Here is a 54839-nt window from a genome sequence, read left to right as displayed (position 1 = left end):
CGGGGCCAGCTCGAGGACTTCCTCGCGCTCTCGCGACGTTGCTGGCGGACCCGCGCGTACGGTGACTTCTGGTCCTACATGCTGCTGGCCGAGGGCGCGGTCGACCTGGTCGCCGAGCCGGAGCTCGCCCTCCACGACATGGCTGCGCTCGACATCATCGTGCGCGAGGCCGGCGGGCGGTTCACCTCGCTCGACGGGCGCGACGGCCCCTGGGGCGAGAACGCGATCGCCTCCAACACGCACCTCCACGAGGCGGCTCTGGCCTTCCTCGGGGCAGTCGACGACGACGCCGATCCGGACGGTCACGCGCCCGGCGGCGGTCAGGTGCACGACCTGCGTGAGCGCCGCCGGGCGGCGGCGGACGAGCCGCCGCTCGGCTGACGGGTTCGCGATCAGCTCTGGCCAGCGCCGGGGCGGACCGCTACCGTGACCAGCGTCACACTGCCGGCAGCAGGAGGTCCGATGCGCATCAACGACGTACTTCGGGGCAAGGCCCGCCAAGAGGTGGTCACGATCCGACCCGATGCCACCGTGCGCGAGCTGGTGGCGCTGCTCGCCGAGCACAACGTCGGGGCGGTGGTGGTCAGTGCCAACGGCACGAGCCTCGACGGCATCGTCTCCGAGCGCGACGTCGTACGCCGCCTCACCGGTGGCGCCGACACGCTCGACGGCACCGTCGGCTCGATCATGTCGACCGGCGTGCAGACCTGCGAGGGCACCGAGGCGGTCACCGATCTCATGCAGCTGATGACCGAGCACCGGATCCGGCACGTCCCCGTGCTGACCGACGGCGTCCTCACCGGGATCGTGAGCATCGGCGACGTGGTGAAGAACCGGATCGGCGAGCTCGAGTTCGAGCGAGACCAGCTCGACCAGTACCTGCACCAGCCCTGACGCGGAATGGGCACGTAGGCTCGTGCCCATGGCTGAGAAACCAGAGATCGAAGACTTCGACCCGACCCCGCCCACCGACCTCGTGATCACCGACATCACCGTCGGCGACGGGGCCGAGGCGACCGCGGGCTCCACCGTCTCCGTGCACTACGTGGGCGTGGCCCACTCGACCGGCGAGGAGTTCGACGCCTCCTACAACCGGGGCGCGCCGCTCGACTTCCGCCTGGGCATCGGGCAGGTCATCAGCGGGTGGGACACCGGCGTGCAGGGGATGCGCGTCGGTGGACGGCGCCAGCTCGTCATCCCGCCGCACCTGGGCTACGGCGACCGGGGCGCGGGCGGCGTGATCAAGCCCGGCGAGACCCTGATCTTCGTCGTCGACCTGCTGAAGGTCAGCTGACTCCCACGCTTCACCAGGGGAGGTCGTCGGTGACGGCGGCCTCCCCCGTCACCACCGTGGCCGACTGACCGGCCAGGGTGACGACGTCGCCCTCCACCAGCTGCCGTCCCCGCCGCGTCTCCACCTCGCCGCCGACCTGCACGCGTCCTTCTGCGATCACCGTCTTCGCCTCGGCGCCGTGATCGACAAGGTTGGCGAGCTTGAGGAACTGGCCGAGCCGGATCGACTCGTCCTTGATCGGGACGTCCATAACCCCATTGTGCGGGACCGCTCCCCCGGTCTCCACGCCGGTTCTGCGAAGGTCGCCTGCGTGAGCAAGCTCGTCTTCGTCCTCCTCGCCCCCAGCGACCCCGACCACGTCGTCGAGGTCGCCCTCTCCGGCTCCCTGCGCGAGCGACTCGCCGCCGCGGGCGCCGACCGGGTTCAGGTCAACGTGATCGACGAGGCGTTCACCGGAGCGATGAACTTCCAGGTGCTGCCCGAGCCGATCGTCGGCCTGGTGAGCGTCTGGTACGGCGGCGCCCGCCACACCGAGGTCGCGGCGACCTTGGTCGACGCCCTGTCCGGGGCCGGGGTCCGGCACCACGGATGGGCGGTCGAGGAGCGCGAGCCGCTGGTCGCCCCGGACGCCTCCGACGGCGAGCGCGTGCCGGCGATGGCCAATCTCGCCTTCCTCCGGCGCCCTGCCGACCTGCCCTACGAGGAGTGGCGGACGATCTGGCAGGAGAGCCACACCCAGGTGGCGATCGATACCCAGGCCACCTTCGGCTACGTGCAGAACCGGGTGCTTGAGCCGCTCACGCCCGGGACACCCGCGATCGCCGCGATCGTGGAGGAGCTGTTCCCCGAGGGAGCAGCGACCGACCCCCACCTCTTCTACGGCTCGGGCGGCGACGCCGCCGAGCTCAACCGTCGCTTGGGGCTGATGCTGGAGAGCGTGGCTCGCTTCGGCGCTGCTGAGAACCTCGATCTGGTGTCGACTGCCCGGCGCCGTTGGCGGCTCGCGGCTCGCGACTGACGGCGCCCCGCGAGCCCGTCCGCCCCAGAGCCCGGGCTCAGAGCAGCTGGGAGAGGGCGTGGATGAGGAGGCCGACGAGGCCGCCGACGACCGTCCCGTTGATGCGGATGAACTGGAGGTCCCGGCCCACGTGGAGCTCGATCCGCTCCGCCGCCTCCGCACCGTCCCAGCGCTCGATGGTCTGGGTGATCACCGAGGTCAGCTCGGTGCCGTAGCGATCGACGACGAAGACGACGGCATCGCTCACCACGCGGTCGAACCGCTGCTGCAGGGCCGGCTCGTCCCGCAGCCGTCCGGCAACCACCACCAGCTCGTCGCGCAGCCTGGTCGCCAGCGCGCCGTCCGGCTCGGCGAGGGCGTCGCGGAGAACGTTGCGCAGTCCCTGCCAGAGGCTGATGCCGGTGGAGACGAACTGCGGGTGCTCGAGGAGCCGCAGCTTCAGGCCCTCGGCACGCCGGGCCGTCGCCTCGTCGTGCAGCAGGTCGTCGCCCAGCCTCGCAAGGAGCGAGTCCAGCGCCGCCCGGGCACGGTGCCCCGGATCGTCGCGGATGTCGGCAAGCCACCGCACGGCCTCGGAGTGCAGTCGTGAGGTGACCGCGTCGTTGAGCCGCGGCGGCGCCCACCAGGGGGCCCGTTCCCCGATCACCTCGGTGAACGTCTCATGGTTGACGACCAGCCAGTCGTGCAGCTCGTTGATCGCCAGGTCGACGACGCCGTGGTGCAGGTCGTCGCGGACCGCCTCGACGACGAAGGTGCCCAGGACCGGAGCGATCGGCTCCTCGGCGAACCGCGGCACCAGCACCTGCTCGACCAGCTCGATGATGTGCCGATCCTCGATCTTTCCCAACGCGATGGCCGTGACCTCGGAGACTTCGGCGACGACGCGACGTGCATGCTCCGGCTCCGCCAGCCAGGCGCCCGCCCGCCGGGTCGGCTCCGCGCTCCGGACCCGCTCCGAGATGATCTCGGGTTGCAGGAAGTTCTCCCCGACGAACTGCTCCAGGCCGCGGCCCAGGTCGTCCTTGCGCCGCGGGATGAGTGCGGTGTGCGGCACCGGGAGGCCGAGCGGATGGCGGAAGAGCGCCGTGACCGCGAACCAGTCCGCGATCGCGCCGACCATGCTGGCCTCGGCCCCCGCGTTGACGTAGCCGAGGAAGCCGCCCTGCCCCCAGGTCGCGACGTACACCACGGCGGCGAGGACAAGGAGCCCGAGCGCCAGGGTGCGCATCCGGCGCAGGGAGCGACGACGGAGGGCATCGGCCTCGGGAGCGGGTGTCACCAGCGGCAGGCTCATCAAGGCGATTGTGTCAGGCCCGGGGGCATCCGCGTACGATGCCCCGCATGTCTCGCACCGTCATCACCTTCGGCACCTTCGACGTCTTCCACGTCGGGCACCTGCGGGTGATCGAGCGTGCGGCCGCCCTCGGTGACCGGCTGGTGGTGGGCGTCTCGGCGGACGCACTCAACGAGCGCAAGAAGGGCCGGGTGCCGGTCTTCAGCCAGGCCGAGCGGCTCGCGATCGTGGCCGCGCTCAAGCCCGTCGACGAGGTCTTCGTCGAGGAGAGCCTGGAGCTCAAACGCGACTACATCCAGCAGTTCGGCGCCGATGTCCTGGTGATGGGCGACGACTGGGCGGGCCGGTTCGACGAGTTCAAGGAGCTCTGCGAGGTCGTCTACCTCCCGCGTACGCCGGCGATCTCGACCACCGCGCTGATCGAGAAGATCTCCGGCACCGTCTGACCCGGGCGGCGTCTGGGCTCGGGCATCGTCGGACGATGCCCGTAGGGTGAGTGCCATGCGTTTCCTCGGGAGATCAGCCCTGAACGGAGCCGCGCGTCGGCTCGCCCTGCCGATCGCGACGGCCGCGCTGGTGGTGTCGCCGCTCGGCGCAGTGGCAGCAGCTCCGGGCACAGACGGGGCGCCCGCGCCCGAGGTCTCCGAGCCGGCGGACGCTGCGGTGGAGGTGCTCGAGCAGCTCACCGCCACCCTCGACGGCGAGCGCGGCCCCGCGGAGGCAGCGGACGCCGAGACCGACCTGACGACCGAGCTGGTCACCCTGCAGCAGGTCTACGACGACCTCCCGGCGACCGAGCGCCGCGAGGCGCGACGCCTCCTCGCCCGGCCGACAGACCCGGTGGCCAACCCCGTGCAAGACCTCGTCAACTACAAGGGCGCCCCGGTCATCTCCACCTGCAACACTCGGATCTGCGTGCACCGGGTGGCCTCCGGGAAGCACCAGGCCACGGCCGCCTGGGCGACGCAGACCCTCAACGTCGTAGACGCGGTGTGGAACGCACAGATCGGCACGATGGGCTACCGGGCGCCGGTCTCCGACGGCAACAAGGGCAACCCCGCCGGCGTGACCGGCAGTCGCCTCGACGTCTATCTGGGCGAGCTCAGCGCCGACGGCTACTACGGATACGCCAACTGGGACCCGAGCGCACCACACGCCGGCTACCTGGTCCTCGACAACAACTACGCGGGCTTCGCGACCTCACCGCTCGACACACTGAAGGTCACCGCGGCCCACGAGTTCTTCCATGTGGTGCAGTTCGGCTACAGCCGCAAGGCGGATACCTGGCTGATGGAGACGACCGCGACGTGGATGGAGGAGCAGCTCTACGACTCCATCAACGACAACCGCCAGTACCTCACGGTCAGCGCGCTCGCTCGTCCGGCCGAGCCCCTCGACTCCCCCGGCTTCTACCAGTACGGCAACTGGGTCTTCTTCGAGAACATCGCGCAACGGCACGGCCAGCAGATCGTGCGAGCCATCTGGAACAAGGTGGCCGCCGGCAAGACCTCCACCCAGGCGATCAACCGAGCAGCGAAGGCGCGCGGCTCCGACCTGGCGACGGAGTTCACCCGCTTCGCAGCCGACAACACCGTGCCGAGGAAGACCTACTCCGAGGGCGGCTCCTATCCGAAGGCCAAGCCGGTCAGCAAGCCCAAGCTCGGCAAGTCGAAGCGTGCGAGTGCGTGGAAGCAGCTGCGGATCGACCACCTGAGCGCGGCGACCACGCGGTTCGCCCCGAAGGGCAAGCTGGGCAAGAAGTGGCGCTTGCAGGTCCAGCTCCGCGGTGCCTCGCGGGTCCGCGCGGAGGTGCTGGTGCACCGCACAGACGGCACGGTCGTCCGGCACAAGGTGCTGCTGAAGAAGGGCAGCGCGAAGAAGCGGGTCGCCTTCGACACCAAACGGGTCGCGAAGGTCTCCGTCACCCTCGCCAACACCTCGGCCGCCTACCGGTGCCACCGCGGCAAGCCCTACACCTGCCGCGGCCTTCCCAAGCATGATCGCGAGCCGGCGCAGGTGCGCGGGGTGCTCAGCAAGCGCTGATCAGGGTGCCGGCGGTGCCGGCGGCTCCTTGACGACGAGACCGAAGAGCGGAGCCGTCACCGACTCCAGCGACTCGACGATGTCTGCGTGTCGCTGAGCCACCACGTTGACGAGCTCGGCGAGATCCGCCTGAGCCTGTGCCAGGCTGGCCATGGTGTCGGCCAGCTCTCGCTGGCGCGTGATGAAGGTCTGCAACGGCTGGGCCGTGGCGCCGGCCAGGTCGCCGACGGCGCCCAGCAGCGTGGTCACCTGCGTCAGGAGCTCCTCAGGCTGGGTGAGACCGGTGCGGCCCATCGACACGATGGTGCTGATCGTGTCGGTCGTGAGCTTCAGAGCAAGCCGCTGGGACTTGTTGAGCATCTCGAACGCGTTGTCCATCGCTTCCATAGACCGAGCGTAGTGCTCACCGCCGACGTTGAGAACGCATCGGAGTCTCTAGGCTGCTCGCGTGGATCCCCTCGAGATCGTCCTGTCGGTCGCTGCTCTCTGCCTGCTCGGCAGCACCGTGGGCGCCTCCTTGAGCCTGCGCCGCACCCGACGGCGGCTCCTGGAGACCGAGCGGCGGCTGCGGGAGCTCGAGACCGGCTCCCGGGAGAGATCGCCGCGACTTTCCCGACGCGCCGCAGACCTGGCCGTCCGCGCCGTGGTCACCACGGCGCGTGGCGTCCGCGAGCACGGCGTCAGCGGCTTCCTTGCGACCTCCATCGAGGAGTTCACGGGGTGGTCGGTGGCCGAACGGCTCCGGATCAACAAGCTTGCCGGTCCTGACGGCACGGTCACCGTGCTCTTCTCCGACATCGAGGGCTCCACGGCGCTCAACGAGCGGCTCGGCGACGAGGAGTGGATGGCCCTGCTCGGCGAGCACGACGGCGTGGTCCGCACGGCGGTACGCCGCTACCACGGCCACGTGGTCAAGCATCAGGGCGACGGCTTCATGGTCGTCTTCGGCTCCGCGGAGGCGGCTGGCCGCGCTGCCCTGGAGATCCAGGCCGGCCTGGCCGATGCCGACTCCCCCGCACTCTCCCGCACCCCGATCCTGGTGCGGGTGGGGATCCACACCGGACCGACCGTGGAGCGCGACGGCGACTTCTTCGGACGCAACGTCGCCTATGCCGCGCGCATCGCGGCCCACGCAGCCGGCGGCGAGGTGCTGGTGAGCGACGACGTACGCACGGAACTCGGCGAGCTCTGGGAGTGCGCCGGGCCCTACGGCGTCGATCTGAAGGGGTTCCCCGGCGACCACCAGGCATGGACACTGCTCCACGGCGAGTAGCGCCAGGCGAGCAGAAAGCTCTCGACCGCATGTCGAAGACCACCTCCCCTGTTCGACGTACGGTCGACAACACCCACACAGGAGGTAGGACGATGGCTCGCTACATGGGATTCGTGAGGCTGGAGGAGGGCATCGAGGGACCACCCGAGCAGATGTCGACGGCGATGGGCGAGTTCATGGCTCGCTCCGCAGCCGCGGGAACGCTGGTGGACGCCGGCGGCCTCTTCGGCACCGAGGACTCGGTGAACTTCGTGATCCGCGGAGGCGAGATGACCCGCATCGACGGGCCGTACGCGGAGACGAAAGAGGTTGTCGGCGGCTGGGCCCTGATGCGGTTCGACGACCACGAGACGGCGATCGCGAGCTGCCGCGAGATGGCGCAGCTGCACCTCGACCACTGGCCCGGTCGCGACCTGACCATCACCCTGCGTCAGATCTCGGAGGCACCGGGCGCAGACTGAGCGGGTGCTGGTCGATCCACGAACCGTCCTCGCTGACACCTGGCGGGCCGAGGCCCCCCGGCTGGTCGGCGCACTGACCCGACTGACCGGGGACCTCGGCGTGGCCGAGGAGCTCGCCCAAGACGCGATGGTCGCCGCCTTGGAGCAATGGACGCGCGACGGGGTGCCGGCGAATCCGGCGGCCTGGCTGATGACCACCGCTCGGCGCCGCGCGGTGGACCGGATCCGGCGCGACGCGACCCTGCGACGCAAGACGGCGGAGCTCGGCCGGCGGCTGGCGGACGCCACCGATCCGGACCTCGATGACCAGGTCGAGCAGATCGAGGACGACGTGCTGCGCCTGATCTTCCTGTGCTGCCACCCTGCACTCACCTCCGAGTCGCGGGCGGCACTCACCCTGCGCCTGGTCGGCGGGCTGAGCACGGCGGAGATCGCCCGGGGGTTCCTCGTCACCGACATCGCGATGGGGCAGCGGATCTCACGCGCCAAGCGCACCCTGGTCGACGCCCGGGCCGAGTTCGACCTGCCTCGTGGGCGGGAGCGGCGGGCACGGCTGGACGATGTGATGGCTGTCGTCTATCTCATCTTCAACGAGGGGTACGCCGCCACCGCGGGCGAGGAGTGGACCCGACCCGACCTGACCGCCGAGGCGATCCGCCTGGCGCGGATGCTCAGCGACCTGACCCCGGGGGCGCCGGAGACGCACGGGTTGCAAGCCCTGCTGGAGCTGCAGGCCTCGCGCCTCCCCGCCCGCCTCGACGACGACGGTCGCCCGCTGCTCCTGGAGGAGCAGGACCGCCGTCGCTGGGACGAGCAGCTGATCCGGAGCGGACAAGAGGCACTCGCTCAGGCGGAGGTGGCCGCAGCACGTGGGGCGGCGGTCGGACGCTACTACCTGCAGGCGGCGATCGCCGCGGAGCACGCACGGGCAGCGACCCCCGAGGCGACCGACTGGAGCAGGATCGCCCGGCTCTACGACCTGCTGGCCGGAGCCGCACCGGGAGCGATCGTCGAGGTGAACCGAGCCGTCGCTCACGGCCGCGCCTGGGGCGCCGCCGCCGGGCTGGCGATCCTGGACGCGCTGCCGCCGGATGCGCTTCCCGGCTCCCCGGCCGTGCCCAGCGTGCGAGGCGACCTGCTGCTGCGCTCGGGCCGGGCTTCCGAGGCCGCACGCGCCTTCGCCCAAGCGGCCGCCCGCAGTCGCAATGCCGGCGAGCGGGCTCTCCTCGCGCGGCGCGCGGCGGAGGCAAGGAGGCTTCCTTGAGGAAGCCCTTGCTTTGCGCCACGATCTATGTAACATTCTGAATGTCACATAGCCGATGCAGTGGAGAGACCCATGGCCAGCACGATCGAGCAGCCCGCCGCAGTCGCGTCGCAGGACGTCGCATCCCGCTTGCTCTCCTCCTCCGAGCAGCTCTCCTGCGACCCGGTCACCGAGGTCGACTGGGAGACCCCGCTCGACACCACCATGCACGGCACCTCCCCTGAGTGGTCGACCCTCTACGGCACCGACTACTGGCAGGAGATGACCGAGGAGCAGCGCACCGCGCTGACCCGCCAGGAGGCGGCCTCCGTCGCCAGCACCGGCATCTGGTTCGAGATGATCCTGCAGCAGATGATGCTGCGGGACTTCTACGCCAAGGACCCGACCGACGCGGACTTCCAGTGGGCGCTGACCGAGATCGCCGACGAGTGTCGCCACTCGATCATGTTCGCTCGCGGCGCCGCGAAGCTCGAGGCGCCGGCGTACCACCCCCACAAGGTGGTCATCGAGCTCGGCCGAGCATTCAAGACCCTTGCCTTCGGCGAGACCGCCTACGCCGCGATCCTGGTCGCCGAGGAGGTGCTCGACGTCATGCAGCGCGACTGGATGCGCGACGAGCGGGTCGTGCCCTTCGTGCGCACCATCAACAACATCCACGTGATCGAGGAGTCGCGCCACATGGCCTTCGCCCGCGAGGAGACGCGCGAGCGACTGCGCGGCGCCGGCCCGGTGCGGCGCCGGATCAGCGCACTGGTCGTCGCGATCGCCGCCTACGCGATCGTCAAGAGCATGTGGAACCCGGCCGTCTACGAGAACGCCGGTCTCGACCGCGAGCGCGCACTGCGCGAGGCCAAGAACAACAAGCACTTCGCCTCGATGCTCCGCTCCAGCTGCTCGGGCCTGATGGAGTTCCTCGACTCCTGCGGCATGCTCACCAAGCCCGCGGTGCGCGTCTACCAGATGGCCGGCCTGCTCTGACATGCCCTTCGCCATCACGCAGAACTGCTGCGCCGACGCCACCTGCGTGTCGGTGTGCCCGGTCAACTGCATCCACCCCACCCCGGATGAGCCGGACTTCGGCACGACCGAGATGCTCTACGTCGACCCGAAGTCCTGCATCGACTGCGGCGCCTGCGCCGACGCCTGCCCGGTTGACGCGATCTTTCCGATCCAGGCGCTCGTCGGCCCCGAGCGGGCGTACGCCGAGATCAATGCCAGCTGGTTCGACACCGTCACCCCCGGCGCACCGGCTCCCACCAGGGAGTTGGTGACGCCCGCGCCGCGGGCGGACCGCCCGACGTTCCACGACTGGAACAAGCCGACCTTCGACCGGGTCCTGCCCCCCGACTTCCCCACCCTGCGGGTCGCGGTGGTCGGCACCGGCCCGTCGGGGATGTACGCCGTCGAAGACCTGCTCCTGCACACCGACGCGGAGATCACCCTCTTCGACCGACTCGATGTGCCTGACGGCCTGGTCCGCTTCGGCGTAGCCCCCGACCACCCCGCGACCAAGCAGGTCGCCCACAACTTCTCGCGCCTGCGCAAGCACCCCCGGGTGCAGCAACGCTTCGGCGTCGAGATCGGTCGCGACATCACCCACGCGCAGCTGGCGGCCGACTTCGACGCGGTCATCTATGCCGTCGGAGCCCATGCCGACAAGCGACTCGGAATCCCCGGTGAGGAGCTGGCCGGCAGCGTCTCGGCCACTCGCTTCGTCGCTTGGTACAACGGCCATCCCGAGGTCCCGGCCGACGAGTTCCGGCTCGACAGCGAGCGGGTCGTCGTGGTGGGCAACGGCAACGTCGCGCTCGACGTCTCCCGGATCCTGGTCAGCGATCCCGACAGCCTCGCCGAGACCTCGATCGCACCGCATGCGCTCGCGGCGCTGCGTGCCAGCGCGGTGCGCGAGGTCGTCGTGCTCGGTCGCAGGGGCCCCGAGGATGCCGCCTACACCCGGCCCGAGGCGCTGGCGCTCGGCCACCTCCCTTCGGCCGACCTGGTGGTCGACGACCACGACCCGCGCATCGGCGCGGCCATCGACGCGGCCGGCCCGAAGGAGCACGCCTCGGTCCTGGCCGAAGTGCGCCGCGAGGCGATCGACTGGAGTGCCCCTCCCCCCGCCGGGCGACGGATCGTGCTGCGGTTCCACTCCTCGCCGCTTGCCGTCGAAGGTGAGGGCACGGCCGCCGCCTTGCGCGTGACCGGCGGATCAGGCGACCTCTCCCTGCCCGCGACCCGAGTGATGCGGGCGATCGGCTACCGCGGTGACGCCGTACCGGGCCTGCCGTTCGACGAGGCCAGCGGCACGGTGGCCAACACCACCGGGCGGGTCGCGGACATGCCGGGCACCTACGTCGTCGGCTGGATCAAGCGCGGCCCCTCGGGCGGCATCGGCACGAATCGCCGCTGCTCCGCCGAGACCGTCGCCTGCCTCCTGGACGACGTCGTCGCCGGCGTCGTCCAGCCCGCCCCGCGGAAGCGTCGCCGCTTCCGCAGCGCGTTCGCCGGCTGACCCAGCCCCAGGGCCGGGCCACCGGAGGTCAGCCGATGTAGCGGGGCTCCTTGCGAAGCTCCTGCTGGGCGATGGTGCGCCGGTGGACGGCGTCCGGGCCGTCGACGATGCGGAGCACGCGCGCCCAGGCGTAGAAGTAGGCCAGGGGGGTGTCGTCGGAGACGCCGGCGCCCCCGAAGACCTCGATCGCGCGGTCGATGACCGAGCAGGCGACCGCAGGCGCGGCGACCTTGATCGCGGCGATCTCGGTCCGGGCGCCCTTCGCGCCGTGGTGGTCGATCAGCCATGCGGCCTTCTGCACCAGCAGTCGGGCCTGGTCGATCTCGAGGCGGGAGTTGGCGATCAGCTCGCGGACCACACCCTGCTCGGCGAGCGGCGCACCGAAGGCGACCCGGCTCTTCGCCCGGTCGACCATCAGCGCGAGCGCCCGCTCGGCCATCCCGATGGCACGCATGGCGTGATGGATGCGGCCGGGGCCCAGGCGCGCCTGAGCGATCTTGAAGCCGTCGCCCTCACCGGCCAGCAGGTTGGCGGCCGGGACCCGCACGTCCTCGAAGAGCAGCTCGGAGTGACCGTGCTGGTCCTGGTACCCGAAGACCGGGAGGTGGCGCTTGATCGTCAGCCCGGGGGTGTCGCGCGGCACCAGGATCATCGACTGCTGGCGGTGCGGCTCGGCGTTCGGATCGGTCTTGCCCATGACGATGAAGATCTCGCAGCGTTCGTCGGCCACACCGGTGATCCACCACTTGCGGCCGTTGATGACGTACTCGTCGCCGTCGCGGGTGATCGAGGTGGAGATGTTGGTGGCGTCGGAGGAAGCGACGTCGGGCTCGGTCATCGCGAAGGCCGAGCGGATCCGCCCGTCCAGGAGCGGCTCCAGCCACCGCTCGCGCTGCTCGGGAGTCGCGAAGAGCTCGAGCGTCTCCATGTTGCCGGTGTCGGGCGCCTGGCAGTTGATCGTCTCCGGTGCGATCACGGGCGACCAGCCGGTGACCTCGGCGACGGCGGCGTACTCCAGGTTGGAGAGCCCGGAGAGGCCGGGCAGGAAAAGATTCCACAGTCCGCGGCGCTTCGCTTCCGCCTTGAGCTCGTCCATGATCGGCGGATAGGCGTGCTCGCCGTGCTCGCGCAGGTAGGCGGCCCAGACGGGCTCGGCGGGGAGGACATGCTCGAGCATGAACTCCCACATCTTCTCGGTGTACTCGGCGGCCTTGGGGGACGGTGCGAAGTCCATGGGTCACTCCCTGGAGGTGGTGGTCGAAAAACGGTGGCTGTCTCGGTCGGAGACGGTGGTCAGAGAAGCTCGAGGCCCTCGGTCGCGAGGCGGCGGATCTCGGCATCGAGGTTGCCGAAGTCCTGGCCGCCCATCGCGCCCGCGGCGGACCGGGCCGCGACCCCCTGGGCGATCACGGCGAACTTGAAGTGCGCGAAGGCGATGTAGGGGTCGAGCACGGAGAGGTCGGCGCCGGATCGGGCCGCGTAGCGCTCGAGGATCTCCGCTCGCGTCGGGAAGCCGGGCAGGTTGGTCACACCGGGGATCAGCGGCGGGAACTCCTCCCCCGGCTCGCGCCAGAACAGCATCAACAGGCCCACGTCGGCCAGTGGGTCGCCGATCGTGGAGAGCTCCCAGTCGAGGACGGCGTTGATCCGGCCCGGCTCGTCCGGCGCGAAGACGACGTTGTCGAAGCGATAGTCGCCGTGCGCGATGGCGCTGCGCTGCTGCACCGGGATGGAGGCAGCCAGCCGGCGAGCGAGCTCGTCGATCTCGGGCACGTCGTGGCTCCGGCTCTTCTCCCACTGCCCGGTCCATCGGCGCACCTGTCGCTCCAGGAATCCGTCAGGTCGGCCGTAGTCGCCCAGCCCGACCGCCTGGTAGTCGACGGCGTGCAGGTCGGCGAGGACGTCGACGAACGCCTCCGCCATCGCCCGCCGGCGGTCCGGGGTGTCGGCGTACGCCGGGGGGAGGTCGCCGCGGACGATGTGGCCAGGCACCTTCTCCATGACGTAGCAGGGACGGCCGACGAGCCCACCCTCGTCGATCAGGAGGATCTGCGCGACCGGCACGTCCGTGCCGGCCAGCGCCCGTTGCACGCGGGCTTCGCGGCCCATGTCGTGCGCACTGGGCAACAGGTCTCCGGTCGGCGGCCGGCGCAGCACGAGCTCTCCTGCCGGCGAAGAGACGAGGAAGGTCAGGTTCGACTTGCCGCCGCTGATCAACGTCGGCTCGGCCCGCCTCCAGGCCTCGTCGGCAGTCGCCTCGACCAGGCGCTCGCGCAGCGCCTCCAGGGCGACCAACTCGGCGGCGTTCGCGGGCATATGTCCTCCTGAAGCATGCGGCGAGCAGTACACGACAACGATGTTCAATGAACTCCGAACGATCGTACGGTATTGTTCAGTTCATGAGCAACCTTGCCGAGTCCGTCCGCGCGGCTCGGCGCGCCCAGGGCACCACGCTGCGGGCACTTGCCGCCGAGATCGGGGTCAGCCCCGCCACCATGAGCGGCATCGAGAACGGCAAGGTCGCGATCACCCCGGCGCGCCTCGCGGAGCTCGCCCAGGCGCTCGACACCTCCCCCGACGCCTTGCGCTCCCCGGCGCCTCCGCCACCGGCCCAGCCGCCCCCGGACTGGCGCAGCTTCGGACCACTGGAGATCGACGCCGTGCTGGCCGCAGCGGTGCGACTGGTCGTCCGCCAGGGGTACGCCGCCACGACGATGCGGGAGATCGCCCAGGAGGCGGGCCTCAGCGTCGCGGGGCTGTACCACCACTACCCACGCAAGCACGACCTTCTCGCGGCCGCCATGGAGCTGACGATGAAGGAGCTCCACGAGCGCGTCGGCGCGGCCCGCCAGGAGGGCGAGACCCCCGCGGAGCGCTTCGCCCTCATGGTCGAGGCGTTGGCGCTCTTCCACGTGCACCGCCCCGACCTGGCCTTCATCGGAGCCAGCGAGATGCGCAGCTTCGAGGAGCCCGAGGCCACCCAGATCCGCGAGCAGCGCAACGACCTGCAGCACCGGATCGACACCGAGGCACTTGCCGCCATCGACGACGGCACCTTCGCTGCCGCCGAGCCGCTTCCCGCACTGCGCGCCATCTCGACGATGTGCACCAGCCTGCCGCAGTGGTTCCGCCCGGACGGCTCGCTCACACCCGACGAGATCGCCCGCGAGTTCGCGCGCCTGGCCCTCGCCATGCTGGGCGACACGCGCGCCCGTTGATCACTCCTCGGCGATCAGCGCCGCACGCACCTGCGGCAGTACCGACTCGACCTGCCGCGGGGTGCGCAGGACGATGACCGTGGTGCCGGCCTCCTCGTCGGGCCCGCCGGCGAAGAGCCGCATCACCTCGACCATCGCCCGGTCGAAGTCGGCCATCGGATCCTCGGTCAGCCCCCGGAGCCAGCCGCGCAGCACATGGTTGTGGCCGGTCACCACCGCGGCCGCCATCAGCTCGGCACGCAGCGCGGCCTCGGGGGCCCCCTCGTACCAGCGGTGGATCCAGGTGCGGAAGAGCCGCTGGTACTGCTGCATGCCCGCAATCTCCCTGGCCCGCAAGGCGGGCACCGACCGCGTCAGGCGGTAGCGCGCCCGGGCCACCTCCCCCTCGGCGAGGTAGTGCAGCAGCACCAGGCGCGCCGCCTCGGCGACGGCGACATAGCGGGTCTCGGTGGTCACCGCGCCCGCCAGGCGCGCCTCGATGCTGGCGAGCAACGAGTCGTGCTCAGGGAAGATCACGTCCTCCTTCGAGCCGAACATCCGGAAGAAGGTGCTCCGCCCGATGCCGGCCCGCTCCGCGATGTCGTCGACGGAGGTGCCGTCGTACCCCCGCTCCTCGAAGAGCTGGTACGCCGCAGCCACGGTCCGTTCCCGGGTCTCGATGGCTCCCACCGGGCCTCCTTCACTTCGTCGACTTGGTTGGAACTAGGTCCCATGTGTACGGTACTGAGTATCACATCGTGCGCGGGCCACACACACTTCTGGAGGATGCCATGCAGCGGATCGGAGTCGTCGGATGCGGACTGATGGGGGCCGGCATCGCCGAAGTCAGCGCCCGCGCCGGCCTGGACGTCGTGGTCGCGGAGTCGTCACCTGAAGCCGCTGCGGCCGGCCTCGCCCGCCTGACGAAGTCGCTGGAGCGGGCCGAGCAGCGCGGCAAGATCGAGAGTGCCGCCGAGGTGCTCGGCCGGATCCGAGTGGTCGACAGCCTGGAGGAGCTCGCCGACCGCCAGCTGGTGATCGAGGCGATCGTCGAGGACGAGACCGCCAAGACGAGCCTCTTCAAGGAGCTCGACCGGATCGTCACCGACCCCGAGGCGATCCTCGCCTCCAACACCTCCTCCATCCCGATCATGAAGCTGGGCGTGGTCACCTCGCGGCCCCAGCACGTGCTGGGCATCCACTTCTTCAACCCGGTGCCGGTGCTCAAGCTGGTCGAGCTGGTGCCCAGCCTGTTGACGAGCGCCGAGACGACCGAGCGCTCGCGGACCTTCGTCGAGGAGGTGCTCGGCAAGACCGCCATCGACTGCCAGGACCGCGCCGGCTTCGTGGTCAACGCACTTCTGATCCCCTTCGTGCTCTCGGCGATCCGGATGCTCGAGTCGGGCTTCGCCACCGCCGAGGACATCGACCGCGGTCTGGTGCTGGGCGCCGCCCACCCGCAAGGGCCGCTGGCGCTGGCCGACCTGATCGGTCTCGACACCACCAAGGCTGTCGCCGAGTCGCTCTACGAGGAGTTCAAGGAGCCGCTCTACGCCGCCCCGCCGCTGCTCGCCCGGATGGTCGACGCCGGGCTCCTCGGCCGCAAGACCGGTCGCGGCTTCTACACCTACTGACACCAAGGAACCCCGATGAGCAACCCCGACTTCGACCTCTACCGCGTCTCCGAGGACCACGATGCCCTGCGCGAGGCAGTCCGCAACGTCGCCGAGGCCCGCATCGCGCCGTACGCCGCCGAGGTGGACGACCAGGCCCGCTACCCGCAGGAGGCGCACGACGCCCTGGTCGAGACCGACTTCTTCGCCCCGCACGTCGCCGAGGAGTACGACGGCGTGGGTGCCGACGCCCTCGCGACCTGCATCGTGATCGAGGAGGTCGCCCGCGTCTGCGCCTCCTCCTCGCTCATCCCTGCCGTCAACAAGCTGGGCTCGATGCCCCTGATCCTGGGCGGCGACGAGGATCTGAAGAAGCGCTACCTCACACCACTCGCCCAGGGACACAGCGGCTTCTCCTACGGGCTCTCCGAGCGCGATGCCGGCTCGGACACCGCCTCGATGAAGACCCGCGCCAAGGCCGACGGCGACACGTGGGTGATCAACGGCCAGAAGTCGTGGATCACCAACGCCGGGGTCTCCGACTTCTACACCGTGCTCGCGGTCACCGATCCCGACGGTCCGCGCGGCCGCAACGTCAGCGCCTTCATCCTGGAGAAGTCCGATGCCGGCTTCACCTTCGGCGAGAAGGAACGAAAGCTCGGCATCAAGGGCTCCCCCACCCGCGAGCTGCTCTTCGACAACGTGCGGATCCCGGGCGACCGGATGATCGGCGAGCCCGGCTCCGGACTCCAGCTGGCCCTGCGCACGCTCGACCACACCCGCGTCACCATCGGTGCGCAGGCGGTCGGCATCGCCCAGGGTGCGCTCGACTTCGCGCTCGGCTACGTCAAGGAGCGCAAGCAGTTCGGCAAGCGGATCGCCGACTTCCAGGCGCTGCAGTTCATGCTGGCCGACATGGCGATGAAGGTGGAGACCGCGCGCCAGATGGTCTACGTCGCAGCCGCCAAGTCGGAGCGCAACGACGCCGACCTCTCCTTCTACGGCGCAGCGGCCAAGTGCTACGCCTCCGACGTGGCCATGGAGGTGACCACCGACGCGGTGCAGCTCCTCGGCGGCTACGGCTACACGCAGGACTTCCCGGTCGAGCGGATGATGCGCGACGCCAAGATCACCCAGATCTACGAGGGCACCAACCAGATCCAGCGCCTCGTGATGGCCCGGCAGCTGTTGGCCGGCTGAGCCGGGCTGCTCTCACCAGAGCTGGCGGACGTCCTCGGCCCAACCGAAGACGTCTGCCAGCCGCACCCACTCCCCCAACTCGGTCGCCAGGACCCGGCCGGACCAGGTGCCGAAGCACTGGTGGGTATGGGAGGAGATCAGCCGCAGGTCCGTGACGGTGTGCTTGTCGTACTCCGGCACGAAGGTGAGGTCCACGGTCTCACCGGTGACCCGCCAAGGAGCCAAGGGCTGCTCGACGTCGTACGCCCAGGTCAGCTCCTCGCTGACCTTGTGGAGTCGGCCGTCGACCAGCAGCGCGTTCTCGCAGCTGCCGGTGCCGACGGTCCACTGGCCCCCCACCTGGAGACCGAGCACTCGGCCGTCGGTCCGCCCGGAGCCGGCGCCCCAGTTCCAGTGCACACGACGCGGCCACCGACCGCGACCGTGGTCGAGCGTGGCCCACGTCTCCCCAGCAGGGAGGGTGTGGTCGACGCCGTCGACCCGGAGTGAGCCGGTCGCCGGGCGTGCGACGTCCTTCACGGTGTATTGGAAAAGCCGGTCGGTCCACGGCACCACCACGCCGAGGCACTCGTGCCCCTCCGGTCGCCGGGCGAGGACGTCGACCTCGATCCGTCCGCTCCGGGCACGGATGCGGGTGCCTCCCGGCACCTCCTCGATCTGCACCTTGAGGGTGGAGGTGTCGACGGTGGCGAATCCGCGGCCGAGGGTGCCCGGCAGGTGTACGCCGGCACCGAGCGGGGTGATCGCGTCCTGGTTGATCGCTTCCTGGGTGCCTCGGTCGAGCACCCACAGCCCGTTGACCCCGGCATAGCCGATGTCGGAGACCACCACCGCCACGACGTGGCTCGGCGTCGTGACCGCCCAGTACTCCCACCGCTTGTTCCGGCCCGCGCCCACCCGGCCACGGCCGATACCGTCGGTGGTGAGCAGCGGCGTACGCATGAAGCCGACCGCGTCCCGGTTGAGGTACCCCGACGGCAGTGTCAGCGACGCCGGACCGGTGAGCTCGCGCTCGAACACCGGCTCAGAGCGCCATGAAGAGGATCTGCTCGCGGGTGTATTCGTGCCCGGGGTGGTTCTCCTTCAGGTGCGCCTGCGCGACCTCGACCAGCTCGTCCTCGTTCTCGCCCTTGAGCAGTTCGCCGCAAGGGCAGGTGAGACGCGTCTTCATGGTTCCTCCAGGCTCCGGTGGCCCGGGTCACACTCCGGGCCGGCGAGGCCCATTCTGACACCGGGAACAATGGAAGACGTGTCACCTCCCGAATCCCGTCCCCGTGCCGCCGACCTGCTGCGGGTGCACCCGGCGCCGGGCTCCCACCGCGTGGCGATCCGGGCCGGGGTGAGCGTCGGCGTACCCCTGCTGCTGTGCCTGGCTGCGGCCCTGCTCCTCGCCCTGCAGCTGGGGCCGGTCGGGGTGGTGCTCACGGTGATCGTGCTGCAGTTCGTCACCGAGATGCTCGTCGGCAAGAACTATGGTCTGGCGCTGCTGTTCATCACGCCCCTCGCGCTGCTCATCGGCCAGCTCGCCGTGGAACGACCGGCCGGGAGCCTGCTGCTCGACCGCGGCATCGAGACCCTCATCGGATCAGCGGTGGCGCTGGTGATGGTCTGGCTCGAGCTGCGCCGACAGACGACGGTCTGAACAGCCCGGCCGAGCTCAATCCAGCATCGAGAGGAGGTCGGGCTCCTCGGCAACCTGACCGACGGTCACGTCGGGATGGGCCGTGGCGGCGCCCGGGTAGCCCGGCCCGGGCTCGGGCGCGACCCCGTCACGCCAGGAACCGGCTGCTCGGTTCGCCAACCGGTCCGCGGCCTCATTCAGCGGGTGACCGGCATGGCCCTTCACCCACTCGAACCTCACCTGACGTCCAGCCATCGCGGCGTCGAGGGCACGCATCAGCTCGACGTTGAGCACCGGCTGGCCGTCCTTCTTGCGCCAGCCCTTGCGCTTCCACCCCGCCATCCACTTGGTGACCGAGTTGATGACGTGCTGGCTGTCGCAGTAGACGAGCAGGTCCTCGCCGGTGTGCGCAGTCTGCTGCAGCAGGTCGAGGACCGCCATGAGCTCGCCCATGTTGTTGGTGCCGTGGGGCCAGCCGCCACACGCCCAGTGCTCGTCGTCGACGTACCAACCCCAGCCGGCCGGGCCGGGATTGCCGAGTGCGGATCCGTCAGCGGCGGCACAGATGGTCACCGGTGCATCATCCCAGACGATGGATCGGTGAGAATGAGGCCCATGTCGATCTCGCGCCGGATCCGCCTGCTGGTCGCCGGCTCACTGCTGCCCCTGCTGACGGTGAGCTGCAGCGACCCCGAGCTGCCACCTCCGCTCCCGGAGAGCGAGGTCAACGACATACCGACCGACCAGCCCGCACCGAAGGTGCTCGCGACGGCCGTGCGGAAGCTACGCAAGGACGACACCGGCGCGTTCAGCGTCGCGATCGGCACCACCCGCGACCAGGGCCGGTTCCAGCTCTCGGCCGACAGCGCTTCGCTCACCCGGATCGTGAGCGCCCAGGGCGTGGAGACCGCCTTCACCGACACCATCCGCACGCCGGGCGGCGTCTGGGTGCGGCTGCGCACCGCCAAGATGAGCCCGCGCCGGACCTGTTGGGTGCGCATGACCAACGCCTTGCCGGTGACCAGCGCGGAGATTCCCGGGGCGTACGCCGGCGCGGTCGGTGCCGCGCTGACCGCGAAGGGCAAGCGGTGGAACAAGGACCAGATCAGCGGATCGGTCAACCTCGTCCAGGCGCTGCTGGCCGTCGACCCGACCCTGATCACCGCTGTCGAGCTGGCCTCGGCCCTCGACGCACGGGTGCCGGCGAGCTTCGCCGTCAGCGGCAACCGCATGACCGGCTGGAGCACGACCAGCGCCCAGCTGCTGGGAGCACTCGCCCGCGCCGGCCTGAAGGCCACCGGGGCCTTGAAGCCGCTCGCCGACCTTGAGGGTTTCGTGCTCGACGTGCAGTTCACCAAGCAGGGCAACAACTTCGAGGTGACGGCTCCGCAACCGGCCCGGGTGATCTCCAAGGAGCCCGCCGACACGCTGATCAAGCGCGCCAAGGCCTGCGCCCGGCAGTGACCCGACTGCTCCTCCTCAACCCGGTCGGAGCCGTGTGCCATCATCGCGAGGGTGCGGGCCGTCCGACCCGCACGGGCGATCCGAAGGAGGCAGGGATGAGCGAGGAGCAGACGATCACCGTGGTGGACGCCGCCGACCGTGGACGGTTCGAGGTGCTCGTCGACGGGGCGCTGGCCGGCTTCACCGAGTACGTCGATCGTGACGGGGTGCGCACCTTCCCCCACACCGAGGTCGACGACGCCTACGCCGGCCGGGGGCTCGCCAAGAGGGTCATCCGGGAGGGCCTCGACACGACCCGCGCGGCCGGTCTCCAGGTGCGGCCGGTCTGCCCCGCCGTGGCCGGCTTCATCAAGAAGAACCCCGACTACGCCGACCTGGTGCCGGAGCAGTACCGGGACGCGATCAGCTGAGCACGCGACCCCTCCTCGGGGCGCTCGCGCTGGCGCTTGCGACCGGCGCCTGCGCCACGATCGACGGCGACGCTGGGACGACCTCGGGCCTGCCCGAGCCGGTGGGGCTGATCGGCGTCCGTGAGGCGACCGAGGCCCTTGCCGGCCTCCCGGTCGTCCCCCGACGGCCGGCAGTGCCGCCGTACCGTCGGGAAGCGTTCGGGCCGCGGTGGCGCGACGTCGACGACAACGGCTGCAACCAGCGCGACGACGTGCTGCTTCGGGATGCCGTGCCGGGCTCGACCACGGTCCAACAGCAGGGACGCTGCCCCCACGACGTGCTGTCCGGTACGTGGATCGATCCCTACACCGGCAAACGGCTCGAGTTGAGCGACCTCAAGGAGCCGCGCCAGGCCCAGGCCGTGCAGATCGACCACGTGGTGCCCTTGGCAGAGGCGTGGCTCTCGGGTGCGCACGGCTGGACCGACCGACGACGCAGCGACTTCGCCAACGACCTGACCGCGTTGGTCGCCTCCGACGGTCCCACCAATGCCAGCAAGGGATCTGACGATCCGGCTGCTTGGCGCCCCAAGCAGCCTTACCAGTGCGCCTACGCGGTGCGGTGGGTGACAGTCAAGCAGCGCTGGGCACTCGCCGTGGACGCGAGTGAGCTGCGCGCCCTCGGCGAGATGCTCGCGCTCTGTTGACTCCGGCTCCGGACCCGGCCCTACTCACCACGCCAGACCGGCGGACGCTTCTCGGCGAAGGCGACCGCTCCCTCCATCGCATCCTTCGTCTGGAAGACCGGAAGCAGTACCCGGTCGTGGTGCTGCCAGATCTCGTCGTCGAGGTCCGATCCGAACCGGGCCTGCTCCAGGATCATCCGCTTGGTGGCCTGGACAGCCAGGGGTGCGTTGGCGGCGATCTGTTCGGCCAGCTCCAGGGCTGCGTCCATCAGCGCGTCGTCCGCCACGACACGGTTGACCAGGCCGATCTCTGCAGCCTCCGCTGCGGTGACCGCACGCCCGGTGAGCGCCAGCTCCATGGCCAGCCGGATCGGGATCTGCCGCGGCAACCGCAGCACGCCGCCCGCCGCAGCCACCAGCCCCCGCTTGACCTCCGGCAGCCCGAAGGACGCCGACTCCGCAGCCACCGCGAGGTCGGCGGCCAGCACGATCTCGGTTCCGCCGCCCATCGCGAACCCGTTGACGGCAGCGATCACGGGCTTGCTGATCGGATGCCGCACCATCCCCGCGAAGCCCCACTCGGCGTGGCCCTCAACCGACACGTCCTCGCCACGCGCGAACGCCTTGAGGTCCATGCCCGCGCAGAAGGCGCGGCCGGTCGCGGTCACCACGACTGCGCGTACCTCGGGGTCCTGCTCGGCCCGGTCTAGTCCATGGCCGAGGCCCGTGGCCAGCGAGCGGTTGACCGAGTTCATCGCCTCGGGACGGTTCAGGGTGATCACGGCGATGTGTCCGCGCACCTCGTAGAGCGCGCCGGGCTTCTCTTCAGCAGTCATGCCGGTCATGCTCGGGCAGCGACCGGCTCCCGGCAACCCCCGTCCCGCTCGGGCGCTTCTCGCCCCGCCTGCTCTCAGACGACGGCAGCCGCACTGAGCGCTGCCGGCAACGTCTCGAAGCCCCGCAGGATGCGCGTCGTACGCCGGTGGGCGCCGGGAAGCAGCGCCAGGTCGGGAAAGCGTTCGAAGAACATCCGCAGACCGACTTCACCCTCCATGCGGGCCAGCATCGCGCCCAGGCAGTGGTGCCGCCCGGCCGAGAAGGAGAGGTGCTCGCGTGCGTTCTCCCGGGTGACGTCGAAGCGAGCGGGGTCGACGAAGACCGCAGGGTCACGGTTCGCGCCGGCAAGCATGGTGGTCATCAGGTCGCCGGCCTTCAGACGCTGCCCGCCGACCTCCGTCTCCTCCTGGCACTGCCGGCCGGTCAGCAGCACGGGCGGGTCGAAGCGCAGCACCTCCTCGACCGCGTTGGCCCAGAGCTCGGGACTCTCCGTGAGCAGCGCGAGCTGATCGGGGTGGTCGTGGAGGAGCGCGATGCCGTTGCCGAGCAAGTTCACCGTCGTCTCGAACCCCGCGGCGAGCACCAACCCGGCCGTCGACTTGAGCTCGATCTCGGAGAGCACCCCCTCCTCGGTCTGCACGGCCACCAGCTCGCTGAGGAGGTTGTCACCCGGATGGCGGCGCAGATTCTCCAGGTGCTCCCCGAGCCAGGCGTCGAAGTCGGCCAGCGCACGGTTGACGTCGCGATACGTCTGCCAGGGAAGTCCGAGGTCGAGGCTCGGTGCGGCGGCGGCACCGAAGGCGAGCACCCGGTCTCGATCCTGCTCCGGAACGCCCAGGATCTCGGCGATCACGGTCACCGGAAGCTGGGCGCAGTAGTCCTCGATCAGATCGATCCGCTCGCCCGCTGCCGCCCGCCGCTCCAGCTGGTCCAGCAGGCCGGTGGCGATCTGCTCCGTACGCACCCGGAGACGCTCGACTGCGCGCATCGTGAAGACGCGCATCACCAGCTTGCGATAGCGCGTGTGGTCCGGCGGCTCGGTGACCAGGAGGGACGGGGGCTCGACGGGGTGCAGGACGGAGAAGGACAGCCACTCGCCCAGCGCCCCGAGCAGGCCGGTCCGGCCCGGGATCCCGGTGCGGAACGCATTGCTGGTGAGCACCTCGCGCACCACCGCATGGTCGGGCGTCAGGTAGGCCAGGCCGCTCTTGACCACGGGCCCGCGGGCGCGAACCTGCTCGATCAGGTCGAACATCTCGTCGCCGTCGGTTCCACTGGACAGGATCAACCGCGCCTGGAGGTCGCCCTTGGCAGCCAGTCGTGCGATGAGGGTGCGGGGCAGGCCGTGCGTGATCGACCAGTGGGCTGCCTCACGGGCAGTACGTACGCCGGGCAGGTCCATGCTTGTGGAGCATACTCGCGGTATCCACGTGCGGGAACGGAATCTTCTTCGGCGTTCCGGCATTGTGTGGGTATGACGAAGCGGATCGGTTTCCTCTCCTTCGGGCACTGGTCGGAGTCCCCGGGCTCGCAGACCCGCAACGCCTCCGACGTGCTCCACCAGTCGATCGACCTGGCGGTCGCAGCCGAGGAGCTGGGTGCCGACGGCGCCTACTTCCGGGTGCACCACTTCGCACGCCAGCTCGCCTCCCCGTTCCCGCTGCTCGCCGCTATCGGAGCCCGGACCAGCAGGATCGAGATCGGCACCGGCGTGATCGACATGCGCTACGAGAACCCTCTCTACTTCGCCGAGACCGCCGGAGCGGCCGACCTGATCGCGGACGGCCGCCTGCAGCTCGGGATCAGCCGGGGATCACCGGAGCAGGTGATCGACGGCTACCGCTACTTCGGCTACCAGCCCAGCGAGGGCGGCACCGACGCCGACATGGCGCGTACCCACACCGAGGTGCTGATGGAGGTGCTCAAAGGCGAGGGCTTCGCCCAGCCCCACCCCCACCCGATGTTCCCGAACCCTCCGGGGCTGCTCCGCGTGGAGCCGCACTCACCGGGTCTGCGCGAGCGGATCTGGTGGGGTGCGGGATCACGCGCCACCGCGGTCTGGACCGCCGAGCAGGGGATGAACCTGATGAGCAGCACCCTCCTCACCGAAGACACCGGCGTTCCCTTCCATCAGCTGCAGGCCGAGCAGATCCAGCAGTTCCGCGACGCCTGGACCGAGGCCGGGCACCAGCGCGAGCCGCGCGTCTCGGTGAGCCGCAGCATCTTCGCGCTCACCAACGACCTCGACCGCGCCTACTTCGGTCGTGACGGCGACAGCACCGACCAGGTGGGCCACATCGACGGCGGGATCGCCCGCTTCGGCCGCTCGTACGCCGCCGAGCCCGACGCGCTCGTCGAGCAGCTCCGTGCGGATGAGGCAATCGCTGCAGCCGACACCCTGCTGCTGACCGTGCCGAACCAGCTCGGGGTGGACTACAACGCCCACGTGATCGAGAGCATCCTCACCCACGTCGCTCCTGCCCTCGGCTGGCGGTGAGGCCGCAGCCCCTCGGCGTACGACGGCGGGACGTCCTGCTCGTCGACGGCGCGATGTGATGAAGTGACCCCCATGGGGCCAGCGCAGACGACCACGAGGGAACAATGACGACGCCGTATCCGGATCCGAAGCTGACGCTCTGGCTGACCACGTTCATCCAGAGCGAGCAGGATCCGGAGCATGTCGACCAATGGGGTGTGCGGACCGCGAGTGCCATCCGGGCGGCAGTGCCCAAGATCGCTGAGCATCCCGTGTTGGATGCGGCGCTCGACGGTGCCGTCCGCGAGCACTGGCTCGCGTTCCTCCAACAGCTCGCGCACCCGGAGCTGCAGTTCCGGCTCGTCCCGGCCGGCGAGGTGCTGGCCAAGCAGGTCGCTGCCCATCAGCTGCCGCTGGAGTCGCTGGTCAAGATCTATCGCGCCGCGCAGCAGGAGTCGTGGACCTATGTGACCGGCGTCGTCAGCGCGATCCCCGATCCTGAGCTCGACCATGCCGAGGTGCTGATCTACTTCTGGAGCCGCGCCGCAGGCTGGATCGACGCCTCGATCGACACCTCCATCGAGATCTACCAGACCGAACGCGCGCGGATCATGGCCGGAGTCTCGGCTCAGCGCTACGAGGTGGTGACCCGGCTGCTGGCCGGCGAGGAGGCCGACCCACGGCAGACGTCCGCGGAGCTCGGCGGCTATCCGATCTCGGTCCACCACACGGGTCTGGTGCTGGTCGCCGACTCCACCGAGGGTGTGGGCGAGCTGGAGCGCATCGCCCACGAGGCGGCGAAGCTGCTAGGCGCTGCCCGTCCGCTGGTCGTGACGCCGGGCGGCCTGCAGACCTGGGCCTGGCTGGCCACCCGCACGCGGCCCGACCTCGGCGCGCTGGAGCACCTCTCCAGCCACCTGAACCAGATCTCCGCGCGGGTGTACGCCGGCCAGCCTGCCGAGCATGTCGAGGGGTTCGTCAGCTCTCACCAGGACGCGAAGCGTGCGGCGGCGGTCGCCGACCGGGGCGGCCCCTGGGCCGACGTGATGCTCTACGAGGACGTGGAGCTGGTGGCACTGCTCGGCTGCAGCGACCAGGTCGACCGGTTCGTACGGCGGACGCTCGGCGGCCTGGTGGCCACCGACGAAGGGACCCAGCGAGTGCGCGAGACCGTCACCGCCTTCCTCCAGCTCGGCGGCAACGTCGAGGAGGTGGCCCGCGAGCTCACCGTGCACCGCAACACCATCCGCTACCGGCTCGGGCGTGCCGAGGAGCTGATCGGCCGCCCCGTGAACCGCTTCGGCAGCGAGCTGCTGGTGGCGCTGCGTCACCTGTCGTCGTTCCATGGTCAGGACGACTTCTGAGCGAGCGCCGCAAGGAGGCCTAACCCGGCCCCTCGCACTTGTCGCGGTCGACGGTGATCCTCATCAGGCCACCGCCGGAGCGACCGGCACGAAGTCGACCTTCTCGCGCACCCCGCAGTCGGGACAGCACCAGTCGTCGGGGATGTCGGCCCACGCCGTACCGGCCGCGAAGCCCTCCAGCTCGTTGCCGGCGGCCACCTCGTAGACGTACTCGCACCCGGGACACTTCGCCGCCAACACCTCGTCGACCTGCGCGAGCGCCGCGGCCGCAGCAGCGGCGACCGCGTCTTCACGGGCAGCAGCCGACGCCGCCTCGGCGGCCAGGACAGGGGCGGGCACCGGGTACCGGCGGAGCAGCCTGTCGAGCTTGCCGGGCTGCACGTTGGCGAGCCGGACGTCGCCGCCGAAGTGGTCGACCACTCGGTGGTCCATCAGCCGCCGCCACAGCGGCGGCACCATCGCGACCAGGATCATGCCCATGTAGCCGGTGGGCAGCACCGGGGACTCCTCGAAGTCCCGCAGCGTCTGGTAGCGCCGGGTCGGGTTGGCGTGGTGGTCGCTGTGCCGCTGCAGGTGGTAGAGCAGCACGTTGGTGGCGATGTTGTTGGAGTTCCACGAGTGCGAGGGGGCGACCCGCTCGTAGCGCTCCTTGCCCGCGCGGCCGACCTTCTGCCGCAGCATGCCGTAGTGCTCCAGGTAGTTCACGATCTCGAGCATGGAGAAGCCGATCAGCGCCTGCAGGGCGAGGAAGGGAAGCACGCTCGGGCCGAGCCAGACCACCAGGCCACCCCACAGCACGACCGTCATCATCCAGGCGTTGAGCACGTCGTTGCCGAGACGGAACGGGTGCTGCCCCTTGCGGGCGTAGCGCTTCTTCTCCAGGTGCCAGGCCGACTTCAGCGAGCCACCGACCGTACGCGGCCAGAAGCGGTAGAGGTTCTCACCGAGGCGGCTGCTGGCCGGGTCCTCGGGAGTGGCGACCCGCACGTGGTGACCGCGGTTGTGCTCGATGTAGAAGTGGCCGTAGGCGACCTGCGCCAGGGCGATCTTCGCCAGCCAGCGCTCGTTCTCCTCGCGCTTGTGGCCGAGCTCGTGGGCGGTGTTGATACCGATACCGCCCACAGCGCCCACCGTGGCGGCCAGCCCGATCTTGTCGATGACGCTCAGGTCACCGGTGGCGATCAGCCAGAAGGCAACCACGAAGCCGGCGTACTGGATCGGCAGGAAGAGGTAGGTGATCCACCGGTAGTACTTGTCGTTCTCGAGCTCCTCGATCACGTCGTCCGGCGGGTTGGTGCGATCCAGGCCCGCCATCAGGTCGATAGCCGGCGCCACACCGAAGACGATGATCGGGCCCAGCCAGTAGAAGACGCTCCAGCCGGTGTACTCCACGCCCGCGATGGCGCCGAAGACGAGGGAGGGCACGACCAGCCCGAGCAGCCACAGGTAGCGCTTGCGATCGCGCCACTGTTCGGTCGATCCCTCCGGCACGGTGCCGGTCGCAGTGCCGCTCGAAGACAACGACATGGTTCCTCCTGGGTCGTGCCGGGGCCGTCTCGGCGCCGGGGGTCATACCTCGTGACGAGTGGACGTCTCGTGGTACGACGGTTCCATTGCGGACGAGCGAAAACCTCGGCCCGCGGCACGAATCCCATCGAGGACTTCTAGCAGATCGCACAACGCGTAACGCTCTGTGGCGGCGCCACACCATCTTGTGCGCTCAGGCCTCCTGGCCGGCGAACTGAGCGGCCGCCAAGCGGGCGTAGGCGCCCTCGGCGGCAACCAGATCGGCATGGCTGCCCTGCTCGACGATCCGGCCGTCGGTCATGACCAGAATCAGATCGGCGTCGCGGATGGTGGAGAGCCGGTGCGCGATCACGAACGAGGTGCGGTCGCGGCGCAGCACCGCCATCGCCTGCTGGAGCAGCAGCTCGGTGCGCGTGTCGACCGAGCTGGTCGCCTCGTCGAGGATCAGCAGCTCCGGATCGGAGAGGAAGGCGCGCGCGATCGTGACGAGCTGGCGCTCGCCGGCCGACAGGTTCGTGCCGCCCTCCTCCAGGACGGTGTCGTAGCCGTCCGGCAGCGAGTGCACGAACCGGTCCACGAAGGTCGCCCGGGCGGCGGCGCGGATCTCCTCATCGGTCGCGTCGGTGCGACCGTAGGCGATGTTGTCGCGGATCGTGCCCTCGAAGAGCCAGGTGTCCTGCAGCACCATGCCGATGCGGCCACGCAGCTCGCCGCGCGGCACCGACGCGATGTCGACGCCGTCCCAGGTGATCCGGCCCGCGTCCACCTCGTAGAAGCGCATCAGCAGGTTGACCAACGTGGTCTTGCCGGCACCCGTGGGTCCGACGATCGCCACCGTCTGCCCCGGACGGGCGACGAGGGTCAGCCCCTCGATCAGGGGACGCTCGGGGTCGTAGCTGAACGCGACGTCCTCGAAACGGATCTCGCCACGCCGTCCGCTCAGCGACTCATGCCGGTCCGGCACCTCCTCCGGCGCGTCCAGCAGCTCGAAGACCCGCTCCGCGGAAGCGACACCGGACTGCAGCAGGTTCGCCATCGAGGCGATCTGCGAGAGGGGCTGGGTGAACTGCCGCGAGTACTGGATGAAGGCCTGCACCTCGCCGAGCGAGAGATGGCCGCTGGCCACACGTAGGCCGCCGACCACAGCGATCGCGACGTAGTTGAGGTTGCCGACGAACATCATGATCGGCATGATCAGGCCGCTCACGAACTGGGCGGTCCAGGATGCTCGGTGGAGCTCGGCGTTCTCCTCGGCGAAGCGCCGCTCGGCGTCCTCCTGGTGCCCGAAGACCTTGACCAGCGTATGCCCGGTGAAGCTCTCCTCGATGTGCGCGTTGAGCCGGCCGGTACGCCGCCACTGCTGCACGAACATGCCCTGCGAACGCTTCATCACGGCGCCGGCCACCAACATCGAGATCGGCACCGTCACCAGCGCGATGAGGGCCAGCAGCGGCGAGATCCACAGCATCATGCCCAGCACCGCGAAGACCGACAGCACCGAGGTCAGCAGCTGGCTCATCGTCTGCTGCAACGACTGGCCGAGGTTGTCGATGTCGTTGGTGACCCGGCTCAGCAGCTCACCGCGCGGCTGCGAGTCGACGTAGTCGAGCGGCAGCTTGTGCACCTTGTCCTCGACGTCGGCCCGCAGCCGCCGGATGACCGCCTGCACCACGTCGTTGAGCAGGTAGCCGGCCGCCCACGCCAGCAGCGAGCCCAGCACGTAGATCCCGAGCACGATCAGCAACACCTCGCCGACGGCGCCGAAGTCGACTCCCTGCCCGGGCACGACGTCCATCGCGGAGACCATGTCGGCGAACTTCGTGTCGCCCTTCGCCCGCAGTGCCTCGACGGCCTCGGCCTTGGTCATGCCCTCGGGCAGCCGGCCCCCGATCAGTCCCGCGAAGACGAGATCGGTCGCATGGCCGAGTACCCGCGGCCCGACGGCGGTCGCGGCCACGCTCAGGACGGTGAGCACCAGGACCGCGAGCGTGCGCACCCGCTCGGGGCGCATCCGCTCCACGAGGCGGCGTGCCGAGCCACGGAAGTCCATCGCCTTGCTTCCCACCATGGGGCCGCCCATGGGCCCGCGCCCAGGCCCGGGGCCGGCCTGGATTCGCTCGGTCTGCTTCAGCTGTCCCTTGCTCATGCGCTCACCCCTTCCGTGCGCGCATTGCCTTGCGAGGTGACGATCTCCTGGTAGGTGGCGCAGTCGACGAGCAGCTCGTCGTGGCTCCCGGTGCCGACCACGACGCCGTCTTCGAGCACCACGATCCGATCGGCGTCGCGGATCGTGGCGACACGTTGCGCCACCACGACCACCGTGGCCTCGCGGGTCACAGGAGCCAACGCGGCCCGGAGCCGCGCGTCGGTGGCCACGTCGAGCGCGGAGAAGGCGTCGTCGAAGAGATAGAGGGAGGGACGGCGTACGACGGCGCGGGCGATCGCCAGTCGCTGGCGCTGACCGCCGGAGACGTTGGTGCCGCCCTGCTCGATCGGCGCCTCGAGACCGCCGGGCATGGCAGCGACGAAGTCACGTGCCTGTGCGATCTCCAATGCGTCCCACAGCTCGTCGTCGGTAGCGTCCGGCTTCCCGTAGCGCAGATTCGAGGCGATCGTGCCGCTGAAGAGGAAGGCCTTCTGGGGCACCAGACCGAGCTCGCCCCAGAGCGCCTCCGGCGCCAGCCGGCGTACGTCGACGCCACCGACGCGCACTTCGCCCGCGGTCACGTCGAACATCCGCGGAACCAGGTTGATCAGCGTGCTCTTCCCGGCACCGGTGGACCCGACCACCGCCACCGTCTCGCCCGGGCGCGCGACCAGGTCGACCTGCTGGAGGACCGGCTGCTCGGCGCCCGGATAGGCGAAGGTGACCCGGTCGAGCTCGAGCGTGCCAGGAGTCGGCATCTCGGCGACGGGGTCTGTCGGCGGCAGGACGGAGGTCTCGGCATCGAGCACCTCCTGGATCCGCTCGGCACACACGGCGGCGCGCGGGATCATCATCATCATGAAGGTCGCCATCATGACCGACATGACGACCTGCATCAGGTAGGAGATATAGGCGGTCAGCGCACCGACCTCCATCGCCCCCGACTCCACCCGGTGCCCGCCGAACCAGATCACGCCGACGGTCGCCAGGTTGGCGACCAGCATGACGGTCGGGAACATGCCAGCCATCCAGCGGCCGGCCCTGATCGACACATCGGTCAGGGCGTCGTTGGCCTCGTCGAAGCGTCGGACCTCGTGCTCCTCACGGACGAACGCGCGGACCACGCGGAGTCCGGTGATCTGCTCGCGGAGCAGGCGGTTGACCTCGTCGATCCGCTCCTGCACGAGCCGGAAGCTCGGCACCATGCGGCTGACGATGAGCCCGACCGAGATCGCGAGCACCGGGATCACCGCAGCGACCAGCCAGGAGAGGCCGACGTCCTCCCGGACGGCCATCACCACCGCACCGATCATCATCATCGGCGCGGTCACCATGAGGCTGCCGCCCATCAGCACCAGCATCTGCACCTGCTGGACGTCGTTGGTCTCACGCGTGATCAGCGACGGTGCGCCGAAGTGCTGGACCTCCCTGGTCGAGAAGGTGCCGACCCGGCCGAAGAGCTCGGCGCGCAGGTCGCGACCGACCGACATCGCCGTCCGCGCGGAGAACCAGACGGCCGCCACCGAGGTGAGCACCTGGCCGAGGCTCACCGCCAGCATGACGCCACCGCGGCGCAGGATGTAGTCGGTGTCGCCGCGCACCACGCCGAAGTCGATGATCTGCGCGTTCAGGCTGGGCAGATAGAGGAGCGCGACGGTTCCGAGGAACTGGAGAAGGACGAGGGCGGCGACCGCGCGGCGGTAGGGCCGCAGATGGTCGAGCACGAGGCGAAGCAGCACGAGGGACCACGCTAGCGCGCTCGCCCTCACCTGGCCTCCCCTTTTCCCGTCGAAGCGCCACGTCCACAGTCGAGACGCCAGCTTCAGCAGGTTGAAACGCCAGCTTCGTCGCGGATCAGCGTTGGGTGCTGAGCCAGTCCGCGAAGGTGAGCGTGCCGGTCCGCATCGGTGCGACCGGGCAGAGGGCTCCCGACCGGGCTGCTTCGCCGGCACCGGGCATGGGCACCGGGATCACTCGCTTGCGGGAGCCGGTGGCAGCCAACCATTCGCGCACCATGTCGACCATCTGCCGCCGCTCCGGACCACCGACCTCCACGATGCTGCGCCGTGGTTCGGCACCGGCGAGGTCGAGCAGCGTGTCGGCGACCTCGTCGGCGGCGATGGGAGCACTCAGCATCCGCGGGGCCAGGACGAACGGGCCGATCGCCGAGCGTTGCGCCATCTGAGCGGCGAACTCGTGGAACTGCGTGGCGCGCAGCAGCGTCCAGGGTGCCCCCGAGTCGGTGATCGCCCGCTCCTGTGCCAGCTTGGCCTGGTAGTAGGCGTAGGGCACCTGGTCGACGCCGACGATGGAGAGCGCGAGATGGTGCTTCACCCCCGCCTCCGCCCCAGCCGCCAGCAGATTGCGGGTGGTGGTCGCGAAGAACCGCATCGCCGGGCCGCGCCGCACCGTGGAGATGCTGAGGCAGTCGATCACCACGTCGACATCACCCAGCAGATCGACGAGGCCGGCCGCCGACATCAGGTCGATGCCGCTCGCCCGGGAGAGGGAGACCATGTCGAACCCCCGCTCGGCGCCTCGGGCCATCACCCGGGCGCCCACCTCACCGGTACCGCCGGCGACCGCGATGCGCGTCATCGCGGCACGAGAGCCCAGAGATCGAGGTCGAGGAGCACACCCTCAGCGTACTTCCCGTCGTCGCCGCGCAGAGTCATCGAGACGTCGCGGCCCCGCGTCGCGACCAGGCGCAGCCGGAGCGCGCCGACGCCCGGGGCGTCGACCTCGGCCTTGTCGAGAACTTCCGACCAGGCGTGGACCGTGTCGCCAGCGAAGGCCGGGGCGACGTGGGACCCACCGTTGATGGCGGCAATCAGCTGGGCGTTCGCCAGACCGTTGAACGAGAGAGCGCGCGCCATCGAGATGATGTGCCCGCCGTAGATCAGTCGCTTGCCATCGGGGCGTGCGTCCACGTTGAAGTGGACCTTCGCCGTGTTCTGCCAGAGCCGGGTGGCCATCATGTGCTCGGAGTCGGTGAGCGTCACGCCGTCGACGTGGTCGATCTTCTCCCCGACCTGGTAGTCCCCGAAGCGGTGCGACTCGCCGGCCGCCTTGAAGTCGTAGTCGCTGAAGTCGAGGCCGGCCGGGATCGGCAGATCAGCCGGAGCAACGACCGCCGCCAGCTCCGGTACGACGGTCTCCGGCGCCGGCGCGTCGGCTTCGCGCTTGTGCACCATCACCCACCGCGCCCAGTCGATCGCGACCTCGCCGCGCTGGTTGGTCGCAGTGGAGCGGACATGCACGACGCCGGTCCGGCCGTTCGAGTTCTGCTTGAGCCCGATCACCTCGGAGCGGGTGCGCAGGGTGTCACCGGGCACCACCGGTCGGTGGAACCGCAGCTCGGCGTAGCCGAGGTTGGCGACGGCGTTGAGCGAGACGTCCGGCACCGTCTTGCCGAAGGCGATGTGGAAGCCGATCAGCTCTTCCACCGGCCACGGGTCCAACCCCACCGACGCCGCGAAGGTGGCTGCCGACGGGACGGAGAAGCGGGTCGGGTAGAGCGCGCCATACAGCGCCCGGTCACCGTCGGTGACGGTGCGGGGCGTGGCGTGCTCGATCACCTGGCCGATGGTGAAGTCCTCGAAGAAGTTGCCCGGGTTCGTCTTGCTCATGAAGCCGATTCTGCCGTCGGCTGCTACCGACGCAGGACACCGGCTGCGGATTGGGACGTGTCGTGGACCGAAAACAACTAGGTCAACTGTCCCGAAACTCTGTCGCAGACCCCCTTTCGTGGTGCAGGATGCCGGACATGGAGACCACCGCACGGGCCCGGAGAGCGGTGGCGATCGCCTTCGCGATCCAGGGACTCACCTTCGCATCCCTGCTCACCCGACTGCCGGCAATGAAGGACAAGTTCGACCTCAGCGATGTCGACATCCTGCTGCTGGTGCTCGCCGTCGCCGGCGCCTCCGCCGTCGGCTCGGCGGTCGCCGGCCAGGCGGCCACCCGCTGGGGATCGGCGTGGACCCTGCGCCTCAGCCTCGTCGGCGCCTCACTGGCCGTGGCGTTGCCGGGGGTCGCCGGGAACTTCGGCGCACTGGTAGCGCTCACCTCGGTCTACGGCCTCTGCGTAGGTGCGGTCGACGCCTCCATGAACATGCAGGGGGTGGCGGTCCAGGACGCCTACGGCCGCAGCATCATGACCAGCTTCCATGCGGTCTGGAGCCTGGGCGCCGCACTCGGCGCGGGGTATGCCGCCCTGACCGCGGAGCTGGACTGGTCGCTCGGTCTCTCCCTCATCGTGATCACCGGCTTCGGGCTTGCGGTCAACCTCATCGCCTGCGGCGGCATGCTCTCGGTCGAGGCCGATCCCCTGGAGACACCGACGGCCGCCGGCCGCCTGGCCCCGGTGCCCTTCTGGCCGGTGCTGCTGATCGCCCTGCCGACCTTCGCGATGTGGCTCAACGACGGGGCCGTCTCCACCTGGAGCGGCATCTACATGGAGGACGGTCTGAAGGCGTCGGCGACCGCCGCACCGGCGGCGTACGGCGCCTATCAGGTCTGCCTGTTCCTGGTCCGGGTGGTGGGCGACCGCTTCGTCCAGGGGTACGGCGCCCCCGCGGTCGTGCGCATCGGAGGCTGGGTCGCGACGGCGGGAGGGCTTCTGGTCGTGGTCGCCCCGGGGGTGTGGCTCGTCGTGCTCGGCTTCGCCCTGCTCGGACTCGGCCTCTCCCTGGTGCCGCCGCTGGCCATGGTGGCGGCCGCCCATGCGGCCCCGGGCGCCGGCGACCGGGCGGTCGCGCGCGTCAACGTCTCTAACTACGCCGGCTTCATCGTCGCCGCGGTCGCCATCGCAGCGATCTCCGAGCTGGTGAGTGCGCGGGCGATGTTCGTGCTGCCTGCGATCGTCCTTCCCTACCTGGCGCTGGCAGCCCGTCGCTTCGCAGCCCAGCCGGCGGCGCTCCCGGTGACCGGGAGCGAGACCCCCGCAATTAAGGAGTAGTCCTTAAATCGGGTCATGTCCTCTCGCAGCGACCTGGCCCGTACCGCGATGATCCACGCCGCGGAGCAGATCGCGGCCGAGCGCGGCCTGGGGCAGACCACGCTCAGCGAGGTGCAACAGCGGGCCGGCCAGGCGAACAAGTCCGCGGCGCGCTATCACTTCGGCTCCCGCGACGGCCTCCTCGACGCGGTGCTCGAACGCAGGATGGCGCCGGTCGACGCGCATCGCCGGGAACTGCTGGAGGCGAGTGCCGGCGTACCGCTGGGCCACGCGGAAGTCGCGGCGGTCTTCGTCCGGCCGCTGGCGGCACAGACCCTCGGCCGGCCGGGCAGCACCTTCGCCCGCTTCCTCATGCAGGCGCTCTCCGACCCGACCCAGTCGGCCCGCGTGCTGGAGCACGTCCGGGCCGCGAGCTTCCGCGACCTGCGGGAGCGCTTCCGGGCCGCCACGCCCCTCCCCGCGCCGCTCGCCGAGCTTCGATTCGGCTCCCTCGTGATGCTCAGCGTCGCCACCCTCGCCACCTGGGAGGGACATCGGGACGAGGCCGGCATCCCCGTCGACCTCGTCGTCGACGACCTGGTCCGCACCGCGACCGCGGTGCTCGACGCCCCCACCCAACCCTGAGCAGGAGAACACCATGGCCTACATCGTCCCCACCGCCACCGACCCGCTCGCCGCCTTCGGCCCGCTGATCGCCGAGCGCACCCCGAGCGACTTCGCTTCGGCGCCGTTCGAGCATCTGCGGGTCGCGCCGATGACGCCGACCATCGGCGCGGAGGTGACCGGCGTCAGGCTCAACGGCGACATGACACCCGAGGTGCAGGAGGAGCTGCGCCGTGCCCTCCTGGAGTGGAAGCTGCTGGTCTTCCGCGACCAGGACATCGACCGGGCCGAGCACCGCGCCTTCGCCGAGCTGTGGGGCGAGCTCGAGCAGCACCCGTTCTTCAAGTACACCCAGCCCGGCCAGACCGATGTCGACGTGACGACCCTCGCCAAGGGCATGGAATCCGCGGGCACCGAGAACAACTGGCACAACGACGTCTCCTGGCACACGCACCCCTCCTTCGCCGCCGTGCTGCGTGCGGTGGAGATCCCGCCCGTCGGCGGCGACACCCTCTGGGCGGACACGGGCGCCGCCTACGACCTGCTGCCCGAGGAGCTGCAGCGACGGATCGACCCGCTGGTCGCCGAGCACGACTGGATCGGCGCCTTCGGAGTAGGCATGGAGCAGGAGGTCATCGACCTGCTGCGTCCGGCGTTCCCGCCGGTGCAACACCCGGTCGTGCGCGTGATCCCGGAGACCGGCCGCAGGGTGCTCTTCGTGAACATGATCTTCACACAGCGGATCCTCGGACTGGACGAGCAGGAGTCCAACGAGCTGCTGACCACGCTCTACCGACACGTGATGCGACCGGAGTTCCAGGTGCGCCTGCGCTGGCAGCCCAACACCATCGCCATGTGGGACAACCGCGCCTGCCAGCACTACGCCTCCAGCGACTACCACCCGCAGCGGCGCGTGATGGACCGGATCTCGATCGTCGGCGACGCGCCGGTCGGCGTGCGCAGCTGAGACGGACGCTCCCCGGAGTCGCGCGAGGCGACTCCGGGGAGCAGCTCAGGTCACGTGACCTGGAAGGTGCGGGAAGCGATCTCCTTGTCCTCCGTCGAGAACAGATCGGTGACCTCGACCGTGACCTCCGTCTTGCCTCGCAGCTCGTAGGCCTCCTGGACCTTGATCGTCTGCCCCGGCTTGATCTTCTTCATGATGTTCTCCATCTCGGGCGAGTTGTCCCGGAGGAAGGCGTCCTTCAGCTCCTTGCCGTCCTGGAAGACCGTCACATCGGCGGCGAACATGAAGTCCTTGGCCTTGCCGCTGTTGTTGGTGAAGGTGAAGTCCACCAGAAGGGCCGGTTTGCCGTCGAAGTCGACGACCTGCCGGGCACCGTCGATCGTGATCTCGAACTCCTGATGATCGTCGCCGAAGGCCTCCCCCGGCTTCGCCTTGATCGGCACCGTCTGCTGAGCAAGGACCGTGCTGTTCAGGTCGAACGACTCGACCACCTCCAAGGAGACCTCAGAGGCGTCCTTGAGCACGAACGACTCCCTGACCTTGATCGAGGCGCCCGGCTTGATGTCCTTCGACGCGTTGGAGGAGTCGTCGATGTAGGCGTCCTCGAGCTCCACCCCTCCCTGGAACGCCTTGGTCTCGGCCGCCCAGAGGAAGTTGGCGGCATCGTCGCCGTTGTTGGTGAACGTCATCTCGACCAGCAGGGCCGGCTTGCCCTCGTCGCTCTTGACCTGACTGACCGCGTCGATGGTGACCGCATAGTCGGTGGAGTCGTCGTTGACCACCTTGTCGACAGCGTCATCCACGGCATCCACCACCACGACCGCGAAGACGATGAAGCCCACGATCGTCCCGACGATCGAGAGGATCAGGCCGGTGATCGCCGGCCACTTGCGCCCCTGCTGGAAGAGCGCCACCAGCGAGAGGATGAACGCGATCGGCAGCAACACCCAGCCGACGATCAGCGCACCCGGGACGCAGGCAAAGAGGAAGCCGACGACCGCGGCGCCGAGCGCGATCTTTCCCAGCACGTGCGACTTCGGCTGCGGCGAGGACGGGGGCGAGTACTGCTGCGGAGGCATGGGCGGCTGCGGGGACGATGCCTGCTCCCAGGGCGGCGGCATGGACATGGGGGAGCTTCCTTCCAGACAAGTGAACAGAGCCGGAAGGAATGCGGCGCACGGACGCTCCACATCAGGGTCCGGCATCGCGCCGGGCGGCATCACCCGTCCTCCCGCCCGCAGCATAGGAAGTTCTGCTACGTATATGTAGCGGAACGGCCAAAGATGTGCGCCCCGCCACACGGAGGGCCCGAGGCGCACCCGGGCGCCTCGGCTCCGCTGGCTACCGTGAGCACATGGCGAAGAAGAGCTGGAACGACCTGACCCCCACCCAACAGAAGGTGGTCGTCATCGGCGGTGTCGTCGAGGCGGCACTGACCGGGTGGATGCTGCGCGACCTCAAGCGCCGCGAAGCGGCACAGGTGCGTGGACCGAAACTGCTCTGGCGGGCGGCCAGCGTCGTGCAGCCCTTCGGCCCCCTTGGCTACCTCGCCTTCGGACGACGCAGGGCCGCCGTCTGACCCTGCGCGTCAGCGCGTCGGGCGGAACGGGGCAAGTTCGGGGACGTCGCGCCCTTCGACGATGGCGTCGGCCAGCAGCCGACCGGTGATCGGGCCGAGCGTGATCCCCCACATGCCGTGCCCGCCTGCGGCGTACACCCCCGGGGCATGGGTACGGCCGATGAGCGGGAGGCCGTCACGAGTCACCGGCCGCGAACCGACCCACTCGTCCTGACGGCTGTCGAGGTCGACACCGGTGAGCAACGGACGCGCGGCGTCGACGATCGCCTGGATCCGACGCTGGTCGAGAGGCGCCTCCGGCTTGCGGAACTCCATCATGCCGGCGACCCGCAGACGCTCGCCCAGGGGCGTGCACGCCACTCGCTGTGCCGGGAAGTAGACGGGCCCCTCGGGCACCGTCTCGATCGGCACGCTGAAGCTGTAGCCGCGACCCGCCTGCACCACCAGCCGGATCCCGAAGCGACGCCCGAACGACCCCAGCCAGGCACCGGTAGCCAGCACCACGCGATCGTGGTGCACGGGCCGGCCGTTGCCGACCACGACGACCCCGTCGCCTTCGGGGCGGATGTCCATGACGTTCGTGCCCTCGTGCAGCTCCACCCCCTGCTTGCGTACGGCGTCCCCCAAGGCGTGCACGAAGCTGCCCGGATCGATGAACCGCTGGCCACGCAGCCGGATCGCGGCGCCCACGGCGGGCGAGAGGCTGGGAGCGATGCCGCGAGCCTCCTCACCGGTCAGCAGATCGAAGGCGATGTCTTGACCCGAACGATGGATCAGCTCGAGCTCCTCCAGCAGCACCCGGCGCTCCGCCTCGGTCCGGTACGCCGCCAGGAAGGCATCGGCGGGCCGCGTCACCGCGTCCACTCCCCCCGCGGTCAGCTCGTCGAACGCGCCCAACGCCTGGTCGTTGAGCGGGATCAGCGCACGCATCGCGCGAGCCCAGTGCTTTGCGGTGCTGTGCCGGGCGAAGCCGGTGAGGAAGCGGAGCAGTCGCGGGTCGGCCGACGGTGGCACATAGACCGGTGAGGACGGGCTGAGCAGCGCCTTGAGGCCGTAACGGAGCACGGCCGGCTCGGGCAACGGCGTGGCGATCCCCGGCGTGAGCCATCCCGCGTTGCCCCAGGACGAGCCAGCCGCGACATGGTCACGCTCGTAGACGGTCACACGCACGCCACGCTCGTTCAGATACCAGGCCGTGGCCAGCCCGACCATCCCCGCACCGACCACAGCAACATCCGCAGGACCCTGCATGACTCCTCCTCCAGTGGCTCCTCCTGCCAGCATGGCGGTGGACGCGACGCCCTACCTCATGCGATCCACTCACCATCTCCGGCAATTGACTGTGCGATCCTCCAGCAGGACCATGGCTGGATGCCCACCGCTGCCGAGCTCGTCCATGCCGTGCCTCCGCAACTGCTGCGCGTCGTCCACGCCGGCACGGAGCGCGCCGTGGCCGGCCTCGAGTTCGTCGACGCCGACCTGGAGGCGACGGCGCACCCCGGCGACCTGCTCCTCGCGACGAGCCCGCTGCCCGACCTGACCGAGCGGCTCGAGCGACTGGCCCGGGTCGACGAACACGGCGGCGCACCGCCTGCCGCCGGCCTCGTCGTACGCCGAGGAGCCGTCACGCCGGAGTTGCGCGCCTGCTGCGCCCGGCTGTCGCTCACCCTGATCACGCTGGCAGACGGGGTCTCGTGGTCGCTGGTGCTCGGCCTGCTGCAGGCCGCGATCAACGAGGCACGGCGCCCCGAGGGCAGCGGCGTAGGCAGCCTCGACGAGCTCTTCGCGCTGGCCGAGCACATCGAGGAGATGATCGATGCCCCGGTGACGATCGAGGACGCACACTCCCGCGTGCTGGCCTATTCGAGTCGCCAGGCCGACACCGACCCTGCGCGGGTCTCCACCATCATCGGGCGCCGAGTGCCTCGCGAGGTGCGCGAACACTTCCGGGCACACGGCGTCTTCCGCCGGCTGGCCACTTCTGACGAGCCGTTCCTGGTGGCCGGCTTCGCCGGCCGGCCGGGCACCTCCTGGGTGCGACCCCGGTTCGTGGTGCCGGTGCGCGCGGGCGACACCTGGCTCGGCTCCATCTGGGCGGTCCGCGAGACGGCGGTGACCGGTGAGCAGTTGGCGGGCCTGCGGGGCGCCGCCGACGTGGTCGCCCTGCACCTCTTGCGCCTGCGCGCCCGCGCCGAACTGGGGCGGCAGCTCTCGGTCGAGCAGGTGCGGGCGGCCCTGCGAGGCGAGGCGAGCGACCTCGACCTAGGTCCGGCACCCTGGCGGGTGGTGGCGCTCGGCGGTCCTGCCGCCGGCCCGACCGCCGAGGCCCGCCGCGACCTGTGGATCACGCTGGCCCGGCGGCACGGCTGGGCCGCGCCCCTGATCGCCGACCTCGGCGACGACGTGCTGGCGCTCGCGACGGTCGGCGGCGAGGGACCTGGCTCCTGGCCCTGGTGGCAGTCTCCGGCCGGTCCCGGCGGCGGCACAACGTCGTACCTCTCGGCAGGCCCGGTGGTGGACACGGTGGGAGCGTTGCCCGGCTCGCGGCGGCTGGCCGTCGAGCAGCTCGCGCTGCACCCCGCCGGGACCAGCACGACGGAGCAGCTCTGGCCGGCACTCACCCTCCACCGTGCCGCGGCGTCCTTGGAGGGACTTCCGGACCCACTGACGCCGTTGCGCACCCAGGACGCCGCGCACGGCACTGCCTGGCTGTCGACCCTCCGCGTGCTGCTGGCGCATTGGGCCGAGCCGCGCCGCTCGGCGGCATTGCTCGGCGTCCACACCAACACCGTGCGCTACCGACTCACCCAGCTCCGCGCGCTCCTGGGCGAGCACGTCGACCTCGACGACCCTGAGGTGCGACTGGCGCTCAGCCTGCGCTGCCGGGAGTGATGCCGCCGCGCCGCAGCAACTGATCGACGATGCGGGCGGTGGCGCCCCACACCAGATGGTCGCCGACGGTGAAGCTCGGCATCCGTACCGGCACCTTCTTCTCCCAGAGCCGCCGGTTGGAGTATCCGGCGACGAGGTCCGCAAGGCTGAACTCCAGCACCTGCGCGACCTCGGTCGGCTGCATCCGCCATGCCACACCTGCCGGGATCCGGGCCACGATCGGGTGGATCGCGAAGCTGGTGACGAAGGTGCCGCTCGGCTCGAGCGCGCCGATCACCTCGACGTTGCCGGGGTCGAGGCCGATCTCCTCGTGTGCCTCCCGCAGCGCCGTCTCGACGTACGTCTCGCCAGCGTCGCAGCGGCCTCCCGGGAACGAGATCTCCCCGGCGTGCTTGCGCAGGCCGGCGTGGCGCTCGGTGAAGACCAGGCTCAGCCCGGCGGGCGACTCGAAGACCGGCACCAGCACGGCGGCGTCGACGTTCCCGGGGGCCGGCATCGTCGCCGCCTCCTCCGGGGCGAGCAGGCGAGCCGTCAGGTCGTCGAGGTCGAGCATGCCGGTCAGTCGCCGTACGTCGTGGCCAGGAAGGCGATCTGCTCGGCGACGATCCGGTCGAAGGTCTCCCCCAGGCACGGGTCGAAGTGGTCGGCGTCGTACGCCGACAGACTGGCGGCAGGCGCTCGCTCGGCGACGCGGATCGCCGGGTCCGGCGGGGTGATCCCGTCGCGCAGACCGACCTGCACGAGGGCGGGCACGCCGCTGCGGCGCAGCCTTCGCCCCGGCGAGTAGAGCCCGATCGCCAGGGCGAAGCGTGCCGCCACTCGATTGTCGAACTCCACGCCCTCGGGCGCGAGCTCGCGATAGCGCATCGCCTCGGGGGCGGTCATCAACGCGACCTCTCCCGCGGCCCCGATCGCCGGGAGGTAGTGGGGCGTGCGTGACCACGGCGCGGTGAGCAGGTCACGGAGCCCGTGGCCGATCACCGGAGCGAGCACCCGGGGCGGGACCCGGAGCACAGAGGCGACACCGCTGACGTGCGGCATCTGCGCGATCACCGCGTCGGGCTGCAACCTTCCCGCCAGCGCCATGACGTGGCCGCCGGAGAGCGAGTAGCCCCAGAGCACGATGCCGGCCGTCTCCGGTCGGACGCGGGCGTACGCGACCGCCTCCGCCCAGTCCTGGTGCTGCCGGCGGATCGAGACGAGCTGCCTCGGCTCGCCCGCGCTGTCCCCGAAGTGCCGGTAGTCGAAGACGAGCACGTTGTAGCCGGCCGCGGCGAACCGCTCCGCGTAGTCGCCGAGGCGCATCGCGCGCACCCCGGCCAGGCCATGACCCATCACCACGGTGGGTGCCGTCCCGCCCGTCGCGGCCGGATAGAACCAGGCCGAACACCGCACTCCCCCGGAGCTGAACTCCACGTCTTCGCGCATTCGCGCAGACTACTGGGCCGGGCGGCCGCGCCCACAGGGAGCGCCGCCTTCCCGGCCCAGGTCGTCAGAGGACGGCGGTCAGTCGAACTTCTCCTTGACCTTCTCAGCCACGGTGTCGACCTTGTCCTTCACCGACGCCTTGATCTGGTCGGCCTTGCCCTCGTGCTTGAGCTCGTCGTCACCGGTGACGGCACCGGCAGCCTCCTTGGCCCGGCCCTTGGCGTCGTCGATCTTGTTCTCGAACTGGTCGCTCATGCCCACTCCTTGATCGATCGTTTGTGCTGACACGCTGGCGGTACCCCGGGCCCCGACGAAGACACGTGTGACCTGCGCGACCCTCGACTGGGAGGATGCAGCCATGACGAGCGAGGAGTCCCAGCAGCCGGCCCAGGGTCTCGAAGAGCTGCTGGCGCGGCGCTTCCTGACCACCGACGCCGCGCGACCGGAGCGGGTGGCGCGGCGCCATGCCACGGGGCGGCGTACGGCGCGGGAGAACGTCACGGACCTGGTCGATGCCGGGAGCCTCGTGGAATACGGTCGCTTCATCACGGCGGCGCAGGAGCAGCGCCGGCCACTCGCCGAGCTGGTGGTCGAGACGCCCGCGGACGGCCTGATCGGCGGGACCGCGACCGTCGGCGGGCGACCGGTCATGGTGCTCTCCTACGACTACCTGGTGATGGCCGGGACCCAGGGGATGCGCGGGCACCGCAAGTCCGACCGCCTCATCGAGACCGCGCACCGGATGCGGATGCCCACCGTCTTCTTCACCGAGGGTGGCGGCGGGCGCCCCGGCGACACCGACTACCCGATCGTGTCGGCGCTCGACGTCGGCTCCTTCGGCCTCTGGGCACAGCTCGGCGAGGTCGCTCCGCGGATCGCCGTGGTCTCCGGGCGCTGCTTCGCCGGCAACGCGGTCATTGCGGGGTGCGCCGACCTGCGGATCGCTACCCCGGAGGCCAATCTCGGGATGGCGGGCCCGGCCATGATCGCCGGTGGCGGGCTCGGGCAGTTCGCGCCCGAGGAGATCGGGCCGGTCGCCGAGCAGGCGGCCACCGGCGTGATCGACGTGCTCGCCGACGACGAGGCAGAGGCGGTCGAGGCCGTACGCCGGATCCTCGCCCTGCTGGGTCCCGCCCCGGCGAGCGGGCAGGCGGCCGACCAGGCCGAGCTGCGTACGACGTTGCCCGCCAACGACCGCGAGGCGTTCGACGTGCGCCCCCTGGTGGAGACGCTCGCCGACACCGACTCCGTCCTCTGGCTGCGGGAGGCGTGGGCTCCGGAGCTGGTGACGGCGCTGGCCCGCCTGGACGGACAGCCGGTGGGCATCCTCGCGAACCAGTCGATCCGCGAGGCCGGTGCGCTCACCGCGGCCGCGTCCGCCAAGGCTGCGGACTTCCTGGAGCTCTGCGAGCGGTGGCGGATCCCGGTGGTCTCCCTGGTCGACACACCGGGCTTCATGGTGGGTCCCGAGGCCGAGCGCACCGGCCTGGTGCGCGAAGCCTCCCGGATGGTCACCGCCGGGGCACGGCTGACCGTGCCCCTCGTCGGCGTGGTGCTGCGCCGGGGCTACGGACTCGGCGCCCAGGCGATGCTCGGTGGCAGCACGCACCGGCCCCTGCTGACCGTCGCCTGGCCGACCGCCCACCTCGGGCCGATGGGCCTGGAAGGCGCGGTGCGCCTGTCGATGGCCAAGGAGCTGGCCGCCCTCTCCGAGGCCGAGCGGGAGGCGGAGGTGGCCCGGTCGACCGAGCTCTTCCGGGAGCAGGCCAAGGCGCTCAACGTGGCGAAGGCGTTCGAGATCGACGACGTGATCGATCCGGCCGAGACCCGCGCGGTGGTGTCGGCGACGATCCGGCGCGCGGCACCGTAGGCGCCGGCTACTCGACGGGCTGCTCGTGATGGGCGAGCAGCTCGCGGGCCAGCTCGGGCCCGGCGCTGATGAGGTCGACCGGTGAGAGCACCCGGGTCTCCTCGCCACCCACGAGGGCGAGCAGCCCGACCCGCCACGCCACCGGTTCCAGCAGCAACAGGTCGGCGGTGAAGGTCGACTCGTCCTCGTCGGCGACCCGCACCGACTCGGCATACATGTCGGCGGCCCACCGCGCCTCGTGCGGGAGCTGCACGCGCACCTCGGCGAGCGCCCGTTGCTCAGTCAGCAGGTCGGCCACGCCCGGCGGCGGCTCGAACCTCTCCTCCAGCACCTCGGCACTGCGCACGTTGCCGAGCAGGTAGGTGCGCAGGCCGCCGTCTGCGGCGACCGGCCCGGCGTCGACCTCCCAGCCACGGCGCGTCTGCACCAGGCGGAGCGGGTGGATCTCCCGCTCGGTCACCCCGGCGTGCCACGCACGGGAGTACTCGATCCGCACCACTCGGTGGGCCTGCGCCGCGTCCTGCATCAGGGAGAGGACCCCGTCATGCCAGGTACGCCGCTCCTCGGCCGGCACCCCCAGCATCGTCTCGGTCAACACCTCGACCGCACTCGCCAGCTCCTCGTCGTCGGGCTGCAGGTCGAGCAGCGCCATGGCCGCGGTGTGGATCAGGGCCAGCTCGTCGGCGTCGAGCAGCTCCACGCCGAGGTCGTCGGAGTCGGAGATCACCCGCACCAGCTCAGCACGGTTGGGGTCGTCCTCCGTGCCGTCGGGGCCGAGGAACTCCAGCGTCGTCGGCCGCGAGAGTCCGAGGGTCCAGATGGGATCGGCGGTGAAGTAGGCGAGCAGGTCCTCACGCAGCTCGTCCTCACGGACGCCGACCGTGGCGGCGAGCACGGCGATCGGCATCCCGTCGCGGTGCTCGGCGAGGATCGCGAGCACCTGGGGCAGCCGCGCGATGCGGGAGACGTAGCCCGGTGTCGCCATCAGAGTCCCGCCATCTCTCGCAGCTCGGCCAGCAGCTCCGCACGCACGTCCTCCGGCCCCACCAGCCGGACCCGGGTGCCGAGCGCATGGAGCCGGGTGCGCAGGGCCGCACGATGCGTGACGTCGTACACGAGCTCCACGGTGTCGTCATCGAGTCGTCGCTCCGAACGGGGCGCGCTCAACCACCGACGCACGTCGGGGACGAACTCCGGCCGGCACCGCAGGGTCACCTCGGTCGCAGGATCGACCGGCCAGCGCATCGGATGCGGGCTGCGACGGCGCGCGGTCGCGATCGGCTGGGCCGTGCCGGGGGCATCGGCCGAGACCCCACTCATCCGCGAGAGGACGAAGGACTTGGCCACCTCACCCCCGTCCTCGAGCCCGGTCAGGTACCAGGTGCCGTTGGCGCGCAGGACCGACGCCGGATGAACGACGCGCAGGCTGCCCTTGTAGCGGAACCGCAGCAAGGCGTTGCGACGGACAGCGCCGACGACGACGTCGAACGCTTCGCCGGGGCTGGTGAGCGCGGTCTGCGCTGAGACGTCGGCCGGCCGCGCCTCCTCGGGCAGGCCGAGTGAGGCCACCAGGTCGTCGCGGTCGGCGAGCAGCGCGGCCCGCTGCAGGGCAGCGCGCTGCCCTGGGGCCAGGGCGACCCGCAACCGGTTGTCGCCCTTGACCATCCGGTAGCGCGCCTCCTCGCCGGGCTCGGCGATGTTGTCGATCTGCCAGCCCTGCTGCCGGAGGAACCGGAACTCACGGGCGAGCTGCGAGAGGGGGTCGGCCTGCCCGAAGCCCGCCACGTCGATGAGCGTCTGGGCCGACACACCGTCTTTGCCGGCATGGCTGAGCACCGCCATCAACCGGACCAACCGCTCCATGGCCGCCCGCTGTCCGCGCCCGCCACTGCTCACTGCACACCTCCACGTCAGGTCACCAGTCTGGCAGTCCGGCGACGATCCACCGACCCTGACCCGCGACTTGTGGATAGCCCACGTCGCGTTGTTTGTCCGGCCGGATCGGGTATGTCACGCCGATTTCGGGGCACCGGTCCCCCGCAGACCGGACGGTCTGCGGGAGAGGAGCAGAACAATGGCATTCCTGTTGTGGATCCTGGCGGTGATCCTGGTGATCAGCGGCATCGTCTCGCTGGTGCGCGGCGAGATCCTGTGGGGCGTCGTGCTCATCGTGGTCGGCCTGTTGGTCGGTCCCGGCGGAGTCAGCCTCTTCACCTGACGCTAGCGCCGCACGCCCGCGGCCACGACGGACCCCCAGGTGGGGGTCTGCAACCGGTACTCCTGACGCAACAGCTCCAGGGCTGGCCCGTGCCATGCGGGCCGATGCGACGCTATCGCGTCCACCACCGGGAAGACGTCGAGGTCGCGGGCGTAGGCGTCGGCGGCGGTCGCCGCGACACAGGTGTGGGTGGAGACTCCGCACAGCAGGACCGCCTCGACACCGGCGTCGGTCAGCCAGTGGTCAAGACCGGTCCGCACGAACGCACTGTCTCGGGTCTTCACGAGCTCGTGCGCACCGACGAGCTCCAGCTCCGGAAGGAGCTGAGCGTCGGCATCGCCGGCAAACGCGAAGCCCTCATCGTCCTCGCGCATGTTCAACGTCCAGGTCGATCCGTCCCTCCGGTGCTCCGTGCGCACCGACACCACCGGGCTGCCACGCCGCCGGCACCAAGCCGCGAGCTCGTTGGCACCGGCAACCAGGTCGTCGCGGCGATCAGCAAGAGGACCATCGCAGAGGTAGGCGACCTGGAGGTCGATGACGAGCAGCGCCAGCCGCTCCGGCGGCAGATCCCCGGGCAGCACCGGGCGTAGCAGAGACATACCCCGGGGGTAACCCGTCAGCGGCATCCCCATGCCCCGGACCCGTCAGCACTGGAGCACTCCATGCACCTCAATCATGCATCGCCCGACGAGCCGGGGTGGTCGCGGCGCCGGGTCGGACGGGGGTTCGCCTACCGCGACGCCGACGGCAAGCCCCTCTCCGACGAGGACCGCGAACGCGCGCGTGCGCTGGTGATCCCACCCGCGTGGACCGAGGTCTGGATCTGCCCCGATCCGCTCGGGCACCTCCAGGCGGTCGGCACCGACGAGGCCGGCCGCCGCCAGTACCTCTACCACCCCGACTGGAGAGAGCACCGAGACGCGGAGAAGTTCGAACGCGTGCTGGGCTTCGCGGCGCGGCTCCCGGAGGTACGGCGACGCATCACGCGGGACCTGAGGCGTCCCGATCCGGACCGCGAGCGATGCTGCGCCTTGGCACTGCGCCTCGTCGACGAGGGGTGCTTCCGGATCGGCAACGACCACTACACCGACGAGCACGGCAGCTTCGGCCTGACGACGCTGGAGCGGCAGCACGTCCGTGCGGTCGCAGACGGCCTGCGGTTCCGCTTCGTCGGCAAGTCCGGCGTCGAGCACGACGTGCTGGTCACCGACGCCGCCTGCGTCCGCGAGATCGCCCGGCTGCGGCGGCGGCGCGGAGGCTTCGACCAGCTCCTCGCGCACAAGTGCGGAGTTCGCTGGCAGCGGCTCGCCCCCGACGCCGTCAACGACTACCTGCGACAGGCGGCCGGACTCGAGGTGACGGTGAAGGACTTCCGCACGTGGCACGCCACGGTGCTCGCAGCACGAAGCCTCGCCGGAGCCGCCGAGGTGCGCGCCGAGGCGGAACGGCGGCGCGCCGTACGGGAAGCGATGGAGGAGGTCGCCGACTTCCTGGGCAACACCCCCGCCGTCGCCCGCTCCTCCTACGTCGACCCGAGGGTGATCGAACGCTACGAGGAGGGCCACACGATTCCCGTCGGCCTCGCCCGTTCCCGAGCGAGGTCGGCACGCGCCCGGATCGAGCGAGCGGTCCGCGCTCTGCTCGAGAGCTGAGCAGCGGTGCCGATCAGCTGCGGAGCAGCGATGCCAGCACCGCGGCCTGACTGTGCTCCACGTCGCGGGTGTCGGTGAGCAGCGTGAGCCGCTTCCCACGTACGGCGTCGCGCAGCTCCTGCAGCGCGACGCGCCCCGCGGCGGTGTCGAGCTCCTTGCGGTAGCGCTTCGCGAACTCGTCGAACCTCTCCGGGTCGTGGCCGTACCACGTGCGCAGTTCGGTCGACGGCGCGACGGACTTGATCCAGGTGTCCATCACGACCTCGGCCTTCGCGACCCCGCGCGGCCAGAGCCGATCCACCAGGACCCGGGTGCCGTCGTTCTGGGCCGCAGCCTCCCGCACCCGCTTCACTCGCACGTCCATGCTGACCTCCTCTTCCCTGCCTACCACGTTCATGCGCCGCGCAGTGGGGGGTACCGGAGTCCCATGACCGAATCCGGACAGCTGCAACCCGAGGAGACCCTCGACGATCGTGGGGTCGACGACGTGCTCGACGAGGGCTATTCACCGCCGGAGCGCCCGCGAGGCGTGACCGCGAAGGGCGTGACGCCACGGGAGGAGATCGAGGGCGAGACGCTGGACGAGCGCATCGCCCAGGAGGAGCCCGACCCCAACGCCCAGATCGCCTACGGCGAGGAGCCGCCCGCCGATGAGGAACTCGCCGATCCCTCCGACGTCATGTCGGGTGAGAGCCGCAGTGGTCGCCTGGTCGCCCCCGACCAGGGCGAGCGGGAGGACACCGAGAAGGAGCTCGTCGGCGAGGACGTGGGCATCGACGGTGCCGGTGCCAGTGCCGAGGAAGCGGCCATGCACGAGCTGAACGAGGACGACCTCGACAACGGCGACGGCGACGAGCGGGAGTGATCAGGCGGCGACGCGCGGCATCCGGCTGAGCGCCACGGCGGCCAGCAGCGCCGACGCGGCGCACAGTCCCCAGACCGTCAGGTAGCCCGCCAGTGGCGCGTGCCCCTGGTCGGTCTCCAGCGATCCGGTCGCTGACAAGGCGATGGCGAAGACCGCCGAGGCGATCGCGCCGCCCATCGTCTTGGTTGCGTTGGTCATGCCGGTCACGAAGCCGGTGCGGTCCGGCGGTGCCGCACTCGCCGCGACTGCGGGGAGCGCCGCCACCAGAGCGCCGGAGCCGACACCGATCACGGCCATGTTGACCAACGCCTGCACCGTCGAGCCGTGCAGCGGCAGCCAGAGCGCATAGCCCAGGGCCACGAGCAGAGCCGAAGCGACCAACGCCCGCCGCTCCCCCAGCAACCGCGCGGTGACCGGCAGGGTGAACGCCCCGACTGCCATGAAGATGACGTAGACGCCGACCAGCGTCGACACGAAGGAGGCGCTCGCGCCCAGCCCATAGCCGACCGCATCGGGGTCGGTGCGAGCGAACGTGGAGAGCGGGATCTGCGCGCCCAGGACCGACATGCCGAACAGGAACGCGCACAACTGCACGGGCCACTGACCTCGCGTCGCCATCAGTCGTACGTCGACCAACGGCTCGGGCCGGCGCAGCTCGGCCTGCACGAAGCCGACGAAGACCGCGACTCCCGCAGCCATGAAGCCCCAGGCCAGCACGCTTCCGGGACCGTCCAGGCGCACCACGATGAGGCCGGTCATGATCAGGCCGATGGCTGCGGTGAGGAGGCCCAGGCCCGGGAGGTCGAACTGGCCGGCTCGCAGCCGGCCGTCGTAGCTGCCGGGCAGGTTCTCGATGCCGAAGCAGATCACCACCAGGCAGAGGGTCACCGCCGCGGCAGGCAGTGCGAGCAGCACCGTCATCGACGTCGCGGTCACCAGCGCACCGCTGGTGAGGGCACCGACGATCACCGACAGCTCGAGGGCGCCGACCAGGATCGCGGCGGCCCGACGAGTGAGCACGTGCTGACGCCCCGACCCCGCGGTGCGCCGGTAGATGATCGCGACCTCCAGCGGCAGCCACACGACGTACGCGCCCTGGAGCGCCGAGCCGATGAGGAAGGTCGTGAAGCTCGGTGCGAACGCCATGATCCAGGAGCCGAGCGCGGTGACCGCCGTGGAGGCGACCAGGACCCGCTTGTGCCCGAGCAGGTCGGCCAACCGCGCCAGGGGCGGCACCACCAGCGCGGAGACGATCAACTGCGCCGCCTCGAACCAGTTGACGTCGGCATCGCGGATGTCGAGGTGCCCGGCGATGTCGGTGAAGATCGGGGTGTAGTAGCCCTGCAGGATGCCGCTGGCGAACTCCACACAGACCAGGAACCCGACGACCGCCGTCAGTCCCTTCAACCCGTCGCCGACCGTTGCCTGTGGTCGAGCCTGGTCACCCGGTGGTCGAGCCTGGTCACCCGGTGGTCGAGCTTGTCGAGACCCACTCATGCCGGAAGCCCTTCGATGAGACGTCGGTACCAGTCGATGCCCTCGAGGAACGTCTCGATCCCGAGATGCTCGTCATAGGAGTGGATCGCCTGGCGCTGGGCCTTGCTCATCCGGAACGGCATGAACCGGTAGACCCGCGGGCAGATCTCGGTGAAGAACCGGCTGTCGGTCGCGGCCATCATCACGTACGGCGTCACCACCGCGTCGGGGAACGTCTGCTGGATGGTCGCCTCGACGAGCCGGAAGGCGTCGTCGTCGACAGGCGAGACCGGGCTCGGCTCGCCGACCTCCGTCACCTCGATCCGGATCTCGTCGTCCTTGATCACCTTGCGCACATGGGCGACCGCATCCGCGACCGAGTCGCCGACCATGACCCGCGCGTTGATGCCCGCCTTCGCGGTGGCGGCGATGACGTTGATGGCAGGTGAGCCGGAGAGCGTGGTGATGGCGAAGGTGGTGCGCACCAGGGCGGCAGGCTCGGGGCCGGCAGCGACCAGCGCCTTCGCCAGCAGCGGCCGGAGCTGGGCGATGTCGGTGACCCGGCGGAGCAGCGCACCGATGGGCCCCGGGAGGTGGGGCGCCGTACGGCGGAACATCTCGACGGTCGTCTCAGGGAGACGGCTGGGCATCGCGCTGGCGTCCAGCCGGGTCAGTGCCTTGGCCAGCCGCACCGTGGGCCCGTTGCGCGCCGGGGTGGAAGCGTGGCCACCCCGTCCTTCGGCGGTGAGTTCGATCGACGTGGTGCCCTTCTCTGTCACGCCGACCACCCCGAGCGGCACGACAAGGCCGGGCAGCGCCTCACCGGCGATGGCGCCGCCCTCGTCGACCACGAACCAGGGCTCCACACCCCGCTGGCGAAGCTCGGCGACGGCCAGCTGTGCCGCCTCGCCGGAGACCTCCTCGTTGCAGCCGAACGACAGCCACACGTCCTGCTGCGGGATGAAGTCCTCCTCCAGCAGCCGCTCGGTCGCCTCACAGACGGCGACCAACGCCCCCTTGTCATCGAGCGTGCCGCGCCCCCAGACGGCTCCGTCGTGGATCTCGGCGCTGAACGGCGGGAACCGCCACGGCGACCCGTCGTCGACCGGCACCACATCGAGGTGGGCCATCAGCACCACCGGACGATCGGCGCTGTGGCCGGGCAAACGGAAGAGCAGCCCATGCGTATCGACGCGGGTCAGCTCCAGCCGCTCGTGGAGCAAGGGGAACTGCCGTTCCAGCTCCACGACGAACCTGTCGAAAGCCGCGACGTCGTTGAGCGAGGCATCGCGATGGCTGATCGTCGGGATCCTGACCAGGGCACGAAGCTTGTCCACGGCAGGATCGATCGTCTGTGCTCCCTCCATGCGAGCACACTAGTGCGCTTTCCCCGCCAAGACCGGAGGTTTGGGACGTCGCCGGGCAGGGCAGGCGAACCGCATGACTCGGCATGGACGTCGCTTCTCGGTCGCAGCTCTGGCGGCCCTTGTGCTCCCGCTTCTCACCCTGCTGCCGGCCCAGGCCGCCCCCGCTGCCCCGGAGTCCGACACCGCGGCACGCCCCGACCGGGCAGCCGGCCCCCTGCGCTCCGCCACGCCGCGCGTCGACGTGCTCCCGACGCGTCGGGTCCCGAGGCCACGGGTGAGCAAGCGATCGATGACGGTCTACCCCGTGCCGACCAGCTCGGCCGGGCTGCGCCGGATCACCCCCGCACCCAACGGCGACCTGTGGTTCGCCGAGGGCAACGCCAACAAGATCGGGAGGATCACCACGGCCGGCGTCATCACCGAGTTCACGCTGCCGGCCACGACGACAGGCGACGGCGTGGTGAAGGACCTCGACGTCGACTCCGCAGGCAACGTCTGGGTGGTCTGGGACACCGGCTGGAAGGTCAGCCGGATCGTGCCCAGCACCTCGACCGCCTACACGTGGGGCTTCGACTACCCGTACGGCGAGGAGGTCCGAGTAGGGCCGGGGGCGGTCTGGGTGACCGTCTCCTACGACGAGGACGGCATCGTCAAGATCGTCGGCGACAACGCGAACTGGGACGCCAACGCCCCGGAGTGCGACGGCGCGCTCGGCCGCGGCCGCGACGGACTCATGTGGTGCCAGCAGTTCGACAAGCTGATCCAGGTCAACGCCGCCGGCACCGGCGGGACGGCGTACCCGCTCCCCTCGAACGCGACCTACCCCTACTCGGTCGCCACCGGTCCCACCAACAAGATCTGGTTCGGTCGTGACACCGGCGGCACCATGTTCACCTCGCCCGGCGACGGCAACGTCGGGTGGATCACCAACAGCAACGCTGTCCGTACTGTCCGAGTCGGCAGCCGGGTCGCACCGCGCAGCCTGACAACAGGTGCCGACGGCAACGTGTGGTTTGCCAGCGTCGGTGCCGCCAAAGGCATCGGCCACCTCAACGTGAACGGCGAAGGGGCAGTGGCTGCAGTGGGCAACTACAAGCCGACCTCGGTCGCCTACGGCAAGGACGGCAACATCTGGTTCACCGATGCCGACAACAACTCCGTCGTGCGGGTCGACCGAGACGACCTCTGGGTCACCAACGTCAACGTCGGTTCGGGCTCGCAGCTGAAGCCCCACACTCAGCCGAAGGCGAAGGTCAAGGGCAAGGTCGACGCGGACAAGAAACGAAAGTCGGCGGTGCTCAAGCTTGCCTGCGGTTCCGGAAAGGTGCCCTGTCAGGGCAAGGTCGTCGTCAAGGCAGGGAAGAAGAAGGTCGCCAAGGGTGGCTACCGGATCACCGCAGGCAGCAAGGGCAAGGCGAAGCTCACTCTCACGGCGATGGCACGGAACCTGCTCAAGAAGCACCGCTCGGTCAAGGTCGTCGTCTCCCTCAAGCCCGCCGCGGGCAAGAAGGTCACGAAGACGACCGCGCTCACTCGGTGATCCGCACCTCGATGTGGTAGCCCGCGTCCAACGTGGGCGTCGAGAATCGAGCCGGGTCACCGGCCGTGATCACATAGGTGTCCTCGAGATCCACCATGTCGCTGCCCGATCCGGTGTCGGGAGCCATGTCGCTGGAGGTCCGCACGGTGATCTCCTCGCCATCGACCTTCGTCACGCTGATCGTCAGGTCGTCGCTGAAGAGTCTGACCGTTAGCTTCTGGCCTACCTCGCCGTGAAGGGTGTGGATCTGCGGCGTCGGCTCATGGTTCCGATCCCACCCGTTCCAGTCAGCCACGGTCACGGTCAGGTCGACTGGCGACTGGGCCAACTCCCCGTCATCGCAGGCGACCCCGATCGGCAGCATCAGGAGCGAGCACAGGGCGGCGGCGCCGATAACGGGACGTCCGAGAACCGAGAACATGGGAGTACGACGCCCCTCCGCCTCCGCTGGTTCCGGCCTACTGCCATTCGTCAGTGTCGATGGCGAGGGGGCTGGGGTAGAGGTCGACGCCTGGGGGTGCGTCGCGGATTGCTTCGGCGTGGGGGTAGGGGATGGGTCGGGTGCCGTGGTGGTCGACCAGGTAGCTGCGCTGGTGTCGGGTGGTGAGGATGTAGCGTCCGGCGCCTGCTTGTCGGACTCGGATGCCGGAGAAGGTCTTCTGGCGGTGGTGTCGGCGTCCGAGTGGTCCGGAGTTGTCGGTGCCGGTCCACCCGGCCGGGCGGCTGCCGGTCGCGTTGTCTCGGCCACCAGCGACGGGGGCGGCTTGCCGGTCCCCGGCTGCGGGCTCGCCTGGGTCCTGGAGTGCCGCGGAGGGGCGAGGGGGTGTGTCGAGACGCGGTGAGTCGGTGCTGGGACTGGCCCCTGACCCCGGTGACCCAGGCGGCCGGGGTGGCCTGGGTGGGGGTCGCGTGCCACCACCACCGTCGTCGTCGGGTGGCCCGGTGTCGTCGGGATCTTCCGGCGGGCCGGTGTCGTTGTCGGGTGGTCGGGAGTCGGGTGGTCGGGGGTCGCTGGGCCAGGGGGTGATGTGGTCGTAGTCGAGGTGGCGGCTGGTGGAGGTGGCCCAGGGCCAGTAGTCACCGCCGGTGATCAGGTAGACCCGCTCTTTCAACGCCTCCGGGTGCTCATAGGCCGTGGCGCGGATGCGTTGGTGGAGGTCGATGACCGGCTTGATGCTCACCTTCGCCCCCACCAGTAGCCCCTGCAACTGGGCCAGGGTTTGGGGGCACAGTCCTTCGACCCGAGCCACGCCGGGGATGCCGTGCAGGGCCGCTTCGTGCAGGTGCACATACAACGTCCGTTGCGGCGCCAGCACCGACCAATCCACGGCCTGCAGCCGGTCGAGCAGATCAGCGGGGAACGCCACCGCCCGCGACATCTCACCCCACGGCTCGACACCGGCACCGGGCTCCCGGCCGACATCCGGCTCGTCCGGCCCCTGTCGTGTCTCCGGCTCCTGTCGCTCATCCTTGTTGTTCGGGGCGTCGGTGTAGCTGGCCTCATCCAGGTCGGTGAGCTCGGTGAGCTCTCCGAGGCGGCGCTTGTCGGGGTTGTGAGGGGCGTGGGAGTCGTTGTGGGTCGGTTCCGCAGGCTCGTCGGTGTCTCTGGGCCAGTCGGTGTCTCTGGGCCAGTCGGTGTCTCTGGGCCAGTCGGGGTCCTCGCCGGAACTGTTGGGGCCACCCGGACCGTCCTCCGGCTGCGGCGGCTGCTGGTCGCCTCCTTGGTTCCAGGGGTCGACA

General features: G+C 70.2%; 57 protein-coding genes and 2 pseudogenes (1 of these 59 running past the window's edge). 30 read left to right on the top strand and 29 right to left on the bottom strand.

The features are described from left to right. The 3 genes from DNK54_RS19690 to DNK54_RS19680 all read left to right on the top strand — a co-directional run. On the top strand, positions 1–381 hold the 3' end of the coding sequence (locus DNK54_RS19690; RefSeq protein ID WP_110208719.1) for an inositol monophosphatase family protein. The gene continues 507 nt to the left of window position 1, outside the view; 381 of the gene's 888 nt are visible here — the last part of the coding sequence; the start codon falls outside the window, past its left edge; the stop codon is at positions 379–381. Between the two features lie 81 nt (positions 382–462). Next, positions 463–894, top strand: a complete 432-nt coding sequence (locus DNK54_RS19685) for a CBS domain-containing protein (RefSeq protein WP_110208718.1) — start codon at positions 463–465, stop codon at positions 892–894. Positions 895–922: 28 nt separating this feature from the next. Continuing rightward, positions 923–1294 carry an FKBP-type peptidyl-prolyl cis-trans isomerase gene (locus tag DNK54_RS19680; RefSeq protein ID WP_110208717.1) on the top strand — a complete coding sequence of 124 codons (372 nt, stop codon included), beginning with the start codon at positions 923–925 and terminating at the stop codon, positions 1292–1294. A gap of 10 nt (positions 1295–1304) precedes the next feature. Here DNK54_RS19680 and DNK54_RS19675 read toward each other — a convergent pair whose 3' ends face one another. Further along, a complete protein-coding gene (locus DNK54_RS19675; RefSeq protein ID WP_110208716.1) occupies positions 1305–1544 on the bottom strand; it encodes an RNA-binding S4 domain-containing protein in 240 nt (79 codons plus the stop codon). 60 nt (positions 1545–1604) lie between these two features. Between DNK54_RS19675 and DNK54_RS19670 the strand changes: the two genes are divergently transcribed. After that, the gene (locus DNK54_RS19670; RefSeq protein ID WP_204164719.1) at positions 1605–2312 is read left to right on the top strand and encodes a hypothetical protein; all 708 of its coding nucleotides are present in this window, start codon (positions 1605–1607) and stop codon (positions 2310–2312) included. 37 nt (positions 2313–2349) lie between these two features. Here the strand turns inward: DNK54_RS19670 and DNK54_RS19665 are convergent, their stop codons facing one another. Continuing rightward, on the bottom strand, positions 2350–3606 hold the full coding sequence (locus DNK54_RS19665) for a DUF445 domain-containing protein (RefSeq protein WP_110208715.1): 1257 nt from the start codon (positions 3604–3606) through the stop codon (positions 2350–2352). 47 nt (positions 3607–3653) lie between these two features. Here DNK54_RS19665 and DNK54_RS19660 point away from each other — a divergent pair, with 47 nt between their 5' ends. Next, positions 3654–4052 carry an FAD synthase family protein gene (locus DNK54_RS19660; protein ID WP_110208714.1) on the top strand — a complete coding sequence of 133 codons (399 nt, stop codon included), beginning with the start codon at positions 3654–3656 and terminating at the stop codon, positions 4050–4052. 55 nt (positions 4053–4107) lie between these two features. Then, on the top strand, positions 4108–5649 hold the full coding sequence (locus tag DNK54_RS19655) for an MXAN_6640 family putative metalloprotease (RefSeq protein WP_110208713.1): 1542 nt from the start codon (positions 4108–4110) through the stop codon (positions 5647–5649). Here the strand turns inward: DNK54_RS19655 and DNK54_RS19650 are convergent, their stop codons facing one another. Then, positions 5650–6036, bottom strand: coding sequence for a hypothetical protein (locus DNK54_RS19650; protein ID WP_162602568.1), 387 nt, complete (start codon positions 6034–6036; stop codon positions 5650–5652). Positions 6037–6097: 61 nt separating this feature from the next. On the opposite strand from DNK54_RS19650, the gene DNK54_RS19645 reads away from it, so the two are divergent. The 5 genes from DNK54_RS19645 (at position 6098) to DNK54_RS19625 (ending at position 11159) form a co-directional block, all read left to right on the top strand. Beyond that, complete coding sequence (locus DNK54_RS19645; RefSeq protein ID WP_110208711.1) at positions 6098–6922, top strand: adenylate/guanylate cyclase domain-containing protein; 825 nt, start codon at positions 6098–6100, stop codon at positions 6920–6922. 92 nt (positions 6923–7014) lie between these two features. Continuing rightward, entirely contained in the window at positions 7015–7383 is a 369-nt protein-coding gene (locus DNK54_RS19640; protein WP_110208710.1) for a YciI family protein, read from the top strand. A gap of 4 nt (positions 7384–7387) precedes the next feature. Then, positions 7388–8647 (top strand): RNA polymerase sigma factor, encoded by a 1260-nt coding sequence (locus tag DNK54_RS19635; protein ID WP_110208709.1) that lies wholly within the window; start codon positions 7388–7390, stop codon positions 8645–8647. Positions 8648–8719: 72 nt separating this feature from the next. Continuing rightward, on the top strand, positions 8720–9625 hold the full coding sequence (locus tag DNK54_RS19630) for an AurF N-oxygenase family protein (protein ID WP_110208708.1): 906 nt from the start codon (positions 8720–8722) through the stop codon (positions 9623–9625). Between the two features lies 1 nt (position 9626). Further along, positions 9627–11159 (top strand): FAD-dependent oxidoreductase, encoded by a 1533-nt coding sequence (locus DNK54_RS19625; RefSeq protein ID WP_110208707.1) that lies wholly within the window; start codon positions 9627–9629, stop codon positions 11157–11159. A gap of 28 nt (positions 11160–11187) precedes the next feature. Here the strand turns inward: DNK54_RS19625 and DNK54_RS19620 are convergent, their stop codons facing one another. Then, positions 11188–12393 carry an acyl-CoA dehydrogenase family protein gene (locus tag DNK54_RS19620; protein WP_110208706.1) on the bottom strand — a complete coding sequence of 402 codons (1206 nt, stop codon included), beginning with the start codon at positions 12391–12393 and terminating at the stop codon, positions 11188–11190. 59 nt (positions 12394–12452) lie between these two features. Continuing rightward, positions 12453–13475: a phosphotransferase family protein gene (locus DNK54_RS19615; RefSeq protein WP_110208705.1), complete on the bottom strand. Its 1023-nt coding sequence runs from the start codon at positions 13473–13475 to the stop codon at positions 12453–12455. 83 nt (positions 13476–13558) lie between these two features. On the opposite strand from DNK54_RS19615, the gene DNK54_RS19610 reads away from it, so the two are divergent. Next, positions 13559–14377, top strand: coding sequence for a TetR-type transcription factor C-terminal domain-containing protein (locus tag DNK54_RS19610; RefSeq protein WP_110208704.1), 819 nt, complete (start codon positions 13559–13561; stop codon positions 14375–14377). On the opposite strand, the gene DNK54_RS19605 is transcribed toward DNK54_RS19610, so the two are convergent. After that, positions 14378–15046 carry a TetR/AcrR family transcriptional regulator gene (locus DNK54_RS19605; protein ID WP_110208703.1) on the bottom strand — a complete coding sequence of 223 codons (669 nt, stop codon included), beginning with the start codon at positions 15044–15046 and terminating at the stop codon, positions 14378–14380. Positions 15047–15147: 101 nt separating this feature from the next. Here DNK54_RS19605 and DNK54_RS19600 point away from each other — a divergent pair, with 101 nt between their 5' ends. Together DNK54_RS19600 and DNK54_RS19595 are read left to right on the top strand one after the other, a co-directional pair. Further along, positions 15148–15990: a 3-hydroxybutyryl-CoA dehydrogenase gene (locus DNK54_RS19600; protein ID WP_110208702.1), complete on the top strand. Its 843-nt coding sequence runs from the start codon at positions 15148–15150 to the stop codon at positions 15988–15990. 15 nt (positions 15991–16005) lie between these two features. Then, positions 16006–17169 carry an acyl-CoA dehydrogenase family protein gene (locus DNK54_RS19595; protein ID WP_110208701.1) on the top strand — a complete coding sequence of 388 codons (1164 nt, stop codon included), beginning with the start codon at positions 16006–16008 and terminating at the stop codon, positions 17167–17169. A 12-nt stretch (positions 17170–17181) separates the two neighbouring features. Here the strand turns inward: DNK54_RS19595 and DNK54_RS19590 are convergent, their stop codons facing one another. Then, positions 17182–18189: a DUF2804 domain-containing protein gene (locus DNK54_RS19590; protein WP_204164718.1), complete on the bottom strand. Its 1008-nt coding sequence runs from the start codon at positions 18187–18189 to the stop codon at positions 17182–17184. 4 nt (positions 18190–18193) lie between these two features. Then, on the bottom strand, positions 18194–18340 hold the full coding sequence (locus DNK54_RS19585) for a DUF1059 domain-containing protein (protein WP_110208700.1): 147 nt from the start codon (positions 18338–18340) through the stop codon (positions 18194–18196). A gap of 78 nt (positions 18341–18418) precedes the next feature. Between DNK54_RS19585 and DNK54_RS19580 the strand changes: the two genes are divergently transcribed. Further along, a complete protein-coding gene (locus DNK54_RS19580; RefSeq protein WP_204164717.1) occupies positions 18419–18811 on the top strand; it encodes an FUSC family protein in 393 nt (130 codons plus the stop codon). 96 nt (positions 18812–18907) lie between these two features. On the opposite strand, the pseudogene DNK54_RS19575 reads toward DNK54_RS19580, so the two are convergent. Next, positions 18908–19363 (bottom strand): annotated as a pseudogene (locus tag DNK54_RS19575) (ribonuclease H family protein); the annotation flags it as partial. 42 nt (positions 19364–19405) lie between these two features. Between DNK54_RS19575 and DNK54_RS19570 the strand changes: the two are divergent. From DNK54_RS19570 to DNK54_RS19560, 3 genes are all read left to right on the top strand, one after another. After that, a complete protein-coding gene (locus tag DNK54_RS19570) occupies positions 19406–20254 on the top strand; it encodes a hypothetical protein (protein ID WP_110208697.1) in 849 nt (282 codons plus the stop codon). Positions 20255–20349: 95 nt separating this feature from the next. Next, a complete protein-coding gene (locus DNK54_RS19565) occupies positions 20350–20664 on the top strand; it encodes a GNAT family N-acetyltransferase (RefSeq protein WP_110208788.1) in 315 nt (104 codons plus the stop codon). A 101-nt stretch (positions 20665–20765) separates the two neighbouring features. Further along, the gene (locus DNK54_RS19560; protein WP_162602567.1) at positions 20766–21350 is read left to right on the top strand and encodes an HNH endonuclease family protein; all 585 of its coding nucleotides are present in this window, start codon (positions 20766–20768) and stop codon (positions 21348–21350) included. A gap of 20 nt (positions 21351–21370) precedes the next feature. On the opposite strand, the gene DNK54_RS19555 is transcribed toward DNK54_RS19560, so the two are convergent. Beyond that, on the bottom strand, positions 21371–22165 hold the full coding sequence (locus DNK54_RS19555; protein WP_110208787.1) for a crotonase/enoyl-CoA hydratase family protein: 795 nt from the start codon (positions 22163–22165) through the stop codon (positions 21371–21373). A 74-nt stretch (positions 22166–22239) separates the two neighbouring features. Beyond that, entirely contained in the window at positions 22240–23568 is a 1329-nt protein-coding gene (locus tag DNK54_RS19550; RefSeq protein ID WP_110208695.1) for a cytochrome P450, read from the bottom strand. A 72-nt stretch (positions 23569–23640) separates the two neighbouring features. On the opposite strand from DNK54_RS19550, the gene DNK54_RS19545 reads away from it, so the two are divergent. After that, a complete protein-coding gene (locus tag DNK54_RS19545; RefSeq protein WP_110208694.1) occupies positions 23641–24663 on the top strand; it encodes an LLM class flavin-dependent oxidoreductase in 1023 nt (340 codons plus the stop codon). A 104-nt stretch (positions 24664–24767) separates the two neighbouring features. Beyond that, a complete protein-coding gene (locus tag DNK54_RS19540) occupies positions 24768–26006 on the top strand; it encodes a PucR family transcriptional regulator (RefSeq protein WP_110208693.1) in 1239 nt (412 codons plus the stop codon). 63 nt (positions 26007–26069) lie between these two features. Here DNK54_RS19540 and DNK54_RS21760 read toward each other — a convergent pair whose 3' ends face one another. From DNK54_RS21760 to DNK54_RS19515, 5 genes are all read right to left on the bottom strand, one after another. Further along, positions 26070–27533 carry a fatty acid desaturase gene (locus DNK54_RS21760; RefSeq protein WP_110208692.1) on the bottom strand — a complete coding sequence of 488 codons (1464 nt, stop codon included), beginning with the start codon at positions 27531–27533 and terminating at the stop codon, positions 26070–26072. Between the two features lie 193 nt (positions 27534–27726). Next, on the bottom strand, positions 27727–29679 hold the full coding sequence (locus DNK54_RS19530; protein ID WP_110208691.1) for an ABC transporter ATP-binding protein: 1953 nt from the start codon (positions 29677–29679) through the stop codon (positions 27727–27729). Then, positions 29676–31418, bottom strand: coding sequence for an ABC transporter ATP-binding protein (locus tag DNK54_RS19525; RefSeq protein WP_110208690.1), 1743 nt, complete (start codon positions 31416–31418; stop codon positions 29676–29678). Before DNK54_RS19525 ends, DNK54_RS19530 begins: the two co-directional genes overlap by 4 nt. Positions 31419–31533: 115 nt before the next feature. Beyond that, positions 31534–32277 (bottom strand): SDR family oxidoreductase, encoded by a 744-nt coding sequence (locus DNK54_RS19520; protein ID WP_110208689.1) that lies wholly within the window; start codon positions 32275–32277, stop codon positions 31534–31536. Further along, positions 32274–33308 carry a MaoC family dehydratase gene (locus tag DNK54_RS19515; protein WP_110208688.1) on the bottom strand — a complete coding sequence of 345 codons (1035 nt, stop codon included), beginning with the start codon at positions 33306–33308 and terminating at the stop codon, positions 32274–32276. The genes DNK54_RS19520 and DNK54_RS19515 overlap by 4 nt, the downstream gene beginning before the upstream one ends. Before the next feature lie 137 nt (positions 33309–33445). On the opposite strand from DNK54_RS19515, the gene DNK54_RS19510 reads away from it, so the two are divergent. The 3 genes from DNK54_RS19510 to DNK54_RS19500 are packed head-to-tail and all read left to right on the top strand — an operon-like array spanning position 33446 to position 36209. Then, positions 33446–34639 carry an MFS transporter gene (locus DNK54_RS19510; protein WP_162602566.1) on the top strand — a complete coding sequence of 398 codons (1194 nt, stop codon included), beginning with the start codon at positions 33446–33448 and terminating at the stop codon, positions 34637–34639. Positions 34640–34654: 15 nt separating this feature from the next. Beyond that, positions 34655–35263: a TetR/AcrR family transcriptional regulator gene (locus DNK54_RS19505; RefSeq protein WP_204164715.1), complete on the top strand. Its 609-nt coding sequence runs from the start codon at positions 34655–34657 to the stop codon at positions 35261–35263. 13 nt (positions 35264–35276) lie between these two features. After that, positions 35277–36209, top strand: coding sequence for a TauD/TfdA dioxygenase family protein (locus DNK54_RS19500; RefSeq protein ID WP_110208686.1), 933 nt, complete (start codon positions 35277–35279; stop codon positions 36207–36209). Positions 36210–36259: 50 nt separating this feature from the next. On the opposite strand, the gene DNK54_RS19495 is transcribed toward DNK54_RS19500, so the two are convergent. Next, positions 36260–37336, bottom strand: coding sequence for a DUF5067 domain-containing protein (locus DNK54_RS19495; RefSeq protein WP_110208685.1), 1077 nt, complete (start codon positions 37334–37336; stop codon positions 36260–36262). A gap of 227 nt (positions 37337–37563) precedes the next feature. Between DNK54_RS19495 and DNK54_RS19490 the strand changes: the two genes are divergently transcribed. After that, the gene (locus DNK54_RS19490) at positions 37564–37788 is read left to right on the top strand and encodes a hypothetical protein (RefSeq protein ID WP_110208684.1); all 225 of its coding nucleotides are present in this window, start codon (positions 37564–37566) and stop codon (positions 37786–37788) included. 9 nt (positions 37789–37797) lie between these two features. On the opposite strand, the gene DNK54_RS19485 is transcribed toward DNK54_RS19490, so the two are convergent. Next, positions 37798–39039 carry an NAD(P)/FAD-dependent oxidoreductase gene (locus DNK54_RS19485; protein WP_110208683.1) on the bottom strand — a complete coding sequence of 414 codons (1242 nt, stop codon included), beginning with the start codon at positions 39037–39039 and terminating at the stop codon, positions 37798–37800. Between the two features lie 120 nt (positions 39040–39159). Here DNK54_RS19485 and DNK54_RS19480 point away from each other — a divergent pair, with 120 nt between their 5' ends. Then, positions 39160–40680, top strand: coding sequence for a PucR family transcriptional regulator (locus DNK54_RS19480; protein ID WP_110208682.1), 1521 nt, complete (start codon positions 39160–39162; stop codon positions 40678–40680). Here DNK54_RS19480 and DNK54_RS19475 read toward each other — a convergent pair. The 3 genes from DNK54_RS19475 to DNK54_RS19465 all read right to left on the bottom strand — a co-directional run bounded on the left by DNK54_RS19475 (position 40658) and on the right by DNK54_RS19465 (position 42363). Beyond that, positions 40658–41233 carry an NUDIX hydrolase gene (locus tag DNK54_RS19475; protein WP_110208681.1) on the bottom strand — a complete coding sequence of 192 codons (576 nt, stop codon included), beginning with the start codon at positions 41231–41233 and terminating at the stop codon, positions 40658–40660. The genes DNK54_RS19480 and DNK54_RS19475 overlap by 23 nt on opposite strands. Before the next feature lie 5 nt (positions 41234–41238). Then, on the bottom strand, positions 41239–42108 hold the full coding sequence (locus DNK54_RS19470) for an alpha/beta hydrolase (RefSeq protein ID WP_110208680.1): 870 nt from the start codon (positions 42106–42108) through the stop codon (positions 41239–41241). A 78-nt stretch (positions 42109–42186) separates the two neighbouring features. Next, positions 42187–42363 (bottom strand): CsbD family protein, encoded by a 177-nt coding sequence (locus tag DNK54_RS19465; protein WP_204164714.1) that lies wholly within the window; start codon positions 42361–42363, stop codon positions 42187–42189. A 103-nt stretch (positions 42364–42466) separates the two neighbouring features. Between DNK54_RS19465 and DNK54_RS19460 the strand changes: the two genes are divergently transcribed. Then, positions 42467–43978, top strand: coding sequence for an acyl-CoA carboxylase subunit beta (locus DNK54_RS19460; RefSeq protein WP_110208785.1), 1512 nt, complete (start codon positions 42467–42469; stop codon positions 43976–43978). 7 nt (positions 43979–43985) lie between these two features. Here the strand turns inward: DNK54_RS19460 and DNK54_RS19455 are convergent, their stop codons facing one another. After that, positions 43986–44963: a helix-turn-helix transcriptional regulator gene (locus DNK54_RS19455; protein WP_110208678.1), complete on the bottom strand. Its 978-nt coding sequence runs from the start codon at positions 44961–44963 to the stop codon at positions 43986–43988. Beyond that, positions 44963–45874 carry a WYL domain-containing protein gene (locus tag DNK54_RS19450; protein WP_162602565.1) on the bottom strand — a complete coding sequence of 304 codons (912 nt, stop codon included), beginning with the start codon at positions 45872–45874 and terminating at the stop codon, positions 44963–44965. Before DNK54_RS19450 ends, DNK54_RS19455 begins: the two co-directional genes overlap by 1 nt. Before the next feature lie 178 nt (positions 45875–46052). Here DNK54_RS19450 and DNK54_RS21360 point away from each other — a divergent pair, with 178 nt between their 5' ends. Beyond that, positions 46053–46196: a GPGG-motif small membrane protein gene (locus DNK54_RS21360; protein WP_204164713.1), complete on the top strand. Its 144-nt coding sequence runs from the start codon at positions 46053–46055 to the stop codon at positions 46194–46196. A gap of 2 nt (positions 46197–46198) precedes the next feature. On the opposite strand, the gene DNK54_RS19445 is transcribed toward DNK54_RS21360, so the two are convergent. Next, on the bottom strand, positions 46199–46798 hold the full coding sequence (locus DNK54_RS19445) for a cysteine hydrolase family protein (RefSeq protein ID WP_162602564.1): 600 nt from the start codon (positions 46796–46798) through the stop codon (positions 46199–46201). A 63-nt stretch (positions 46799–46861) separates the two neighbouring features. Between DNK54_RS19445 and DNK54_RS19440 the strand changes: the two genes are divergently transcribed. Beyond that, a complete protein-coding gene (locus tag DNK54_RS19440) occupies positions 46862–47851 on the top strand; it encodes a DNA topoisomerase IB (protein ID WP_110208675.1) in 990 nt (329 codons plus the stop codon). 13 nt (positions 47852–47864) lie between these two features. On the opposite strand, the gene DNK54_RS19435 is transcribed toward DNK54_RS19440, so the two are convergent. Further along, positions 47865–48215 (bottom strand): DUF488 domain-containing protein, encoded by a 351-nt coding sequence (locus DNK54_RS19435; protein WP_110208674.1) that lies wholly within the window; start codon positions 48213–48215, stop codon positions 47865–47867. A gap of 63 nt (positions 48216–48278) precedes the next feature. Here DNK54_RS19435 and DNK54_RS19430 point away from each other — a divergent pair, with 63 nt between their 5' ends. Further along, positions 48279–48716: a DUF5709 domain-containing protein gene (locus DNK54_RS19430; RefSeq protein WP_110208673.1), complete on the top strand. Its 438-nt coding sequence runs from the start codon at positions 48279–48281 to the stop codon at positions 48714–48716. Here the strand turns inward: DNK54_RS19430 and DNK54_RS19425 are convergent, their stop codons facing one another. Both DNK54_RS19425 and DNK54_RS19420 read right to left on the bottom strand, forming a co-directional pair. Further along, positions 48717–50123 carry an MFS transporter gene (locus DNK54_RS19425; protein ID WP_239460199.1) on the bottom strand — a complete coding sequence of 469 codons (1407 nt, stop codon included), beginning with the start codon at positions 50121–50123 and terminating at the stop codon, positions 48717–48719. Between the two features lie 86 nt (positions 50124–50209). Continuing rightward, complete coding sequence (locus tag DNK54_RS19420; RefSeq protein WP_110208671.1) at positions 50210–51559, bottom strand: M20/M25/M40 family metallo-hydrolase; 1350 nt, start codon at positions 51557–51559, stop codon at positions 50210–50212. 73 nt (positions 51560–51632) lie between these two features. Here DNK54_RS19420 and DNK54_RS19415 point away from each other — a divergent pair, with 73 nt between their 5' ends. Beyond that, positions 51633–53099, top strand: a complete 1467-nt coding sequence (locus DNK54_RS19415; protein ID WP_110208670.1) for a Vgb family protein — start codon at positions 51633–51635, stop codon at positions 53097–53099. On the opposite strand, the gene DNK54_RS19410 is transcribed toward DNK54_RS19415, so the two are convergent. Together DNK54_RS19410 and DNK54_RS19405 are read right to left on the bottom strand one after the other, a co-directional pair. Further along, on the bottom strand, positions 53089–53520 hold the full coding sequence (locus tag DNK54_RS19410) for a hypothetical protein (RefSeq protein WP_110208669.1): 432 nt from the start codon (positions 53518–53520) through the stop codon (positions 53089–53091). The two genes, DNK54_RS19415 and DNK54_RS19410, sit on opposite strands and share 11 nt — an antisense overlap. Before the next feature lie 37 nt (positions 53521–53557). Beyond that, positions 53558–54839 (bottom strand): annotated as a pseudogene (locus tag DNK54_RS19405) (hypothetical protein); the annotation flags it as partial.

It is taken from the genome of Nocardioides daejeonensis, assembly GCF_003194585.1.
Classification (GTDB): Bacteria; Actinomycetota; Actinomycetes; order Propionibacteriales; family Nocardioidaceae; genus Nocardioides; species Nocardioides daejeonensis.
The sequence above is the reverse complement of the archived record's forward strand: the minus strand, read 5'-3'. Positions and strand labels throughout refer to the sequence as shown.

Coding starts and splice junctions, on each gene's coding strand:
- DNK54_RS19685 (WP_110208718.1), top strand. CDS start 463: ATGCGCATCAACGACGTACTTCGGGGCAAGGCCCGCCAAGAGGTGGTC.
- DNK54_RS19680 (WP_110208717.1), top strand. CDS start 923: ATGGCTGAGAAACCAGAGATCGAAGACTTCGACCCGACCCCGCCCACC.
- DNK54_RS19675 (WP_110208716.1), bottom strand. CDS start 1,544: ATGGACGTCCCGATCAAGGACGAGTCGATCCGGCTCGGCCAGTTCCTC.
- DNK54_RS19665 (WP_110208715.1), bottom strand. CDS start 3,606: ATGAGCCTGCCGCTGGTGACACCCGCTCCCGAGGCCGATGCCCTCCGT.
- DNK54_RS19660 (WP_110208714.1), top strand. CDS start 3,654: ATGTCTCGCACCGTCATCACCTTCGGCACCTTCGACGTCTTCCACGTC.
- DNK54_RS19655 (WP_110208713.1), top strand. CDS start 4,108: ATGCGTTTCCTCGGGAGATCAGCCCTGAACGGAGCCGCGCGTCGGCTC.
- DNK54_RS19650 (WP_162602568.1), bottom strand. CDS start 6,036: ATGGAAGCGATGGACAACGCGTTCGAGATGCTCAACAAGTCCCAGCGG.
- DNK54_RS19640 (WP_110208710.1), top strand. CDS start 7,015: ATGGCTCGCTACATGGGATTCGTGAGGCTGGAGGAGGGCATCGAGGGA.
- DNK54_RS19630 (WP_110208708.1), top strand. CDS start 8,720: ATGGCCAGCACGATCGAGCAGCCCGCCGCAGTCGCGTCGCAGGACGTC.
- DNK54_RS19625 (WP_110208707.1), top strand. CDS start 9,627: ATGCCCTTCGCCATCACGCAGAACTGCTGCGCCGACGCCACCTGCGTG.
- DNK54_RS19620 (WP_110208706.1), bottom strand. CDS start 12,393: ATGGACTTCGCACCGTCCCCCAAGGCCGCCGAGTACACCGAGAAGATG.
- DNK54_RS19615 (WP_110208705.1), bottom strand. CDS start 13,475: ATGCCCGCGAACGCCGCCGAGTTGGTCGCCCTGGAGGCGCTGCGCGAG.
- DNK54_RS19610 (WP_110208704.1), top strand. CDS start 13,559: ATGAGCAACCTTGCCGAGTCCGTCCGCGCGGCTCGGCGCGCCCAGGGC.
- DNK54_RS19600 (WP_110208702.1), top strand. CDS start 15,148: ATGCAGCGGATCGGAGTCGTCGGATGCGGACTGATGGGGGCCGGCATC.
- DNK54_RS19595 (WP_110208701.1), top strand. CDS start 16,006: ATGAGCAACCCCGACTTCGACCTCTACCGCGTCTCCGAGGACCACGAT.
- DNK54_RS19585 (WP_110208700.1), bottom strand. CDS start 18,340: ATGAAGACGCGTCTCACCTGCCCTTGCGGCGAACTGCTCAAGGGCGAG.
- DNK54_RS19570 (WP_110208697.1), top strand. CDS start 19,406: ATGTCGATCTCGCGCCGGATCCGCCTGCTGGTCGCCGGCTCACTGCTG.
- DNK54_RS19565 (WP_110208788.1), top strand. CDS start 20,350: ATGAGCGAGGAGCAGACGATCACCGTGGTGGACGCCGCCGACCGTGGA.
- DNK54_RS19555 (WP_110208787.1), bottom strand. CDS start 22,165: ATGACTGCTGAAGAGAAGCCCGGCGCGCTCTACGAGGTGCGCGGACAC.
- DNK54_RS19550 (WP_110208695.1), bottom strand. CDS start 23,568: ATGGACCTGCCCGGCGTACGTACTGCCCGTGAGGCAGCCCACTGGTCG.
- DNK54_RS19545 (WP_110208694.1), top strand. CDS start 23,641: ATGACGAAGCGGATCGGTTTCCTCTCCTTCGGGCACTGGTCGGAGTCC.
- DNK54_RS19540 (WP_110208693.1), top strand. CDS start 24,768: ATGACGACGCCGTATCCGGATCCGAAGCTGACGCTCTGGCTGACCACG.
- DNK54_RS21760 (WP_110208692.1), bottom strand. CDS start 27,533: ATGTCGTTGTCTTCGAGCGGCACTGCGACCGGCACCGTGCCGGAGGGA.
- DNK54_RS19530 (WP_110208691.1), bottom strand. CDS start 29,679: ATGAGCAAGGGACAGCTGAAGCAGACCGAGCGAATCCAGGCCGGCCCC.
- DNK54_RS19520 (WP_110208689.1), bottom strand. CDS start 32,277: ATGACGCGCATCGCGGTCGCCGGCGGTACCGGTGAGGTGGGCGCCCGG.
- DNK54_RS19515 (WP_110208688.1), bottom strand. CDS start 33,308: ATGAGCAAGACGAACCCGGGCAACTTCTTCGAGGACTTCACCATCGGC.
- DNK54_RS19510 (WP_162602566.1), top strand. CDS start 33,446: ATGGAGACCACCGCACGGGCCCGGAGAGCGGTGGCGATCGCCTTCGCG.
- DNK54_RS19505 (WP_204164715.1), top strand. CDS start 34,655: ATGTCCTCTCGCAGCGACCTGGCCCGTACCGCGATGATCCACGCCGCG.
- DNK54_RS19500 (WP_110208686.1), top strand. CDS start 35,277: ATGGCCTACATCGTCCCCACCGCCACCGACCCGCTCGCCGCCTTCGGC.
- DNK54_RS19495 (WP_110208685.1), bottom strand. CDS start 37,336: ATGTCCATGCCGCCGCCCTGGGAGCAGGCATCGTCCCCGCAGCCGCCC.
- DNK54_RS19490 (WP_110208684.1), top strand. CDS start 37,564: ATGGCGAAGAAGAGCTGGAACGACCTGACCCCCACCCAACAGAAGGTG.
- DNK54_RS19485 (WP_110208683.1), bottom strand. CDS start 39,039: ATGCAGGGTCCTGCGGATGTTGCTGTGGTCGGTGCGGGGATGGTCGGG.
- DNK54_RS19480 (WP_110208682.1), top strand. CDS start 39,160: ATGCCCACCGCTGCCGAGCTCGTCCATGCCGTGCCTCCGCAACTGCTG.
- DNK54_RS19475 (WP_110208681.1), bottom strand. CDS start 41,233: ATGCTCGACCTCGACGACCTGACGGCTCGCCTGCTCGCCCCGGAGGAG.
- DNK54_RS19470 (WP_110208680.1), bottom strand. CDS start 42,108: ATGCGCGAAGACGTGGAGTTCAGCTCCGGGGGAGTGCGGTGTTCGGCC.
- DNK54_RS19465 (WP_204164714.1), bottom strand. CDS start 42,363: ATGAGCGACCAGTTCGAGAACAAGATCGACGACGCCAAGGGCCGGGCC.
- DNK54_RS19460 (WP_110208785.1), top strand. CDS start 42,467: ATGACGAGCGAGGAGTCCCAGCAGCCGGCCCAGGGTCTCGAAGAGCTG.
- DNK54_RS19455 (WP_110208678.1), bottom strand. CDS start 44,963: ATGGCGACACCGGGCTACGTCTCCCGCATCGCGCGGCTGCCCCAGGTG.
- DNK54_RS21360 (WP_204164713.1), top strand. CDS start 46,053: ATGGCATTCCTGTTGTGGATCCTGGCGGTGATCCTGGTGATCAGCGGC.
- DNK54_RS19445 (WP_162602564.1), bottom strand. CDS start 46,798: ATGTCTCTGCTACGCCCGGTGCTGCCCGGGGATCTGCCGCCGGAGCGG.
- DNK54_RS19440 (WP_110208675.1), top strand. CDS start 46,862: ATGCACCTCAATCATGCATCGCCCGACGAGCCGGGGTGGTCGCGGCGC.
- DNK54_RS19435 (WP_110208674.1), bottom strand. CDS start 48,215: ATGGACGTGCGAGTGAAGCGGGTGCGGGAGGCTGCGGCCCAGAACGAC.
- DNK54_RS19430 (WP_110208673.1), top strand. CDS start 48,279: ATGACCGAATCCGGACAGCTGCAACCCGAGGAGACCCTCGACGATCGT.
- DNK54_RS19420 (WP_110208671.1), bottom strand. CDS start 51,559: ATGGAGGGAGCACAGACGATCGATCCTGCCGTGGACAAGCTTCGTGCC.
- DNK54_RS19415 (WP_110208670.1), top strand. CDS start 51,633: ATGACTCGGCATGGACGTCGCTTCTCGGTCGCAGCTCTGGCGGCCCTT.
- DNK54_RS19410 (WP_110208669.1), bottom strand. CDS start 53,520: ATGTTCTCGGTTCTCGGACGTCCCGTTATCGGCGCCGCCGCCCTGTGC.